This window comes from Pseudomonas oryzihabitans (genome assembly GCF_024652905.1).
GTDB classification, from domain to species: domain Bacteria; phylum Pseudomonadota; class Gammaproteobacteria; order Pseudomonadales; family Pseudomonadaceae; genus Chryseomonas; species Chryseomonas benzopyrenica.
The window spans coordinates 1085381-1140714 of sequence record NZ_CP102428.1; the positions used below are offsets into that span (position 1 = coordinate 1085381).

General features: G+C 66.5%; 53 protein-coding genes and 1 pseudogene (2 of these 54 running past the window's edge). 31 read left to right on the forward strand and 23 right to left on the reverse strand.

Going from position 1 to position 55334, the window contains the following annotated elements; genetic code table 11:
- The 4 genes in view from NRG74_RS05035 to NRG74_RS05050 are tightly spaced (at most 13 nt apart) and all read left to right on the forward strand, a layout consistent with a single transcriptional unit that may run on beyond the window.
- A protein-coding gene (locus NRG74_RS05035) for a mannitol dehydrogenase family protein (RefSeq protein WP_257705876.1) crosses the window boundary here: on the forward strand, positions 1–550 show its 3' portion. 884 nt of this gene lie to the left of the window's left edge; only the last 550 of its 1434 coding nucleotides appear in the window; its start codon lies off the left edge, out of view; it ends in the stop codon at positions 548–550.
- 1 nt (position 551) lies between these two features.
- On the forward strand, positions 552–1736 hold the full coding sequence (gene uxuA / locus NRG74_RS05040) for a mannonate dehydratase (protein ID WP_257705877.1): 1185 nt from the start codon (positions 552–554) through the stop codon (positions 1734–1736).
- Positions 1736–2746: a zinc-binding alcohol dehydrogenase family protein gene (locus NRG74_RS05045; protein WP_257705878.1), complete on the forward strand. Its 1011-nt coding sequence runs from the start codon at positions 1736–1738 to the stop codon at positions 2744–2746. Before uxuA ends, NRG74_RS05045 begins: the two co-directional genes overlap by 1 nt.
- Before the next feature lie 13 nt (positions 2747–2759).
- On the forward strand, positions 2760–4316 hold the full coding sequence (locus NRG74_RS05050; RefSeq protein WP_257705879.1) for a UxaA family hydrolase: 1557 nt from the start codon (positions 2760–2762) through the stop codon (positions 4314–4316).
- A gap of 167 nt (positions 4317–4483) precedes the next feature.
- Here the strand turns inward: NRG74_RS05050 and NRG74_RS05055 are convergent, their stop codons facing one another.
- Positions 4484–5029 carry a ProQ/FinO family protein gene (locus tag NRG74_RS05055; RefSeq protein ID WP_257705880.1) on the reverse strand — a complete coding sequence of 182 codons (546 nt, stop codon included), beginning with the start codon at positions 5027–5029 and terminating at the stop codon, positions 4484–4486.
- 325 nt (positions 5030–5354) lie between these two features.
- The gene (locus tag NRG74_RS05060) at positions 5355–5720 is read right to left on the reverse strand and encodes an aldehyde dehydrogenase family protein (protein ID WP_257706557.1); all 366 of its coding nucleotides are present in this window, start codon (positions 5718–5720) and stop codon (positions 5355–5357) included.
- A gap of 419 nt (positions 5721–6139) precedes the next feature.
- Between NRG74_RS05060 and NRG74_RS05065 the strand changes: the two genes are divergently transcribed.
- The gene (locus NRG74_RS05065) at positions 6140–6709 is read left to right on the forward strand and encodes a transferase (RefSeq protein ID WP_257705881.1); all 570 of its coding nucleotides are present in this window, start codon (positions 6140–6142) and stop codon (positions 6707–6709) included.
- 62 nt (positions 6710–6771) lie between these two features.
- On the opposite strand, the gene NRG74_RS05070 is transcribed toward NRG74_RS05065, so the two are convergent.
- On the reverse strand, positions 6772–7320 hold the full coding sequence (locus NRG74_RS05070) for a cysteine hydrolase family protein (RefSeq protein ID WP_257705882.1): 549 nt from the start codon (positions 7318–7320) through the stop codon (positions 6772–6774).
- Between the two features lie 107 nt (positions 7321–7427).
- Between NRG74_RS05070 and NRG74_RS05075 the strand changes: the two genes are divergently transcribed.
- Positions 7428–8414 (forward strand): GlxA family transcriptional regulator, encoded by a 987-nt coding sequence (locus NRG74_RS05075; RefSeq protein WP_257705883.1) that lies wholly within the window; start codon positions 7428–7430, stop codon positions 8412–8414.
- A gap of 175 nt (positions 8415–8589) precedes the next feature.
- On the opposite strand, the gene NRG74_RS05080 is transcribed toward NRG74_RS05075, so the two are convergent.
- A complete protein-coding gene (locus tag NRG74_RS05080; protein ID WP_257705884.1) occupies positions 8590–9123 on the reverse strand; it encodes a hypothetical protein in 534 nt (177 codons plus the stop codon).
- A gap of 727 nt (positions 9124–9850) precedes the next feature.
- On the opposite strand from NRG74_RS05080, the gene NRG74_RS05085 reads away from it, so the two are divergent.
- From NRG74_RS05085 to NRG74_RS05120, 8 genes are all read left to right on the forward strand, one after another.
- Entirely contained in the window at positions 9851–10747 is an 897-nt protein-coding gene (locus NRG74_RS05085; RefSeq protein WP_257705885.1) for a LysR substrate-binding domain-containing protein, read from the forward strand.
- 531 nt (positions 10748–11278) lie between these two features.
- On the forward strand, positions 11279–12505 hold the full coding sequence (locus tag NRG74_RS05090; RefSeq protein WP_257705886.1) for an SfnB family sulfur acquisition oxidoreductase: 1227 nt from the start codon (positions 11279–11281) through the stop codon (positions 12503–12505).
- A 4-nt stretch (positions 12506–12509) separates the two neighbouring features.
- Positions 12510–12866, forward strand: coding sequence for a hypothetical protein (locus NRG74_RS05095; protein ID WP_160922646.1), 357 nt, complete (start codon positions 12510–12512; stop codon positions 12864–12866).
- Positions 12867–12881: 15 nt separating this feature from the next.
- Entirely contained in the window at positions 12882–13847 is a 966-nt protein-coding gene (locus NRG74_RS05100; protein ID WP_160922645.1) for a sugar ABC transporter substrate-binding protein, read from the forward strand.
- Positions 13844–15382 carry a sugar ABC transporter ATP-binding protein gene (locus NRG74_RS05105; protein WP_257705887.1) on the forward strand — a complete coding sequence of 513 codons (1539 nt, stop codon included), beginning with the start codon at positions 13844–13846 and terminating at the stop codon, positions 15380–15382. The genes NRG74_RS05100 and NRG74_RS05105 overlap by 4 nt, the downstream gene beginning before the upstream one ends.
- Positions 15366–16355 (forward strand): ABC transporter permease, encoded by a 990-nt coding sequence (locus NRG74_RS05110; RefSeq protein ID WP_257705888.1) that lies wholly within the window; start codon positions 15366–15368, stop codon positions 16353–16355. The genes NRG74_RS05105 and NRG74_RS05110 overlap by 17 nt, the downstream gene beginning before the upstream one ends.
- The gene (locus tag NRG74_RS05115; RefSeq protein ID WP_257705889.1) at positions 16352–17305 is read left to right on the forward strand and encodes an ABC transporter permease; all 954 of its coding nucleotides are present in this window, start codon (positions 16352–16354) and stop codon (positions 17303–17305) included. Before NRG74_RS05110 ends, NRG74_RS05115 begins: the two co-directional genes overlap by 4 nt.
- Before the next feature lie 8 nt (positions 17306–17313).
- Complete coding sequence (locus NRG74_RS05120) at positions 17314–18717, forward strand: LLM class flavin-dependent oxidoreductase (protein WP_257705890.1); 1404 nt, start codon at positions 17314–17316, stop codon at positions 18715–18717.
- Positions 18718–18726: 9 nt separating this feature from the next.
- On the opposite strand, the gene NRG74_RS05125 is transcribed toward NRG74_RS05120, so the two are convergent.
- The 4 genes from NRG74_RS05125 to NRG74_RS05140 all read right to left on the reverse strand — a co-directional run bounded on the left by NRG74_RS05125 (position 18727) and on the right by NRG74_RS05140 (position 20801).
- Entirely contained in the window at positions 18727–19332 is a 606-nt protein-coding gene (locus NRG74_RS05125) for a histidine phosphatase family protein (protein WP_307774000.1), read from the reverse strand.
- Between the two features lie 202 nt (positions 19333–19534).
- Positions 19535–20245, reverse strand: a complete 711-nt coding sequence (locus tag NRG74_RS05130; RefSeq protein ID WP_257705891.1) for an SOS response-associated peptidase family protein — start codon at positions 20243–20245, stop codon at positions 19535–19537.
- 157 nt (positions 20246–20402) lie between these two features.
- A complete protein-coding gene (locus NRG74_RS05135; RefSeq protein WP_257705892.1) occupies positions 20403–20627 on the reverse strand; it encodes a hypothetical protein in 225 nt (74 codons plus the stop codon).
- A 6-nt stretch (positions 20628–20633) separates the two neighbouring features.
- Positions 20634–20801 carry a hypothetical protein gene (locus NRG74_RS05140; RefSeq protein ID WP_017641260.1) on the reverse strand — a complete coding sequence of 56 codons (168 nt, stop codon included), beginning with the start codon at positions 20799–20801 and terminating at the stop codon, positions 20634–20636.
- 103 nt (positions 20802–20904) lie between these two features.
- Between NRG74_RS05140 and NRG74_RS05145 the strand changes: the two genes are divergently transcribed.
- Both NRG74_RS05145 and NRG74_RS05150 read left to right on the forward strand, forming a co-directional pair.
- Complete coding sequence (locus NRG74_RS05145; protein ID WP_257705893.1) at positions 20905–21138, forward strand: LysR substrate-binding domain-containing protein; 234 nt, start codon at positions 20905–20907, stop codon at positions 21136–21138.
- A gap of 110 nt (positions 21139–21248) precedes the next feature.
- A complete protein-coding gene (locus NRG74_RS05150; protein ID WP_257705894.1) occupies positions 21249–23450 on the forward strand; it encodes an OsmC domain/YcaO domain-containing protein in 2202 nt (733 codons plus the stop codon).
- Positions 23451–23491: 41 nt separating this feature from the next.
- On the opposite strand, the gene NRG74_RS05155 is transcribed toward NRG74_RS05150, so the two are convergent.
- The 12 genes from NRG74_RS05155 to NRG74_RS05210 form a co-directional block, all read right to left on the reverse strand.
- The gene (locus NRG74_RS05155; RefSeq protein ID WP_257705895.1) at positions 23492–25108 is read right to left on the reverse strand and encodes a gamma-glutamyltransferase family protein; all 1617 of its coding nucleotides are present in this window, start codon (positions 25106–25108) and stop codon (positions 23492–23494) included.
- 16 nt (positions 25109–25124) lie between these two features.
- Complete coding sequence (locus NRG74_RS05160; protein WP_257705896.1) at positions 25125–26213, reverse strand: polyamine ABC transporter substrate-binding protein; 1089 nt, start codon at positions 26211–26213, stop codon at positions 25125–25127.
- A gap of 13 nt (positions 26214–26226) precedes the next feature.
- Entirely contained in the window at positions 26227–27003 is a 777-nt protein-coding gene (locus NRG74_RS05165; RefSeq protein ID WP_257705897.1) for an amino acid ABC transporter ATP-binding protein, read from the reverse strand.
- Positions 27004–27005: 2 nt separating this feature from the next.
- A complete protein-coding gene (locus tag NRG74_RS05170; protein WP_257705898.1) occupies positions 27006–27773 on the reverse strand; it encodes an amino acid ABC transporter permease in 768 nt (255 codons plus the stop codon).
- Between the two features lie 12 nt (positions 27774–27785).
- Entirely contained in the window at positions 27786–28592 is an 807-nt protein-coding gene (locus NRG74_RS05175) for an ABC transporter substrate-binding protein (RefSeq protein ID WP_257705899.1), read from the reverse strand.
- 40 nt (positions 28593–28632) lie between these two features.
- The gene (locus NRG74_RS05180; RefSeq protein ID WP_257705900.1) at positions 28633–29319 is read right to left on the reverse strand and encodes a GntR family transcriptional regulator; all 687 of its coding nucleotides are present in this window, start codon (positions 29317–29319) and stop codon (positions 28633–28635) included.
- Between the two features lie 179 nt (positions 29320–29498).
- A complete protein-coding gene (locus NRG74_RS05185; RefSeq protein WP_257705901.1) occupies positions 29499–30326 on the reverse strand; it encodes a phosphodiesterase in 828 nt (275 codons plus the stop codon).
- A gap of 9 nt (positions 30327–30335) precedes the next feature.
- Complete coding sequence (locus tag NRG74_RS05190) at positions 30336–31367, reverse strand: ABC transporter ATP-binding protein (RefSeq protein ID WP_257705902.1); 1032 nt, start codon at positions 31365–31367, stop codon at positions 30336–30338.
- The gene (locus NRG74_RS05195; RefSeq protein ID WP_257705903.1) at positions 31364–32158 is read right to left on the reverse strand and encodes an ABC transporter permease; all 795 of its coding nucleotides are present in this window, start codon (positions 32156–32158) and stop codon (positions 31364–31366) included. Before NRG74_RS05195 ends, NRG74_RS05190 begins: the two co-directional genes overlap by 4 nt.
- On the reverse strand, positions 32155–33012 hold the full coding sequence (locus NRG74_RS05200) for an ABC transporter permease (RefSeq protein WP_257705904.1): 858 nt from the start codon (positions 33010–33012) through the stop codon (positions 32155–32157). Before NRG74_RS05200 ends, NRG74_RS05195 begins: the two co-directional genes overlap by 4 nt.
- Position 33013: 1 nt before the next feature.
- Positions 33014–34027, reverse strand: coding sequence for an ABC transporter substrate-binding protein (locus NRG74_RS05205; RefSeq protein ID WP_257705905.1), 1014 nt, complete (start codon positions 34025–34027; stop codon positions 33014–33016).
- Positions 34024–35025, reverse strand: a complete 1002-nt coding sequence (locus tag NRG74_RS05210; RefSeq protein ID WP_257705906.1) for a LacI family DNA-binding transcriptional regulator — start codon at positions 35023–35025, stop codon at positions 34024–34026. Before NRG74_RS05210 ends, NRG74_RS05205 begins: the two co-directional genes overlap by 4 nt.
- 277 nt (positions 35026–35302) lie before the next feature.
- On the opposite strand from NRG74_RS05210, the gene NRG74_RS05215 reads away from it, so the two are divergent.
- The 7 genes and pseudogenes from NRG74_RS05215 (at position 35303) to NRG74_RS05245 (ending at position 43338) form a co-directional block, all read left to right on the forward strand.
- On the forward strand, positions 35303–37057 hold the full coding sequence (locus NRG74_RS05215) for an ABC transporter permease (protein ID WP_257705907.1): 1755 nt from the start codon (positions 35303–35305) through the stop codon (positions 37055–37057).
- Between the two features lie 13 nt (positions 37058–37070).
- Positions 37071–38378 (forward strand): ABC transporter ATP-binding protein, encoded by a 1308-nt coding sequence (locus NRG74_RS05220; RefSeq protein ID WP_257705908.1) that lies wholly within the window; start codon positions 37071–37073, stop codon positions 38376–38378.
- A 26-nt stretch (positions 38379–38404) separates the two neighbouring features.
- Positions 38405–39463, forward strand: coding sequence for a sensor histidine kinase (locus NRG74_RS05225; protein WP_257705909.1), 1059 nt, complete (start codon positions 38405–38407; stop codon positions 39461–39463).
- On the forward strand, positions 39460–40101 hold the full coding sequence (locus NRG74_RS05230) for a response regulator transcription factor (RefSeq protein WP_160922624.1): 642 nt from the start codon (positions 39460–39462) through the stop codon (positions 40099–40101). Before NRG74_RS05225 ends, NRG74_RS05230 begins: the two co-directional genes overlap by 4 nt.
- A 140-nt stretch (positions 40102–40241) precedes the next feature.
- Positions 40242–41870, forward strand: coding sequence for a methyl-accepting chemotaxis protein (locus NRG74_RS05235; RefSeq protein WP_257705910.1), 1629 nt, complete (start codon positions 40242–40244; stop codon positions 41868–41870).
- A 308-nt stretch (positions 41871–42178) separates the two neighbouring features.
- Positions 42179–42268: pseudogene (locus NRG74_RS05240) on the forward strand (DUF3391 domain-containing protein); the annotation flags it as partial.
- Positions 42269–42441: 173 nt separating this feature from the next.
- Positions 42442–43338, forward strand: coding sequence for an HD-GYP domain-containing protein (locus NRG74_RS05245; protein ID WP_257705911.1), 897 nt, complete (start codon positions 42442–42444; stop codon positions 43336–43338).
- Between the two features lie 34 nt (positions 43339–43372).
- On the opposite strand, the gene NRG74_RS05250 is transcribed toward NRG74_RS05245, so the two are convergent.
- From NRG74_RS05250 to NRG74_RS05260, 3 genes are all read right to left on the reverse strand, one after another.
- A complete protein-coding gene (locus NRG74_RS05250; RefSeq protein WP_257705912.1) occupies positions 43373–43996 on the reverse strand; it encodes a VOC family protein in 624 nt (207 codons plus the stop codon).
- A 370-nt stretch (positions 43997–44366) separates the two neighbouring features.
- On the reverse strand, positions 44367–44816 hold the full coding sequence (locus NRG74_RS05255; protein ID WP_257705913.1) for a hypothetical protein: 450 nt from the start codon (positions 44814–44816) through the stop codon (positions 44367–44369).
- A gap of 75 nt (positions 44817–44891) precedes the next feature.
- Positions 44892–45725: an IclR family transcriptional regulator gene (locus NRG74_RS05260; RefSeq protein WP_257705914.1), complete on the reverse strand. Its 834-nt coding sequence runs from the start codon at positions 45723–45725 to the stop codon at positions 44892–44894.
- An 82-nt stretch (positions 45726–45807) separates the two neighbouring features.
- Here NRG74_RS05260 and NRG74_RS05265 point away from each other — a divergent pair, with 82 nt between their 5' ends.
- The 8 genes from NRG74_RS05265 to NRG74_RS05300 all read left to right on the forward strand — a co-directional run.
- Positions 45808–46620, forward strand: coding sequence for an enoyl-CoA hydratase/isomerase family protein (locus NRG74_RS05265; RefSeq protein ID WP_184287621.1), 813 nt, complete (start codon positions 45808–45810; stop codon positions 46618–46620).
- Positions 46617–48704 carry an acetate--CoA ligase family protein gene (locus NRG74_RS05270; protein WP_257705916.1) on the forward strand — a complete coding sequence of 696 codons (2088 nt, stop codon included), beginning with the start codon at positions 46617–46619 and terminating at the stop codon, positions 48702–48704. Before NRG74_RS05265 ends, NRG74_RS05270 begins: the two co-directional genes overlap by 4 nt.
- Positions 48705–48921: 217 nt before the next feature.
- On the forward strand, positions 48922–49749 hold the full coding sequence (locus NRG74_RS05275; protein WP_173147690.1) for an ABC transporter ATP-binding protein: 828 nt from the start codon (positions 48922–48924) through the stop codon (positions 49747–49749).
- 26 nt (positions 49750–49775) lie between these two features.
- A complete protein-coding gene (locus NRG74_RS05280; protein WP_017641233.1) occupies positions 49776–50543 on the forward strand; it encodes an ABC transporter permease in 768 nt (255 codons plus the stop codon).
- A gap of 42 nt (positions 50544–50585) precedes the next feature.
- On the forward strand, positions 50586–51584 hold the full coding sequence (locus NRG74_RS05285) for an ABC transporter substrate-binding protein (RefSeq protein WP_257705917.1): 999 nt from the start codon (positions 50586–50588) through the stop codon (positions 51582–51584).
- 64 nt (positions 51585–51648) lie between these two features.
- On the forward strand, positions 51649–52899 hold the full coding sequence (locus NRG74_RS05290) for an OprD family porin (RefSeq protein ID WP_257705918.1): 1251 nt from the start codon (positions 51649–51651) through the stop codon (positions 52897–52899).
- Positions 52900–52917: 18 nt separating this feature from the next.
- The gene (locus NRG74_RS05295) at positions 52918–54999 is read left to right on the forward strand and encodes a 3-hydroxyacyl-CoA dehydrogenase NAD-binding domain-containing protein (protein ID WP_257705919.1); all 2082 of its coding nucleotides are present in this window, start codon (positions 52918–52920) and stop codon (positions 54997–54999) included.
- A 149-nt stretch (positions 55000–55148) separates the two neighbouring features.
- Positions 55149–55334: the start of a M20/M25/M40 family metallo-hydrolase gene (locus NRG74_RS05300; protein ID WP_184287635.1), read on the forward strand. It continues 1140 nt past the right edge of the window; 186 of the gene's 1326 nt are visible here — the first part of the coding sequence; the start codon lies at positions 55149–55151; its stop codon lies off the right edge, out of view.

A 55334-nucleotide genomic window follows, 5' to 3' on the forward strand; every position in this document is an offset into this window, starting at 1 on the left:
GCTGGCCTATGTGGGCAGCCTGGCCGGCCACGGCACCGTGGCCGAGGCCATGGCCGACCGTCAGCTGGCCGCTCTGGTGCACCGCTACATGAGTCGCGAGGCGGCGCCGACCCTGGACATGCCCGATGGTGTCGATCTCGACGCCTATGCCGAAGCCCTGGTCGCACGCTTTCGCAACGATGCCCTGCAGCACCGGCTGCGCCAGATCGCCATGGATGGCTCGCAAAAGCTGCCCCAGCGCTGGCTGCTGGGAGCCCAGCGGCTGCTGGAGCAGGGCAATGATTTCTCCTGTACCGCCCTCGGCGTGGCGGCCTGGATTCACTTTGGTGACGCCGAGGGCGAGGCCCTGGACGATCCCCTGCGCGCCACCCTGGCCGCCTTGCCTAAGGGCGTGGCGCGGGTCGATGCCGTCCTGGCGCTGGCCGAGGTCTTTCCGCCAGCGTTGGCCGAGCAGGCCGCCTTCCGCGAAGCGGTGCAGCAGGCCCATCGGCGCATCGCCGAGGCGGGCATAGGCGCGACCATCGCCGACTTGACCGATCAAGGAGTCTGACATGGAACATACCTGGCGCTGGTTCGGCCCGCGCGATCCCATCTCCCTCGCCGATATCCGCCAGACCGGTGCCACCGGCATCGTCACGGCGCTGCACGAGATTCCCAATGGCGAGGTCTGGCCGGTAGCGGCCATCGCCGAGCGCAAGGCGCTGATCGAGGCGGCGGGTCTGAGCTGGTCGGTGGTGGAAAGCATCCCGGTGCACGAAGACATCAAGCGTGGCCTGCCGGGGCGCGAGCGCTACCTGGACAACTACCGGCAGAGCCTGCGCAACCTCGCCCAGTGCGGCATCGACGTGGTCTGCTACAACTTCATGCCGGTGCTGGACTGGACCCGTACCCAGCTGGCGCACCGGCTGCCCGACGGCGGCTGGGCGCTGCGATTCGATCAGGACGCCTTCGCCGCCTTCGACCTCTGCATCCTGCAGCGGGACGAGGCCGAAGCGGACTACTCCGCCGCGGAGATCGAACGCGCGCGCCGCTATCACGACGGTCTCGACGCGGCCGGTCGCGAAGAGCTGGTACGCACCCTGATCGCAGGGCTACCCGGTGCCGAGGAAGGCTATTCGGTCGCCGACCTCCGACAGTTGCTGGCCACCTATGCCGGGATCGACGCCGCTCGCCTGCGTGAGCACCTGGCGGTCTTCCTGCAGGCCGTGGTGCCGGTGGCGGAGGAGGTGGGGATCCGACTGGGGGTGCATCCGGACGATCCACCCCGGCCGCTGCTGGGATTGCCCCGCGTGGTCTCCACCGCCGCCGACGCTCAGTGGCTGCTGGACGCGGTCCCCAGCCCGGCCAACGGCCTGACCTTCTGCACCGGCTCCTATGGCGTGCGCGCCGACAACGACTTGGTAGCCATGGCCCGCCAATTCGCCTCGCGCATTCACTTCGTCCACCTGCGGGCGACCCGCCGTGAGGCAGATCCACGCAGCTTCCATGAGGCCCATCATCTGGACGGCGACGTGGACATGGTGGGGGTGATCCGGGAATTGGTGCGCGAGGAGCATCGCCGCGAACGCGAAGGCGGGGCGCGCCTGCCGATGCGACCGGATCACGGTCACCAACTGCTGGATGATCAGGGCCGACGGACCAATCCAGGTTACTCACTGATCGGCCGGCTCAAGGGGTTGGCGGAATTGCGCGGCGTGGAACAGGCCGTGCGGCGCCTGGAAGAGGAGAGACACTGATGTTGACCATCGTCTGTCAGGAGCCCGGTCTGCTGCGCGCCGAGCAGCGGGAGAAGCCCTCGCGTCGCCCGGGCGAAACCCTGGTGCGCATCGAGCGGGTCGGGGTGTGCGGCACCGACCTGCACATCTTTTCCGGCAATCAACCCTACCTGGATTATCCGCGGGTCATGGGCCACGAGATCTCCGCCACGGTGACCGAGACCGAAGCCGACTCGGGCCTCGCCGAGGGCGACCTGGTCTATGTGATGCCCTATTTGTCCTGTGGCGACTGCGTGGCCTGCCGCCAGGGCAAGACCAACTGCTGCACCCGCATCCAGGTCCTGGGCGTGCATTGCGATGGCGCCATGACCGGTTACCTGAGTCTGCCCCACAGCGCGCTGTTCCGTGCGGATGGCCTGGATGCCGACCAGGCTGCCATGGTGGAGTTTCTCGCCATTGGCGCCCATGCGGTGCGGCGCGGTGAGGTAGCCGCCCAGCAGCAGGTGCTGGTGGTGGGCGCCGGTCCCATCGGCATGGCGGTGGCATTGTTCGCCCACCTGCGCGGGGCGCGGGTGACGGTGCTGGACGGTCGTACCGATCGCCTGGCCTTCTGCGCCGAGCATCTTGGGGTGCAGGCAACGGTCGCGCTTGGCGAGGACGACGAGGCGCGCCTGCGCGACCTCACCGGCGGCGATTTCTTCGACGTGGTGTTCGACGCCACCGGTAATCCCCGTGCCATGGAGCGCGGCTTCGCCTTCATTGCCCATGGCGGCAAGTACGTGCTGGTGTCCATCGTCCAGGGCAACCTGAGCTTTGCCGATCCGGAATTTCACAAGCGCGAGGCGACCCTGCTCGGTAGCCGCAACGCTACCGCCGAGGATTTCCGCCACGTGCACGATTGTCTCCGACGCGGGCTGGTACCCACCCAGGCATTGAATACCCACCGACTGCGCCTGGAGGAGGTGCCCGCGGCTTTCCCACCCTTGCTCGATCCTGCCGAGGGTGTGGTCAAGGCCCTCATCGAATGCTGAAGCGGAGACGGACATGGAACTGATCACCCGCAGCGGCGCCGCGGCGGCCACCCGCGCCACCCTGCGCCTGCATCCCCGAGACGATGTGCTCATCGCCCGCCAGCCACTGGTGCCGGGCCTGGAACTGCCGGAGGAAGGGGTGCAGGTTCGCGAACCTGTGCCTGCCGGTCACAAGGTTGCCGTGCGCCCTATAGCGGTGGGCGAGCCGGTACGACGCTATGGTCAGATCATCGGCTTCGCCCGCGAGGCCATCGCCGCCGGCAGCCACGTACACGTGCACAACCTGGCCATGGGCGACTTCACCCGGGAGCATGCCTTCGGTATCGAGGCCCGTGGCGCACCGGCGCCCATCGAGCGCAGTTTCCTGGGGATCGTCCGGCCGGACGGGCGGGTGGCGACCCGCAACTACATCGGCATCCTCACCTCGGTGAACTGCTCGGCGACGGTGGCGCGAGCCGTGGCCGACCACTTCCGGCGCGACGTCCATCCCGAGGCGCTGCAGCCCTATCCCCATGTCGACGGCGTGGTGGCCCTGACCCATGGCGTCGGTTGTGGCATCGATACCCAGGGAGAGGGCATGGCGGTGCTGCGCCGTACCCTGGGCGGCTACGCGGCCCATGCCAATTTCGCCGCCGTGCTGTTCATCGGCCTGGGCTGCGAGGCCAACCAGATCTCCACGCTGCTGGCTGACCAGGGTCTCGCCGAGCATGCGGGGCTGCGCAGCCTCAACATCCAGGACAGCGGCGGTACCACCGCCACCGTTGCCCGCGGCATTGAAGCCGTGAAAGCCCTGTTGCCTGCGGCCAACGAGGTGGAACGCGAACCGGTCAGCGCCCGGCATCTGATCCTTGGTCTGCAATGCGGCGGATCGGACGGCTATTCAGGCATCAGTGCCAATCCGGCGCTGGGCCGCGCGGTGGATCTGCTGGTGGCCGCCGGCGGCACCGCGATCCTTTCGGAAACCCCGGAGATCTACGGCGCCGAACACCTGCTCACTCGCCGCGCCGCCAGCCCCGCGGTAGGCGAGCGACTGGTGGAGCGCATCCGCTGGTGGGAAGACTACTGCGCTCGTGCTGGTGCCAGCCTGGACAACAATCCGTCGGCGGGCAACAAGGCCGGTGGCCTGACCACCATCTTGGAAAAATCCCTCGGCGCGGTGATCAAGGCCGGCTCCACCGATCTCATGGCGGTCTACGGCTATGCCGAACCGGTGCGCAGTCCCGGTCTGGTGTTCATGGACACCCCCGGCTACGACCCGGTCTCGGCCACCGGCCAGGTGGCGGGCGGCGCCAACCTCATCGCCTTCACCACCGGGCGCGGTTCCGCCTATGGCTGTGCACCGACGCCATCGCTCAAGATCGCCACCAACACCCGCCTGTGGGAGAGTCAGCGCGACGATATGGACGTGGATTGCGGCGGCCTGGTGGACGGCAGCACCACCCTGGAAGAGCGCGGCGCCTTCATCTTCGAACGCCTGCTCGCTCTGGCCTCGGGCGAGCGCAGTCGCAGCGAGTTGCATGGCTATGGGCAGAACGAGTTCGTGCCTTGGCAACTGGGTGCCACGACCTGAGCGCAGCCTATGGGGGCGGTGGTCACATCGACGTGACCCAGGTGCGGCTCGGGGCTGCACGGGTCAATCAAGCGAACGGAAACGGCCGCCCCGGTCCTGCTGACCGGGGCGCCTGTCAGGTCGCGCGCCGTTGGGAGCCGTGTCCCGGATCAGGCGCGGAGCTGCCGTCAGGCCGAGGCGTCATCCACCGGAGCGGCGACGGCTGCGGCCGCTTCACCCTCGGCGGGCGCGGCGGTTTCCGCCTTGGTCTTGGCCTGCTCACGGCGGGCCTGGGCGCGCTGGCGGCGTGCCTGCTGCTTGGCATAGACCGCCTGAGAGGCGGTCACGGTGCCGGCTGGCTGGCCATCCAGATCCAGGCGTGGGGCGTTTTCGGTCATGGCCGCCCAGTAGCGGGTGCCGCGACACCAGGTGGCGATCGACTGCTTGAGCTGGTCACCGGTGATGCCCAGGCGCTCCAGGTGCTGCTCGGCGTCCTTGAGGATGCCTTCCTTGAGCGGCACCTTGGGTGCGGGATTGACCGGGAAGGCCAGCGGGAAGTGCTTTTGCAGCCGGCGGATGCCTTCGACCACCGGATCCTGCTCGCGTGGCTTCTGCTCGCGGGGCTTGGCTTTCGGTGAAGGTCTCCGCGCCGGCCGCTCATTGCTCTCGGTCTTTACCTGCGCTTTTTCGGCCCGCAGGCGGTCGCGTAGTTCAGCTAGTTGCTCAAAGCCCATCGTTCAGCTCACCGCTCCAAATAGAATTCACGTGCAAGGGTAACCCATGCCGGGCTTGGACCGCGCCGATTGCAGATTGGCACGGCCAAGGCTGGCGGTCCGTCATTCTAAGGGGTGGTTCGCCACTCGTGCATCCTTGGAAGCGTCATTCCCGGCGGATGGTGTGCCCTCCTGGGCGTTTTCCGGGTCCTGTACGAAAGTCGCCGAGCGAAGGGGAGGCGAGGTGAAAAAAGCTGAAGAAGCGCAGTTTACGTGCGGTAAATGAGCATTTCGAAGCGTTTTTCAACGAAGCATCGCCAATGCGCAGGCACTTCTCGTACTGGACCTAGCCGCCTCCGGTCAGGCGCGACACCCACTGCGCCAGCCGCAGCTTGAACGGCGAATAGGGCGGCAGCAGCAGACGAACGGCCAGCAGCGGACCGGCGGCGAGCACGCTACGCTCGTGGGAAAAGGTGCGAAAACCCGCCTGGCCATGGGCGCTGCCGCTGCCGGAGTGATTGACACCGCCAAAGGGCAGGTGCAGTTGGGTGTACTGCTGCATGCACAGATTCAGGCCGATACTGCCGGAACTGGTGCGGGCGACGACCCGCCGCTGCACCGCGCGATCGCGACTCCAGAGATAGAGTGCCAGGGGCTTGGCGCCGGCATCGATGCGCTGCAGCACCTCCTCCAGATCGTCATAGGCGATCACCGGCAAGAGCGGACCGAAGAGTTCCTGGCTGTCCAGGGGCTGTCGATGGCCGAGCAGTCCAGCAGGGTCGGTGCCAGGTAACGCCCGGCCGCATCGTGCGCGCCGCCGTGGATCAACCGCGCGCCGGCGGCCTGGGCCTGGTCGAGCAGCCCGCAGAGGGCAGGGAGGGGGCGACTCGGAGACGACGGCAGTATTCAGCCTGGACGCGGCCAGCGCCAGCCGCACCGAGTTCGAGCAGGGCCAGCAAGGCGCTGGTCTGATCGCGGTGCCCTGCAACCAGAGCCTGCCGCACCCTGGCGGCCATGCTCAGCGAGCATCTGGGGCGCCTGCGCGACGGCTGAATCTTTCGCCGGCCGGTGCGGGCATCCGGCCATGGCCTGGTTCAGAATCCAGGGCTTCCCGCCACTGCCGAGGCCGTCATGCCTGACCTGGATATCAGTCGCTTTATCGCCGCCTGGCCCAGCCTGGGCCTGGAGCCCGCTCTGCCCTGGACGATCACCAGCGCCTGTGAGCACCACGTCCGGGTGCTGCTGGCGCGGCTCGGTCCCGGCTATCGCCGCGAGGGCGACAACGCCATCCACGAGACGGCGGTGGTGGAGCCCGGTGCCGTGCTCAAGGGACCAGTCATCGTCGGTCCCGGCACCCTGGTGGCCGCGGGCGCTTATCTGCGCGGGGGCGTCCGTCTCGGCAGCCACTGCGTGGTAGGCCCGGCCTGTGAGCTGAAGAGCAGCCTGTTGCTGGACGGCAGCAAGCTCGCCCACTTCAACTTCGTCGGGGATTCGCTGATCGGCAGTGGGGTGAATCTGGAGGCGGGTGCCATCGTCGCCAACTACCGCAACGAAAGTGACGGCGCGCTCATCCGCATCCGCCACGGTGACCAGGTGATCGACACCGGGGTGGTCAAGTTCGGCGCCCTGATCGGCGACGGCTGCCGGCTGGGCGCCAATGCGGTCATCGCGCCGGGCGCCCTGCTACCGTCAGGCACCTGAGTCGTGCGGCTGGGGCTGATCGACCAGGGGGTGCCGGACGCCGCCGCGGGCGCGGCGCCCTCTCAGTCGGCGAGATAGGCGTCGGTGGCTTCCAGGGTCGCATAGGCGAAGGCCAGCGCCGCCATCAGGGCGGCATGCACCTGGGCCGCCGGCACCCTGACGCCCCCGAACTCCAGATCCAGGGTGGCGCAGGCGTCGTGGATCACGGTCACGGCGTACCCCATGTCGGCTGCGGCGCGCACGCCGGCGTCGATACACATATGGCTCATGGCACCCACCACCACCAAGGACTCGATACCGCGCTGGTCCAGCAGTTGTTTCAGGTTGGTTTCGCGAAAGGCGTTGGGATAGTGCTTCACCACCACCGGCTCGCCGGCCTGGGGCACGACGGTGGCCTGGATCTCGATGCCGTCGCTGCCGGGCACGAAGATCGGCGCCTCGGCGCTGAGCGATTGATGCTGCACATGGACCACCGGAACGCCCTGGTCACGGGCGTGGGCGATGATCCGGGCGGCATTGGCGACTGCGGTCTCGATACCGGTAAGGGGCAATTTGCCGGTGGGGAGGTATTCGTTCTGCAGATCGATGACGACAACGGCGTGCTTGCTCATGTCCAGCTCCTCGGAAGATGCTTCGGCTTTCAGGTCCGGCCATGATTGGCCAGCCCCGCCTTCCGGCGAAGGGGCGCGGCCGACAACTTCAGGGGTGCCAGCGACACATGCACGATCAACCGCCGATCGAACTCGGTCTGCTGCTCTATCCGGGTGTGCAACTGGCGACGGTGCACGGCCTCACCGATCTGTTCGAGATCGCCGGGCGCTTCACGGGCACCGCGGAGGATGCCGAGCGGCCCCGCTTGCGGGTCAGCCACTGGCGGCTGGAGGAGGGCGACGCGGCGCCCAGGCGGGTCTACGACTCCTTACCCGCAACGAGCGGCTCACCCAACGTGCTGATCCTGCCGCCCAGTCTGGCGGAGCCGATCACACCGGCTGCGGCCGCGCCCTATCGTGACTGGCTGCGCCAGCAGCATGGCGCGGGCGTGCGTCTGGCCTCGATCTGCGCCGGCGCCTTTCTGCTGGCGGAAACCGGTCTGCTCGACGGCCGCACCGCCACCACCCACTGGCTCCATGTCGAGCGCTTCGCCGCCCGTTTCCCCAGGGTAGATCTAGAAGCTGATCAACTGCTCATCGATGGCGAGGACCTCGTCACCGCCGGCGGTCTCATGGCCTGGACCGACCTCGGCCTGCGCCTGGTCGATCGCTACCTGGGCGCCAAGCACATGCTCAACACCGCGCGCATCCTGGTCATCGACCCGCCGGGGCGACAGCAGCGTTACTACAGCGCCTTTTCGCCGCGCCTGAGCCATGGCGACAGCGCCGTCCTCGCCGTGCAGGAGTGGCTGCAGGAAACCGGCGCCCAGGACCTCGCCCTGGACACCCTGGCCCAGCGCGCCGGACTCGAACCGCGCACCTTGCTGCGCCGCTTTCGCCAGGCCACCGGCATGACCACCACCGCTTACGGCCAGCAAGTGCGCGTCGGGCGCGCCCGGGAATTGCTGCAGACCAGCCGGCTGCCCCTCGAACGGGTCGCCTGGGAGGTGGGCTACAGCGATCCGGGGGCTTTCAGAAAGGTGTTCACCCGCGTCGTTGGGCTGAGCCCGGGAGATTATCGGCGGCGGTTCGGGGGTGTTGCGGGCGGGCGGTGAGGTAATCGATCTATAGCTAACGACCGTTGGATCTTGCTTGAAGCTCTGGCGTGAGAAAATTTCTGAGCTCGCCTTGAGTCATGCCATGGATCTGAGGCACACCTAGCGGCTAGCCGCTAGCCGCTAGCCGCTAGCCGCTCCGAGCCTGAGACCTGCTGCTGCGCAACCTGATTGATTAACTAGATGCCAGATACGGAAGGATATCTTCGAGAGCGCTCAACCTAGGCGCTTGGGATGCGAGGCTTCTGCCTTCGCACCACGGGTAGTCGAGGGTGCGCAGCCAATCCATCAAGGGTTCCAATTCGTAGACAGGCCCTGTTTGCATGCGATCTATACGAATATGCAGATAGGTTACATGCCCACTTTCAGAATCAAATGACCACTCGTACAGCCCGCAGCCGATGCGTACTTCCTTTGAGTCTTTGGCGGACATCCCGACCAGCCACCGGGAGGTATGAGATGTCGCCCTTTTCAGGGGAGCATCTCCGATGCAAAAGGTGTATATGTTTTCATATGTTTGATTGAAGCGCCGCACTAATGTCTCAGAAATATCGGGCAAGCCGTATAGGACGCCAGGAAAAGAAATATTTTTTGTATTGATGGTCAAGGCTGCTGTGGCGTTAACGTCAAATGCGTGTCGTAGTAGGTCAGGTCGATTTTCGTCCTTCGCTCGAATGTAGTTTTCGATGCTACAGCGTCTGGAATTCATAGGCTTGTCCTTGGAGGTCCATGCTGAATTATTCAGTGGCTTGGTTGGTAGGTGCGCTGGAGGTGTTTCCTTGTGTTGACGTCTGAGTAGCTACGGCATCTAGTTTTTGTGCGGTTTCACTGTTTTGATAGCCGGTTAGGACTACACCGAACAGGCAAAGAATTAATCCGGCTGCATTGATGGTAGAAATATTTTCTTTTAGAAATATAATTCCAATAAAAGCCAGGATAACGTTGACAGCCGTCCCGGTTAGGATATTTCCGGTGCTTAGGCTCCAGCCGCTTCTATACATGAGAAGAAAGCCCAGTCCATCAGCAGGATACAGAGGGCAATTCCTGCTTGTAGTCCATTCAGTTGTCTTATGCTAGTGCGTAATATGTCACTCCCTATGAAGAATGGCAGAAAGAATGCAGTCAGAATCACGATAGCTATATAGATTCCCAAGATGGAGACCAGAGGATTGACCCCTTCGGGGATTCTCTTCATCAAGGTGTGATAGCCTATGGTCCCGGATATGGCAAGGACCGCGGAGAAGTAGAAAAGTGGATACTCTTTTCCAGTCATTGGTTTTCCTTGCGAAGCGTGGCTTAGGTAAACTAAAAGTCCAGTAATAGTGGGGCTCGCGAAAGGAAGTACATGCCCCTATTTATCTTGCTTTGCTGTGATATTAGTGGCAATTTATTTGAAATTAACCTGACTAAGTTTTTCTTATCGACAGGGGTGGAGCGTGTTCGCTAAACTTCCATTGACGGCGCTGAGGGCATTCGAGTCTGCCGCTAGGCTTGGAGGATTCAAATCAGCAGCTGAAGAGCTATTCGTTACTCCTGCGGCTATTTCACTCCAGATAAAAAATCTCGAAAAGTATTTAGGTGTCACGCTGTTCGCAAGAACGTCAAGTAGCGTCGTGTTGACGATAGAGGGAGAAAAGCTGTTCTCAGGTACGGGGCGAGCATTAGCTGATTTAGCGTGTTCCGTCGAGCAATTTACGGGTCGGTGCGCCACCAAGGTTGTCAACGTTTCTACAACCTCTGCCTTCGCGGCGTTATGGCTAATTCCGCGGGTTTCGGGGTTTTACGAAAGACATCCGGATATTCAGCTCAATATAAGAGCCAGCAACGAGTTGGTCGACCTTGCCAGGGATGCTTCGATCGACGCGGCTATTCGATGCGTGCCCGACAATGGGGCCCAGGAGTTGTATTCTAGGGAGCTCATGGGTGAAAGGTTTGGAGTCTATTCCTATGCCGGCTGGCAATGCCGAGATCACGAGGTTCCACCGGTGCTGATTAGGGTGCGCTGGCCGACGCCATCCTCTATTCCGCTGGATTGGGTGGTGTGGTGTAAGGCGGCTGGTCATGAGGATTGGGCTGATCGAAGTCTCTATCGTGAATATGATGATGAGCATTTCGCCCTACAGGCAGCGACGGCCGGACTTGGCATTGTGTTGGCTAGCACGGTATTAGCTGAGCAAAGCCTCAAGCTAGGTCTTTTAACGCCATACAAACCGCATGTCACCCTGCCTGGCCCAACGTATTCAGTCGTCTGCGTGGCAGGTCGAGAGCGTGTGGAGTCTGTGGGTAAATTTTTCGACTGGATTGAAGGGGAGGCCGAGGCGGCCAGACGTTAAATTACTTCGCTTATCACTTGGATAAAGCGGAAGCCTCGTTCCTTACGCTGCGATTCTTGGTGCTGGAAGGATGAAGCAGGTGTAAAAAATTCGTTAGTGATAAAGAGTGCTTCACCAATATCTGATACTTTCTAACTAAGTAATTCAAGCTGCCTGTACCGATCATCAGCCGATTTGCCTGAAAGTATCCATGATAGTGCTCCCGCGCCTTGGCTGTTTGTAGATCTAGAAGCCTTGCCTGCTAGTAGGGATAAGTAAGGTAGAGCGCGCGCCTGTTGAGTCAGATGCTTCACTGAGCGTCACGGACGTCTCGTCTTGCCAGTTGAACCGAGTCCTGGCCCCGGAGAATGGTCACGGCTTGCCCGTGCTGTTTTTCAGGACTGCCCCTTGGACAACAGTTGTCTGCTTAAGTGTCTGGTCAGCAACTTCCAGATGCCCGGGTTTTAATATAAATCACTGATAAGTTTTGATTTTTCGCCGATGGCATAGCTCGTGCTCCAGCTTGGGGGTCACCTCCAAGGGAGTCCCTGCATGGCCGTCGCCACCTCGCACAATACCGTTCCCCGTGCCGTCCCCGAACGTCCTGCCACGCGCTTGCGCGACGCCGCCGAGGCACTCGATGCCGCGGCTGCCCTGGCGGAGGATTTCGCTCGCGATGCGCTCAGTCGTGACCAGGAGCGACGCCTGCCCTGGGCCGAGATCGAGCGCTTCTCGGCCAGTGGTCTCTGGGCCATCACCGTACCGCGGTCGTTCGGCGGCGCGGGGGTGGGATTCGGCACCGTCGCCGAAGTCATCGCCCGTATCTCCGCAGCCGATCCCTCCCTGGGCCAGCTACCGCAGAATCATCTGGGCGTGGTCAACAACCTGCTGCTGACCGGCAGCCCGGACCAGCAGCGCCACTACCTCGGCCTGGTGCTCCAGGGCTATCGCTTCGGCAATGCCTTCTCCGAGGCGCGCAGCAAGACCGTCACCCAGTTCGAGACGCGTATCCGCTTCACTGGGGATACCGCCTGGATCGATGGGGAGAAGGCCTATTGCACCGGTGCCCTCTTTGCGCACGTGGTTCCCACGGTGGCACTGGACGAGGCGGGCCTGGCCCATCTCGCGCTGGTGCCGCGCGATGCCGGCGGCCTGACGGTGATCGACGACTGGGACGGCTTCGGCCAGCGCACCACCGCCAGCGGTCGGGTGCAGCTCAAGGGCGTCAGTGTCCGGCGCAGCGCGGTACTGCCCGCCTGGAAGGCGTTCGAGCGGCCGACGGCGGATGGTCCGGTCTCCCAGATCATCCAGGCGGCGGTGGACGTCGGCATCGCCCGCGGCGCCTTCGCTGCCGCCCTGGCCGCCACCCGGCTGGCGCGGCCCTGGACCGACAGCGGGCTCGCGCATGGCTGGCAAGACCCACTGAGCCAGGTGCTGATCGGTGACCTGAGCTGGCGTCTGGCCGCCGCCGAGGCCTTGCTGGAAGAAGCCGGCGTGGCCGTCGACCGGGCGCTGGCGGAGCCGTCCGCGGCCAGCGTCGCCGAGGCTTCGGTAGTGGTGGGACAGGCCAAGGTCGCCTCCACCGAGATCGCCCTGGCCGCCGCCAATCGCCTCTGCGAACTGGGCGGCACCCGCAGCGTCTCGGCGCGTTTCGGCCATGACCGCCACTGGCGCAATGCCCGCACCCACACGCTGCACGATCCGGTGCGCTGGAAGTACCACCTGATCGGCAACTATCTGCTCAACGGCGTCGAGCCGCCGCGTCACGCCTGGAACTGATGCCATGACCGATCTCGCCCTTGTCACCCACGAAGAACTGACCTTCGCCGAACACCTCCTCCAGCAACTGCGACAGGAACTGCCGAAGGACTCGCGCGCCCAGGACCCGCTGGTGATCGCCGCGGTCGGCGATCTTCAGGTGCGCCTGGCCGCGGCGCGCGCCTTGCAACGTGCCAGCGCCGCCGAGGACGGACCGGTACGGCAGATCCAGGCCCGCCTGGCCGCCGACAGTGCCCGCCAGCTCGCCGCCGACCTGCAGCGGGAATGGCTGGCAGAAACCGTCGCGCACCGCTCAGCCGGCCCGGCCTCCCGTGACCTCAAGCGCCTCCTGGGTGAGCACCACCTGACCATCAGCGACTGAAAAGAAAGGATTCCCATGGCCCTTCGTACCCTGTTCCGTGCCCTCCTGCTGTTGCCGCTGTTGGCTACCACCGCCCTCGCGTTTGCGGATGAGGTCCCCTCGCTGGCCGGCAAGCGCATCGCCATCAGCATGACCGGCACCAGCCACTACTTCGATCTCAAGGCCTTCCAGGCCCAGGTGGAAGAGGTCAAGCGGCTGGGCGGCACGCCCATCACCCTGGACGCCGGCCGTAACGACAAGAACCTGGTGACCCAGCTGCAGACCCTGGTGACCCAGAAACCGGATGCGGTGATCCAGACCCTCGGTACCCTGAGCGTGATAGACCCCTGGCTGAAACGCATCCAGGCGGCCGGCATCCCGCTGTTCACCATCGATGCGCCGTCCCGGTACAGCCTCAACAACACCACCTCCGACAACGCCGCGGCCGGGCGTGAACTGGCCGAGCAACTGGCCAAGGACACCGGTGGCCAGGGCGACATCCTGGTCTTCAACGGCTTCCAGGGCGTGCCCGTGTGCGCCATCCGCTACGCCGAGCTGCGCAAGGTGCTCGACGCCCATCCGGGGCTGAAGATCATCCAGCCCGAGCTGCGCGATGTGATCCCCAATACCGTGCAGGACGCCCGCGGCCAGATCGCCGCGTTGCTCAACAAGTACCCCAAGGGCCAGATCGCCGCCATCTGGTCGGCCTGGGACATTCCCCAGCTTGGCGCCAGTCAGGCGCTGATCGAGGCCGGGCGTACCGAGATCAAGACCTATGGCGTCGACGGCACGCCCGAGGTGCTGGAATTACTCAAGCGTGACGACAGCCCGGTGGGCGCGGTGGTCGCCCAGCAACCGGCGCTGATGGGCCGCACGGCGGTGCAGAACGTCGCCCGCTACCTCGCCGGCGCCCGTGATCTGCCCAAGGAGACCCACGTATCGACCCTGCTCACCACCAAGGCGAACCTGGGCCAAGTAGCGGCGCTACGGGGTGATCAATGAGCACGGCGGTGCTCGAACTACGGGGCATCGCCAAGCGCTACGGGGCGACCCAGGCGCTGGCGGGTGTCGACCTGACCCTGAGGGCTGGCGAGATCCATGGTCTGGTCGGCGAGAACGGCGCCGGCAAGTCCACCCTGATCAAGGTGCTCGGTGGCCTGGTGACCCCCGAGGCCGGTGAGCTGCGCCTGGATGGTCAGTCGCTGCCTGGCGCCGGACCGCGTGAGTTGGCCCGGCGTGGGGTGTCCATCATCCACCAGGAGCGGCTGTTGCCGCCCAACTTCACCCTGGCCGAGGCCCTGTTCTTCGGCCAGGAGCGGCGCCGCGGCCTGTTGCTGGATCGCCGTGGGCAGGAGCGGGCAGCGGAGCAGCTGCTGGCCGAGCGCTTCGGCCTGCACTGCCGCGCGCGAACCCGGGTGGCGGACCTGAGCAGCGCTGAACAGCAACTGCTGCAAATCAGCCGGGCGCTGCTGGCTACACCCAAGGTGCTGGTGCTCGACGAACCCACCGTAGCCCTGGCCCATGGCGAGGTGGAGCGCCTGCTCAGGCTGCTGCGCGAGTTGCGTGACCAGGGCCTGGCCTTGCTCTATGTGTCCCACTACCTGCAGGAGGTCGAGCGCCTCTGTGACAGGGCCACGGTGCTGCGGGGCGGCCAGGTGGTGGCGGAAGTCGAACCCCGCGTTACGCCGGCGGCCGCCATGGCGCGGCTGATGATCAATCGCGAACTCGGCGAGGCCTATCCCAAGGCGCAGACACAGCCCGGCGACGTCCTGTTGGAAACCCGGCGTCTCGGCCGGCCGGGTGCGTTCGCCAAGGTCGACCTGCAGGTAAGTCGGGGTGAGGTGGTCGGCGTGGCCGGCCTGGTGGGCTCGGGCGCCAAGGAGTTGCTGAAGACCCTGTTCGGCCTGCTGCCGGTGGCCGAGGGCGAGTTGCTGCTGGAGGGACGTCCGCAGCGGTTCGCCCATCCGCGGGCCGCGGTGCGGGCGGGGCTGGCGCTGTTGCCGGAGAATCGCCGCCAGCAGGGCGTGGCCCTGGATCTCACCGTGACCGAGAATCTCACTCTGGCCGCCCTGGAGCGTTTCAGTTGGTTCGGTCTCCGTCGGCCAGGCGCCGAGCGCCAGGCCGCACGACGGCTACGCAAGGCGCTGGACATCCGTACGCCGGACCTGGAGACGCCGGTGCGTCATCTCAGTGGCGGCAACCAGCAGAAGGTCGCCCTGGGCAAATGGCTGGCCCGCGATGCGCGGCTCTATCTGCTGGACGAACCCAGCGTGGGCATCGACCTCGCCGCGCGGGCCGAACTCTATCGCCAGATCGCTCGGTTGGTGGAGCAGGGCGCGGGGGTGTTGATCCTGTCGGTGGACCTGCCCGAATTGCTCAACCTCTGTGACCGCATCCATGTGATGCATCGCGGACGGCTGCTGCCGGCGCGCCCGGCCAGGGAGCTGAGCGCCGAGGAATTGCTGGCCACCGCCACCGGCGCGGTGAGACCGGCCGCGGACACGACGGGGAGGGCGGATCTTGGCCTTGCCTCCTGAACCTCTTGCGGCGCCCGCCCTGGGCGGGTGGCTGGATCTCTGGCGCCACGGGGCGCTGCTGGCCTTCGCGCTGATCGCCATTCTGCTCGCCTGGCGGGCGCCGGGGTTCCTGGGCGGCGGCAATCTCGCCAATATCCTCGCCCAGGCCGCCATCCCGGGCATCCTGGCGCTGGGCCTCACCCTGGTGATCGTCGGTGGGGGTGGCAACGTCCTGGCCGGGGGCCTGGATCTGTCGCTGGCGGCCAATCTCGGACTCTGCGCGGCGGTCCAGGCGACCCTGGTCAACGCGGGGTACGGTGCGTCGCTGGCCATCGGCCTGACCCTGGCCTGCGGCCTGGTGGTGGGGGCGGTCAACGGCCTGGCGGTGACCTTGCTGGGCCTGCCGCCGTTGCTCACGACCCTGGCCAGCCTCAATGTGGTGGCCGGCCTGGAACTGGTCTTGAGCGAAAATACCGTGCTACCGGCCAGCGCGCCCTGGCTGGATCTGCTCGGGATGGGCAGCCTGCTGGGCATCCCGGCAGCAGGTTGGGTACTGCTGGCGACCGCCCTGGTGCTGGCCCTGCTGCTTCAGCGTACGCGCTATGGCCTGCGGTTGGCCGCGGTGGGCGATCATCCCGAAGCGGCGCGCGCCGCCGGCCTGCCGGTACGTACGCTGGTGTTCTCCAGCTATCTGCTGGCCGGCGGCTGTGCGGGCCTGGCCGCGCTGCTGTCAGTCGCCTGGTTCAGCGGCAGTACGCCCGGGTCGGGCGAATTGCTCCTGCCGGTGGTGGCCATCGCCTTTCTCGGCACGGTGTTTTCCTGGCGCTCCCAGCCGAGCGTCGGTGGCACCCTGCTGGCGGCGCTGCTGGTGGGCATGCTCGGCAATGGCTTCCAGTTGCTCGGGGTGAGCAGCTTTCTGGTCAATGGCGTCCAGGGCACCTTGATCCTGCTGGTGGTGGCGGCAGCGAGTCTGCGCCAGGAGGGCAACCGATGAGCGCGACCCTTTCTCTCGGCCGCTCGGGCCTGCGCCTGGCCTTGCCGTTGCTGTTCCTGACCCTGGTGGTGATCTTCGCCCTGGCCGCGCCTGGCTTTCTCAGCCAGGGCAACCTGCTCAGCCTGCTGCTGAACAATGGCCTGGTGCCGGCGCTGGTGGCCCTGGGGCTGACCTACGCCATCGCCGCGGGCGGCATTGATCTTTCCGTGGGTATCGCCCTGGACCTGGCGGCCTTCGGTTGCATCGCCTTGCTCAACGCCGGCTGGCCGCTGGCCGTGGCGCTCGCCGGTGGCCTGGGGCTCGGGCTGCTGGTCGGCCTGGCGAATGCCCTGCTGGTGGCCGGCGTGGGGCTGTCACCTTTCCTCGCCAGCCTGGGGCTGCTGTTCATCGGCACCAGCTTGCAACAACTGCTGTCCGAAGGCGGCCTGCCGCTGTATCTGAGACCCGAGGTCAGGCCCGCCGCGAGCAGCTGGCTCGGCGTCTCGGCGGCGGTCTGGACCGTGTTGCTGCTGGCCATGCTCTACGGTCTGGTGCTGGCCCGTGGGCGCCTGGGCCGCGCCTTGCTGGCCCTGGGCAATCAGCCATTGGTGGCACGTTACTCGGGGCTGGCGCTGCGGCGCCTGGCGCTCTGCACCTGCCTGGCCACCGCCCTGGCCGCAGCCGTGGCAGGCATCCTGCTGGCGCTGCGCATCGATGCCTATGTGCCGCTTTCGGGCAATGCCTATCTCATCAATGGCATCGGCGCTGTCTTCATCGGCGCCAGCCTCAATCGCCACGGCCGGCCCAATGTGCCCGGCACCCTGCTGGGCGTGCTGCTGCTGGCGGTGGCCGCCAACGGCCTGCTGCTGGTGGGCTGGAATTTCTACTGGCAACAGGTGGCCACCGGCCTGCTGATCCTCTTGGTGCTGACCCTCAATCAACTGGCCCGGCGCCGCGACGCCGTCCATTAGGAGCCCCCATGCCCCGTGAAATCCGCCTCAACGCCTTCGACATGAATTGCGTGGCCCACCAATCCCCCGGACTCTGGCGCCACCCGCGCGACCGCTCCTGGGAGTACAAGGATCTCGAATACTGGACGGAGCTGGCGCAACTGCTCGAACGCGGGCTGTTCGACGGCCTGTTCATCGCCGACGTCCTCGGCCTCTACGACGTCTATGGCGGCGGCCCTGAGGCTACCCTGCGCGAGGCGACCCAGGTGCCGGTCAACGACCCCCTGGCGCTGATCACCCCCATGGCGGCGGTGACCCGCCACCTGGGTTTTGGCCTGACCGCCTCCCTGAGCTTCGAGCATCCCTATCCGTTCGCGCGTCGGCTATCCACTCTGGATCACCTGACCAAGGGGCGCATTGGCTGGAACATCGTCACCTCCTACCTGGAGAGCGGCGCGCGCAATCTCGGCCAGTCCGCCCAGGCCGACCACGATGCTCGCTACGACTACGCCGAGGAATACCTGCAGGTGGTCTACAAGCTGCTGGAAGGCAGTTGGGAAGAGGGCGCGGTGCTGCGCGACCACGCGTCCGGTCGCTTCACCGATCCGGCCAAGGTGCATCCCATCGGCCACCATGGCCGGCACTTCCAGGTGCCGGGCTATCACCTCTGCGAGCCTTCGCCCCAACGCACGCCCGTGCTCTATCAGGCCGGCGCCAGCAGCCGTGGGCGGCAGTTCGCCGCCGAGCACGCCGAATGCGTCTTCGTCGCCGCCCCGTCGAAGACGGTGCTCAAGCAGACCGTGGCCGACATCCGCCGCCGCGCCGCCGAGGCCGGTCGCGATCCGCGCCAGGTGCTGATCTTCAATCTGCAGACGGTCATCGTCGGCGAGAGCGATGCCCAGGCCCGGGCCAAGTGGCAGGACTACAGGGGCTACGTGAGCTACGAAGGCGCCCTGACGCTGATCTCCGGCTGGACCGGCATCGACTTCGCCGCCTACCGCCCGGACCAGGTCCTCAAGCACCTGCACACCAATGCCATCCAATCGGCGGTGGAAGCCTTCTCCACCGCCGATCCCGGCAAGCAATGGACGGTGCAGGAACTGGCCGACTGGGTCGGCATCGGCGGCTTCGGGCCGCTACTGGTAGGCAGCCCGGCGACCGTGGCGGACGAGTTACAAAGCTGGGTCGAGGAGACCGACGTCGATGGCTTCAACCTGGCCTATGCGGTGACCCACGAGACCTTTGCCGACGTGGTGGACTTGCTGGTTCCGGAGCTGCAGCGACGGGGTGTCTACAAGCAGGCTTACCAAGCCGGCACGCTGCGCGAAAAACTCGGCGGCGCTGGGCCGCGGCTGCTAGAGAACCACCCGGCCGCCGGCTATCGCGACCTGGCGCGGCAACGGGAGGAAAGCGCGATACGGGTGCTGGCCTAGTCCGCCCCGTTATTCCGCCTTTTCATAGACGGCAAAGCCCCAGTAGCCACTGCCGCTCTTGCTGACTTCTACCCAGCCTTGACGTAGCAACTGCCTGGCGATCAGTCGATTCATGAAGCCGTGGCCCAGCAGCAATACGCTGTCCCGGCCACTGACCAAGGCGGCGAGCTTGTCTGCTGCCTGTCTCGACCGCTGTTTCGCCTGGGCATAGGACTCGGAGTCTTTCGTCACTCCGCACAGCCAGAGCAGACGAAAGACGAAGGCCCAGGTGAAGGGTGACAGGCGTAGGAGCGGAACGCGCACCACGGGCAATGCCGCCTCGCGAAAGGTCGTGTCCTCGCTGGCTGGCGCCTTGCCCAATGCGGCGAGAGAAGTCAGGGCGCGCGGGGCAGAGCTGGTGGTGGCCAGGCCGATATCCCTGGTCGCGGCTATCGCCTCCTGAGTGGCGGCATCCGTGCCTATCTCGGACCGATCATAGTCCGCGATCCAGTCGACCATGTCTCGCGCGGCGACGGCACGGTAGTTCTCCAGCGCCGGCTTGCCGTGGCGCATCAGTATGATTTTCATGGGACCTGGGTAGTTGCCGGAAGAAAAACGGTTGGAAATGAACGCCACCTGCAACTACGTCATGGCAAGGGCTATCCCGTGATTATAACGGCGACTTCCCAGCGTATCGTGCGCTGGGCACTCCAGCGTTGGCGGGCTGCGGCGGCCTTGCTCCGGGCGCTTTGCTGGTCAAGGTCGCCAAGGGCAGGAGGCCGTAGGGCCAGACCCACTGCGCCGCCGGCTGGATAACGAGGCCGACATGGGTCAGCGCCTACACCAGCGGTTCGGCGATCCGCTCCAGCAGTTCAGGCCCATCGTTCTTCACGCTGCCCACGGCCTTGCCGACCGGATACCAGTCGAAGGCCTCCACCGGCGTTCCTTCGATCTCACCAATCTCGGCGGCGCGTTCCATGGGCAGCTCGGGGTCCAGCCATTCGCGCGCTACGGCGGGTGGCAGGACCAGCGGGCGCCGGTCGTGGATGTCGACCATGCCGGCGTCCGAGGCGGCGGTGACGATGACGAAGCCGTCATCTTCCTGGGGTGCCTGGTCTGCCGACCGGAAGTGGCCGATGGCGGCGAAGAACAGCGGTTCGCCGGATTTAAGCCTGATGAAGTAGGGCTGCTTGAGCTTGGGATCTGTAGGGTCCTTTTTCCACTCGTACCAGCCATCCGCAACCACCAGAGCACGGCCGTTCTTCCAGAGACCGCGAAACATCCGGCTGGTGGCCGCCGTTTCGACGCGTGCGTTGATCACCGGCGGGCGCTTGGCCTGGCGCGCCCAGGCGGGCTGGTAGCCCCAGAGCACCGGGTCCAGGTGCAAGCCATCCTGCTGCTGGTGGAGCAGTTGGACCCGAGTGCCGGGCGCGACGTTGTAGCGACCCAGGGCGCGGGGTTCCAGGCCGGTGCGGACCTCTGCCGGCGCGGCGCCCAGGGCGTCCAGGTAGTCGAGGGCATAGCGGTACTGGGCAAAGCGGCCACACATGGCGGACTCCTGGAAAGGCGTGCGGGCAGCCGAGGTATCCGGTCGGGCCCGGGCGGTTGAGGCGCGCCCAATGAGCGCGCTGCTTCCAGGATGGGACACTGCCGCTCGTGCAAAGTACCGGCTCCGGGCGTTGTCCAGACGGCCAGAGCGGAGGCGCTCAGCCGACCAGCGCCCGGGCGAAGTCGCGATAGCCGTGCAGTGGGCGCTCCCGCATCTGCACCAGCCGCTCGCGGTCGCCGGATTGCGGCAGCATGCCGTCGCTGACGTAGCGCTCGGCCATGAGCCTCATCTCGTAGGCCATCCAGGCCGGCATCGCGGTCGCCATGCTCCGTTCGAAGCCCTGGGGATCGGCGCCGGCATAGTGGATGGGGCGGCCCAGCAATTCGCGTCAGATCGCCGCGGCGCCTGCGCCGGTGAGGGTGTCCGGGCCGACCAGGTTGAGCGTCTCGCGGGGCGGCCTGCCTGGCGCCTGGTCGCGGTGGATGAGCTCGAGGGCGGCGACCTCGGCGATGTCCCGGGTGTCGACCATGGCCACGCCCTTGCCGCCGAGGGGCATGGGGTAGATCCCGTGCTACAGGATGACGTCCTTGAGCCTGGCTTCGTTGTCGATGAAGTAGGTGGGCCGCAGGACGGTGGCGCCGAAGCCCATGGCCACGAGCATGCGTTCAGCGCCAAATTTCACCGCGAAGTGCGGCACGTTGACCGCGCTGCTGCCGCTTTCGCTGGTGCAACGTCAGCTGGAAGAGGGCGCGCTCCGCCGCTGGGGCACCCTGGCCGGCGAGACCGAACTCTGGGTGCTGCACACCTCGCGGCGCTTGCAGAGCCCCAAGGTCAGGGCCTTCGTCGATTTCCTCTGCGCGCGCTGTCCGAACGGCATCTTGCGGCTGGACTAGCGGGGGACGAGACCGGGGTCCGTTGGCCACGAGACGACAGCCTGCGTATCACCCGTAGCCCTTTGTCCGGATAATGGCGGCCAATCTGTCTCCAAACCGGAATGCTGTGCATGGAAATCAAGGTCAATTTTCTCGACAACCTGAGGCTCGAGGCCAAGTTCGACGACTTCTCGGTGATCGCCGATCAGCCCATCCGCTACAAGGGGGACGGCTCGGCCCCGGGTCCCTTCGACTATTTCCTGGCGTCCTCGGCGCTCTGCGCGGCCTATTTCGTCAAGCTCTACTGCCAGACCCGCGACATCCCCACCGACAACATCCGCCTGGCGCAGAGCAACATCGTCGACCCGGAGAATCGCTACAAGCAGACCTTCAAGATTCAGGTCGAGCTGCCCGCGGATCTCTCCGACAAGGATCGCCAGGGCATCCTCAGATCCATCGACCGCTGCACGGTAAAGAAGGCGGTGCAGGCCGGTCCCGACTTCATCATCGAGGCGGTGGAGAGTCTGGACGCCGATGCCCAGGCCCTGCTGTTGCCCAGCGATACCGGCAGCGAGACCTACATCCCCGGCAAGGACCGGCCGCTGGAAGAGACCATCGCCAAGCTCTCCGGTATCCTCGCTAACCTGGGCATGAAGGTGGAGATCGCCTCCTGGCGCAACATCGTGCCCAACGTCTGGTCGCTGCACCTGCGCGATGTGCAGTCGGCGCTGTGCTTCACCAACGGCAAGGGCGCGACCAAGGAAGCGGCCCTGGCCTCGGCGCTGGGCGAATTCATCGAGCGCCTCAACTGCAATTTCTTCTACAACGACCAGTACTGGGGCGAGGCCATCGGCAACGCGGCCTTCGTCCACCACCCCGACGAGCGCTGGTTCCAGCCCGGGCCCAAGGACGCGCTGCCCCGGGAGATCCTCGACCGCCATTGCCGCAAGCTCTACGACCCGGAAGGCGAATTGCGCGCCTCGCACCTGCACGACACCAACTCCGGCAACGTGGCGCGCGGCATCTGCGCGCTGCCCTTCGTGCGCCAGTCCGATGGCGAGGTGGTGTACTTCCCCTCGAACCTGATCGAGAACCTCTACCTCAGCAACGGCATGAGCGCTGGCAACACCCTGGCCGAAGCCCAGGTGCAGTGCCTGTCGGAGATCTTCGAGCGGGCGGTGAAGCGCGAGATCCTCGAAGGCGAGCTGGCCCTGCCGGATGTTCCTGACGAGGTGCTGGCCCGGTTTCCCGCCATCGTCGACGGCATCCGCGGCCTGGAAGCCCAGGGCTTTCCGGTGCTGGTCAAGGACGCCTCCCTGGGTGGCGAATTCCCGGTGATGTGCGTGACCCTGATGAATCCGCGCACCGGTGGGGTGTTCGCCTCCTTCGGCGCCCATCCGCGCCTGGAGATCGCCCTGGAGCGCAGCCTCACCGAGCTGTTGCAGGGCCGCAGCTTCGAGGGCCTCAACGACCTGCCGCAGCCGACCTTCGAGAGCCAGGCGCTGATGGAGCCGAACAACTTCGTCGAGCACTTCATCGACTCCAGTGGCCTGGTCTCCTGGCGCTTCTTCAGCGCCAGGGCCGACCATGATTTCGTCGACTGGGATTTCTCCAGCGAGGGCGAAGACGCCACCGCCCAGGAGGCCGCCACCCTGTTCGGCATCCTCGCCGAACGGGATCTGGAAGCCTACATGGCGGTGTACGAGGAGTTGGGCGCGCCGGCCTGCCGCATCCTGGTGCCCGGCTATTCGGAGATCTATCCGGTCGAGGACCTGATCTGGGACAACACCAACAAGGCGCTGGCGGTGCGCGAGGACATCCTTACCCTGCATCAGCTGGACGATGCGGCCCTGGAATCCCTGCTCGAACGCCTGGACGATACCCAGGTGGACGACTACACCCGCATCGCCACCCTGATCGGCGTGGAATTCGACGAGAACACCGTCTGGGGCCAGTTGACCCTGCTGGAACTCAAGCTGCTCATCCACCTGGCGCTGCAGCAGTTCGAAGAGGCCAAGGAAGAGGTCGAGACCTTCCTGCAGTTCAACGACAACACCCTGGAGCGCGGCCTGTTCTACCAGGCGCTCAATGCGGTGCTGGAAGTCGAGCTGGACGACGAACTGGAACTGGCCGACTTCGAAGTCAATTTCCGCCGGATGTTCGGCGACGAGCGCCTGGACGCTGCCCTGGGTTCGGTCTCGGGCGAGGTGCGCTTCCCTGGCCTGACGCCCACCAGCCTCAAGCTGGAAGGCCTCGACAAGCACCTGCGGCTGATCGACAGCTATCGCAAGCTGCACGCGGCGCGGGCCAGGGCGGCTGGGATCGCGCTCTAACGAAGAGCCCCGCCCGGGCCCGGGCAGGGCCGTCCCGGCGGTCAGCAGACCGCGATATGGGAATCCGCGCGCGGCTCGGTGCCGCCGCAGAGCACACCGGTCTCGGGGTCGCGGACGATGATCTGGCCGCGGCCGAAATCGGTGGAGTCGTGGGCGATCTCGATCTGGTGACCGCGCCGGGCCAGGCCACTGGCCAGGGCGCGGGAAGCCGCCTGTTCGATGCCGACCTTCATATCACCCAGCCACTGCCAGCGCGGTGCGTCCAGCGCTGCCTGGGGATTCAGGCCGAAGTCCACCAGGTTCATCACCATCTGCACATGCCCCTGGGGCTGCATGTAGCCACCCATGACGCCAAAGGGACCGATGGGCACGTCACCCTTGCTCAGGAAGCCCGGGATGATGGTGTGGAAGGTCTGCTTGCCAGGCGCCAAGGCGTTGGAGTGGCCGGCATCCAGGCTGAATTCCGAACCGCGATTCTGCAGGCCGATGCCGCTGTCGGGCAGCACCACGCCGGAGCCGAAGCCGTGGTAGGCGCTCTGGATGAAGGACACCATGTTGCCCTCGCCATCGGCGGCGGCGATGTAGACGGTGCCGCTGGCCTGGGGATCGCCATGTAGCGGCGGCTGGGCCTGGTCGGTGATCTCGGCGCGGCGGCGGTCGGCGTAGGCATCGTCCAGCAGGACGCTGGCAGCGACTCTCATGTGCTCGGGATCGGTGATGTAGTGCAGGCCGTCGGCATAGGCCTTCTTCATGGCCTCCAGCTGGCGGTGCCAGGTGAGCTGGCTGTCGCGCTGGTCGAAGTCGTAGCCCTTGAGGATGTTCAGGGTCATGAGGGCGATCAGGCCCTGGCCACTCGGCGGAATCTCCCACACCTGATAGCCGCGGTAGTCGACCTTGATCGGGTCCACCCAGCGCGGCTGGTAGCCGGCCAGGTCCGCCGTGGTCAGGTGACCGCCGCTGGCCGCGGCATGCGCGGCCAGGCGCTGGGCGATGGCGCCGCGGTAGAAACTCTCGCACTGGGTCTGCGCCAGTTCTTCCAGGGTGCGCGCCTGGGCCGGATTGCGAAACAGCTGGCCGGCGACCGGTGCCTGGCCGTCGATAAGGAAGGTGTCGAACCAGGCTTCCAGTTCCGGCGCCTTGGCTCGACTGGCCTGGTACTCGGCCTGGGCGATACGCCACTGGTGGGCGACCACCGGCGACACCGGAAAGCCGTCGCGGGCCAGGGCGATGGCGGGTTCGAACAGGGTGGCGAAGGGCAGCTTGCCGAAGCGCCGCGACAGCTCGGCCCAGGCCGCGGGGCAGCCCGGTACCGTGACCGGCAGCCAGCCGTGCACCGGCATGCGTTCATGGCCGGCGGCCTTGACCGTGGCGATGTTGAGGCTGGCCGGGGCATGGCCGCTGGCGTCCAGGCCGTGCAGCTGGTCCTTGACCCAGACCAGGGCGAAGGCGTCGCCGCCGATGGCATTGCCGGTAGGTTCCACCACGGTCAGGGCCGCGGCGGTGGCGATGGCCGCGTCGATGGCGTTGCCACCCTGGCGGAGCATGGTGATGCCGGCTTCGGCGGCCAGCGGCTGGGAGGTGGCGACCATGCCATTGCGCGCGAAGACGCTCTGGCGTTGCGAGGCGTAGGGGTAGTCGTGGGCAGAGAAATTCAGCATGGCAGGCTCTTCGGGGTCATTGTCCGGTCTTGATGCGGGTCCACTCGCGGGTCATCAGCCGCTGGATCTGCGGCGGCAGATCGGCGGAGACGTAGAGGCGCTCGGCGATGGCCGCGCTCGGGTAGATGCCTGGGTTGTCTCGCACCTTGGCATCGAGCAGGGCGGTGGCGTCGCGGTTGGGATTGGCATAGCCGACGTAGTCGCTGACCTGGGCGATCACCTCGGGGCGCAGCAGGTAGTCGATCAGCGCCAGGGCGCCCTGGGGATTCTTGGCGTCCTTGGGGATGGCGAGCATGTCGAACCAGAGATTGGCGCCTTCCCTGGGGATTACGTAGCGCACGTCGCTGGTCTTGCCGGCTTCCCTGGCGCGGCTCTGGGCCTGCAGGACATCGCCCGAATAGCCCATGGCCACGCAGACGTCGCCGTTGGCCAGGTCGGTGATGTACTTGCTGGAGCTGAAATAGGTCACCGACGGCTTGAGCTGCTGCAGCAGCGCGGAGGCCTTGCGGTAGTCCTCGGGGTTCTGGCTGTTGGGGTCCAGGCCCAGGTAGTGCAGGGTCTGGGCGAAGACCTTTTGCGGCGCATCGAGCAGGGCCACGCCGCAGCCCTTGAGCTTGGCCAGGTTTTCCGGCTTGAACAGCAGGTCCCAGGAATCCACCGGGGCGCCATCGCCCAGGGCGGCGCGGACCTTGGCGGCGTTGTAGCCGATGCCCACGGTGCCCCAGAGGTAGGGCACGGCGTAGCGATTGCCGGGATCGGCCGCTTCCAGGCGTTGCATGAGCCTTGGATCCAGATGCTGCCAGTTGGACAGCCGGCTGCGATCCAGCGGCTGGTAGGCGCCCGCCTTGATCTGCTTGGTGAGGAACTGGTTGGACGGCACCACCAGGTCATAGCCGGAGTGGCCGGACAGCAGCTTGGCTTCGAGCATCTCGTTGGTGTCGAAGACGTCGTAGCGCACCTGGACGCCGCTGGCCTCGGTGAACTGCTTGAGGGTGTTCGGACCTATGTAGTCCGACCAGTTGTAGAAGCGCACCTCGGACTCGGCGGCCTGAGCCAGGGGCGTTAGGCAGAGGGCGAGGGCGGCCAGCAGGGGACGAACGGCCATGGAGGTCTCCGGTCTAGAGCACGCGGCTGAGGAATTCGCGGGTGCGTGGATGGGTGGGATTGCCGAACACCTGGGCCGGCGGGCCTTCTTCGATCAGCTCGCCCTGGTGCAACACCACCACGCGGTCGGCCACCTCGCGGGCGAAACCCATCTCGTGGGTCACCACCACCATGGTCATGCCGTCTTCGGCCAGCTCCTTCATCACCTGCAGCACCTCGCCCACGGTTTCCGGGTCGAGGGCGCTGGTGGGTTCGTCGAACAGCATGGCCTGGGGTTTCATGGCCAGGGCGCGGGCGATGGCGACACGCTGCTGCTGGCCGCCGGAGAGTTGCGACGGATAGTGATCGGCCTTGTCGGACAGCCGCACCCGGGCGAGCAGGCCGCGCGCCTGTTCCACGGCGGCGGCGCGCGCCACGCCCAGCACCTGGATGGGTGCCTCGATGATGTTTTCCAGCACCGTCATGTGCGGGAAGAGGTTGAACCTCTGGAACACCATGCCGATGTCGCGGCGGCGGCGGGCGATATTGCGCTCGGAGTCCCTGACTCTCGAGCCATCGGGGCGCTCGCGAAAGCCCATCAGCTCGCCGTTGACGCGGATGGTGCCGCCCTGGATGTCCTCCAGGTGGTTGAGGCAGCGGATGAAGGTGGTCTTGCCCGAGCCAGAGGCGCCGATCAGCACCACCACCTCGCCTCGGCGCACCTCCAGGGTCACGCCCTTGAGGATGTCCAGCTCGCCGAAGGCCTTGTGTACCTCCAGCGCCTGGATCACAACGTCTTGCGTGGTCGTCATGGCTAGCGTCCCCGTAGCTTGAAGCCCTGCAGGCTGAACAGCCGGCCAGTGGCGGTGGGTCGGTGACCGTCGGCCTTGCCGAAGCGCCGCTCCAGCCAGGCCTGGAAGAAGCCCCAGAGGGTGGTCAGGACCAGGAAGTAGATGGCCACCACCAGGTACAGCTCGAAGACGCGGAAGGTCGCCGAGGTGATCATCTGGGTGCTGAGCAGCAGCTCCTGCACCCCGATGACGCTGACCAGGGTGGTGTTCTTGAGCATCACGTTGAACTCGTTGCCGAGCGGCGGAATGATCACCCGCAACGCCTGGGGCAACACGATGCGGCGCATCAGCTTGGCCGGCGTCATGCCCAGGGAGCGCGCCGCCTCGTACTGGCCGCGATCCACCGCACCGATGCCGGCGCGGATGATCTCGGCCATGTAGGCGCCTTCGTTGAGGCCCAGGGCGATGATGGCCGCCTGGATGTTGCCCGGGATCACCAGGAAGCCCAGGTCCAGGTCCTCGAAGCGAAAGATGCCGCCGGCCGCCAGGGCCGTGTAGAGGAAGACGATCTGCACCAGCAGCGGCGTGCCGCGCATCAGCCAGACATAGCAGCGCACCGGGTACTGCAGCGCCCGGTAGCGCGACAGCCGCGCCAGCGCCGCCAGGAGGCCGAGCGCGCAGCCCAGTAGCATGGCGCCGACGGCGATGACGCAGGTCAGCCAGAGGCCGTAGAGGTAGACGTCGCTCGGGTGCAACAGGTACTGCCAGAACACATCCCAGCTGAAGTTCATCGTGGCCTTCCCTTAATCGAGCTTGTCGCCTTCCAGGTGCCACTTGGCCATGAGGGTGGCGTAGCTGCCATCGGCCTTCATGTCGGCGAGGATCTGGGTGAGGGCGGCGCTGAGCTGGCCGTCGTCCTTGCGCACGCCGATCCCGGTGAGGATGCGGGCGAAGGCCGGCACGCCGGTCTCGAACTGGCCGGGCGCCACACCCTGGTAATAGGCGGCGGTTTCCACCGTGGTGCCGTAGGCATCGGTCTGGCCCAGGCGCAAGGCCTGGAAGGCGTCGGTGTCGCTGTTGTAAGCCACCAGCTTCATGGGCGCCTTGCCGGCCTTCTTCAGCTCCTCGTTGTGGGCGTCGAGCAGGGTGCGGATGGTGGAGCCATTGAGCACCGCCACCTTCTTGCCGGCGAGGTCGTCCAGGGTGTGGATGCCGGCCTTGTTGCCGCTGGGCACCACCACTGCCTGGCTGGAATACATGTAGTTGACGATGTCGATCACCTGGCGGCGCTCGGGCTTGTCGAACAGCTGGTCGATCAGCAGATCGCACTGGCCGGCCAGCAATGCCGGGATCAGGCCGGAAAAGGGCACCACGCGCCAGTCGACCTTCTTGTCGCCGAGGCGCTTGGCGATCTCGGCGCCAAGGTCGACGGTGAGGCCCTTGGGCTTCTGGGTTTCGTCGAAGAAGCCGATCGGTGGGGTATCGAGAGCGCCGCAATAGGTGATCTTGGACGCCTTGGCCAGGCGCTCGGGAATCTGCGGGGCGGCCTGGGTAAAGCCGGCGACGAGGGTCAGGGCGAGCAGACTGCAGGAAAGCCGGTGGCGGGTCATGGTCTTCTCCGGAAGGACGGGGGTGGGCAGGGCGGATGGCTCAGCGCGTGGGCGTACTTCGGGTCTGGTCGCCCGATCGTTCGATGAAGGTCAGCAGGTCGGGCACCGTGCCCTCGATGTGCTCGCGCAACACCCGCTCGGCTTCGGCGGCATTGCCGGCGCGCAGGGCGGCGAGGATGGGTGCGTGCTCGTCGCGGGCCGACTGGGGACGATCGACGTGCAGCCAGAGCTGCATGTGCGGCTCGATCAGGGCATAGAGGCCATTGATCTGGCGCAGCAGCCGCGGCCGACCGGCCAGGCTGCACAGGTATTCGTGGAAGGCGCGGTGCTGGGCGACCCAGGCGCCGGGCTCCTGCTCGTCGTCCAGGTCTTCCAGCAGGCGTTCCAGGCGCGTCATCTCGCGGGGGCCGACATGGGGCGTGGCCAGGCGGATGGCCAGGCCTTCGAGGGCGCTGCGCATCTCGAACACCTCGCGCATGTCCTCCAGGTCCAGACCGCTGACCACCGCGCCGCGATGCGGCCGGAGGATCACCAGGCCTTCGGCGGCGAGGCGCTGGAAGGCGCTGCGCACCGGCATGCGACTCATGCCCAGGGTGGTGGCGATGTCCTCGGCGATCAGCCGCTCGCCATTGCGATAGTGCCCGGCGCAGATGGCCTGCAGCAGATGGCGATAGGCCTCTTCTTCGGCGCTCAGGGCAGTGGAGCGGGACAGGGCGGAAAGCGGCATGGGCTGGCTTCCTGGATTTTTGTATCCAATCTGCCAAGGCAAGGCTCATGCCAGGGAGCCCAGTGCTCGCCAGCGCTGGGCCGCAGGTCAGCGTGGTCAGGCGCCGGCGTTACCTTTTGCACCACGCTGGGTCGCCGCAGCGGCCGCTCTGCTACCTCAGGACCCGAAACGGGGCGGTGTCAGTCCAGCAACTGGCCATCGGCGGCGAAGAAGGGGTAGGGCCCAGGGTAGTTGCCCAGCGGCAGATGGTGGGTCACCAGGGCCTCGTCCGCCCAGCGATGCAGCAGCAGGCCCGGCGGCTCCAGGCGGAAGCGCGACGGCGCCGCTTCGCGCAGGTCCAGGTCGACCTGATGCGACACACCGGGACAGACGCAGGCCAGGGTGCCGCCGAAGCGGCGCTGGATCAGCCGGTGCAGATGGCCGCAAAGCAGCCGCTCCACCTGGGGATGACGGCGGATCACGGCTTCCAGTTCGGCGCCGCCGTCCAGGCCGATGCGATCCATATGGCCGATGCCGACCGGGAACGGCGGATGGTGCAGGAGCACCAGGGTCGGCTGGTCGGGTGCCTGGCTGAGCTGGGCGTCGAGCCAGGCCAGTTGCCTGGCGTCGAGACGCCCGCCGTGCTCGCCGGGGATATGGGTATCCAGCCCGATCAGTCGCAGCGGGCCGCAGTCCTGCTGCCAGTCCAGGGTGCCCTGGGCCGGCAGATAGGGGTGATCGGCGAAGGCGGCGCGCAGGGCGGTGCGGTCGTCGTGATTGCCAGGGATGACGAAGAAGGGCATGGCCAGTTCGGCCAGCATCTCGCGCAGGGTGGCGTATTCCTCGGGGGTGCCGAAGTCCACCAGGTCGCCGGTGATGACCAGGGCGTCCGGGCGCGGTTGCAGGGCGTTGAGGCGGTCCACCGCCAGGCGCAGGGCGCCGAGGGTGTCGACCACCCCGTAGGACAGCCGGCCGCCGGCCTTGATGTGCAGGTCGCTGAGCTGGGCCAGCAGGAAGGGCGCGTGCATCGGGGTCTCCTAGGAAGCCAGGGTGAAGAGGGCGTCGGGGCGCACGTTCAGGTGCAGCAGGTCGCCCGGTTGCGCCTGCAGGGGCTGGGCGGTGTCCACCAGCAGCGGCTGGCCGGTGCCCACTTCCACCAGCAGCCGCGAATGGGCGCCCTGGAAGAACTGACCGACCAGGATGCCGACGAGGTGCGCAGGCGTTGTGCTGGGCTCCAGGTGTTCCGGGCGGCAGAACAGGGTGCTGGCCGAACCGGTCCAGGGCAGGCGACCGCCCGCGACGGCCACCTCGTTGCCCGTCTGGCTGCGCACCTCGAAGCGATTGAGCTGGCCGACGAAACCGGCCACGAAGCGATTGGCCGGGCGTTGGTAGATCTGCGCCGGCGTGCCAATCTGGGCGATGCGCCCGTCGCCCATCACCACGATGCGGTCGCCCAGCGCCAGGGCCTCCTGCTGGTCGTGGGTGACATAGACCGCCGTGGTACCCAGCTCGCGCAACAGGGCGCCGATGTCGGCCCGCAGCTGCTCGCGCAACTGGGCGTCCAGGGCTGCCAGGGGTTCGTCGAACAGGAGCACCCGCGGCCGTGGCGCCAGGGCGCGGGCCAGGGCCACTCGCTGGCGCTGGCCACCGGACAGCTGCTGGATGCGCCGGTCGGCCAGGGCCTCCAGCTGCATCATGGCCAGCAATTCGGCGACCCGGGCATCGCGATCGGCGCGCGTCAGGCCACGGATCTTCAGGCCGTAGGCGATGTTGCCGGCCACGTCCAGGTTGGGGAACAGGGCGTAGTTCTGGAACACCATGCCGACGTCGCGGCGCTCGATGGGCAGGGCGGTGACGTCACGGTCGTCGAACAGCACCTGGCCACCGGCATCGGGTTGCTCCAGGCCGGCGATCAGGCGCAGGGTGGTGGTCTTGCCGCAGCCGGATGGACCGAGGAACACCAGGGTCTCGCCCGGGTGGATGTCGAGGTCCAGGGGCTGCAGCACCTGGCGGCCTCCGGCAAAGGTCTTGGCGCAGTGGCGCAGGCGAACGGCGGTACCTTGGGTCATCGCAGGGCTCCACGGGAGAGGCGGGCGCTGAGGGCCTGGAGGGCGACCAGCAGCGGCACGATCAGCAAGAGGAAGATCAGGGTGTAGGCGGAGCCCACCTCCAGCCGCGCCGAGGCGTAGCTGTCGGCCAGGCCCACCGGCAGGGTCTTGGTCAGGGGCGTGTGCAGCATCCAGGTGAGGTTGAATTCGCCCAGCGAGAGGGTGATCACCATCAGGCAGCCGGCGAGGATGCCGGCGCGGGCATTGGGCACCACCACGCCGAAGAAGCGCCGCCAGGGACCGGCGCCCAGGCTGGCCGCGGCTTCTTCCAGCTGCGGCAGCTGGCTGCGCCTGAGCACCGCCATCACCGGGCGGATCAGGAAGGGCAGGGTGAACAGCAGGTGGCCCACCAGGATGATCGCAGGGCTGCGGCGAAAGCCGCCGAGATGGCCGTAGGTCAGTAGCAGCGCCAGGGCCGAGGCGAAGCCGGGCATGGCCACCGGCAGCACCAGCAATTCCTCGAAGGCGCGGGCGAATCTGTTGTCCAGCCGTACCAGGGCATAGGCCGCGGGGACACCGAGCACGACCGCGAGGGCCGCCGTGCCCAGCGCCAGTTGCAGCGACAGCCAGACGGTGGGGGCATAGGCCTGCCAGACCTGAATCACCCAGTCGAGGGTCAGGCCGCTGGCGAGGCCCTGGAAGTAGTTGCGGGTGAGGCCGGCCAGCACCGAGAGCAGCACGGGCACCAATAGGAAGGCGGCCACCAGCAGGGTGAACAGCAGTTGCAGCCAGAAGCGCAGGGGTCGATTCATCGCAAGTCTCCCTGGACGCCGCCGAGGCGCCGGGCCAGCAGCAGGACCAGCCAGGTGACGAGGCCAAGCACCACCGAGAGCGCCGCGGCGACGCCGAAGTTGGCGAAGTTGGTGAAGGTGTCGTAGATGGCGATGGGCGTCACCGCCAGGCGCGTGCCGAGGGTGAAGGCGGTGCCGAAGGCGCCCATGGCGGTGGCGAAGCACAGCGCGCCGCTGGACAGCAGCGCCGGGGTCAATCCGGGGATCAGCACATCACGCACCACGGCGAAGAGCCCGGCGCCCAGGGAGCGGGCGGCTTCTTCCAGACTGGTGTCGAGGGTTTCGCAGGCTGCCATCACCGTGAGGATCACCCGCGGTATGGAGAAATAGAGATAGCCGAGAAACAGCCCGAACAGCGAATAGGCGAACACCCAGGGCTCACCGAAGAGACTGCGGCCGAGGCCGGCGAACAGGCCCTGGCGGCCACCCAGCAGGATGATCAAAAAGCCCACTACGACGCCCGGAAAGGCCAGCGGAAAGGTCAGCAGGGCCACCAGCAGGCTGCGTCCGACGAAGGCATGGCGCGCCAGGAAGCAACCGGCGATGCCGGCCACCAGCAGGGTGGCCAGGGTGGTGACGGCGGCCAGGGCCACCGTCTGGGCGAGTCCGGACAGATAGCCGGCGCTGGTCAGCACCTGCCAGTAGCCGGAGCTGCCAGCGGCGTCCGGGCGGGCGCCGAGCACCAGCAGGTGGGTCAATGGCAACAACCAGAAGGCCAGCAGGAAGGCGCTCGCCGGTGCCAGGGCAACGAGCACCGGCCAGGGCAGCCGGCGCGGCACCCGGCGGCGCCCGAGGGAAACGGCGAGGCCCTGCATCTCAGCGCACCTCGGCCTGGTAACGTTTGGCGAAGGCTTCCTGGACCGCCGCCATGTGGCCGTAGTCGACGGTGCCGGCGCGGGCATAGTCGGCGGCGGGCAGGAAGCGCGCCTTGACCTCGTCCGGCAGCGGCACGTCCCGCACCGGGCGCAGATAGGCCTGGGCCCAGAGCGCCTGGCCCTTGTCCGACAGCACGTAGTCCAGCACCTTCTCGCCGTTGGCGCGGTGCGGCGCGCCCTTCACCAGGCTCATGGTGTAGGGCACGGTCAGGCTGCCTTCCTGGGGAATGACGAAGGCCACCGGCGCCTGGTCCTTGTAGCGGGCGCGATAGGCGTTGAAGTCGTAGTCCACCAGAATCGGGATCTCGCCGGAGAGCAGGCGGGCATAGGCGGTCTGCTTGGGCACGATGGGATCGTTGGCGGCCAGTTTCTTGAAGAAGCCCATGGCCGGACCGAAGTCGTCGAGGTTGCCGCCCAGGGCCTGGTTGAGCGCTACCGCGGTGGCGTAGCCGACGAAGGCGCTGGAGGGGTCCAGGTAGCCCACCAGGCCGCGGTACTCGGGCTTGAGCAGGTCGGCCCAGCGCTGCGGCACCGGCTTGCCGCCCAGGGCCTGGGTGTTGACCATGAAGCCAAGGGTGCCGGAATGGATGGCGGTCCATTCACCCTTGGGGTCCTTGAGGCCGGTCGGGACCTGGTCCCAGTGCTTGGGCTGGTAGGGCTGCAGCACCCCGGCCTTGTCGGCCTGGATGCCAAAGGTCACCCCGTAGTAGACGACGTCGGCCACCGGGGCTTCGCGTTCGGCCACCAGCTGGGCCAGCGACTGGCCGGAATTCTTGTTGTCCTGGGGGACTTCGATGCCGGTGTCGGCGGCGATGGCCTTGAGCTGGGCGCCCCAGTCGGCCCATTCCAGCGGGCAGTTGTAGCAGATGGCGGTTTCGGCGGCCTGGGCGCTGGCCAGGCCACAGGCCAGGGCGACGCCGGCCAGGAAACGACGCAAGGGGAAGAGTGATTTCATCGGTAGGGCTCCTTCAAGGGGCCGGCACTGGTGCCGGGACGGACGAGGCAGGGCAGACACTGTTGGTGGGTGGCACTGCCGGCGATCAGCGCCAGCAATTCGGTGACGAGCACGGCGCCCAGGCTCTGCAAGGGCTGCATGACGCTGCACAGGCTGGGTTCGAGGCGGGCGCCCATGGCGATGCCATCGAAACCCACTACCGAGAGTTGATCGGGCACGGGCACCCCGTGGCGCTGCAGTTCGGCGATGACGCTGATGGCCAGCAGGTCGTTGGTGCAGAGCAAGGCGGTCGGGGCGTGACGCTCCAGCAGCGGCGCCAGCTCCGCCCAGTCGGCGTCGGTGTGGCTGGCCAGCTCCAGGCGCGGCAGCGTCGGCAGGCCGGCGGCGGCAATCGCCTGGCAATAGCCGGCGAAGCGGCGCTCGCTGCGATCCGACTGCAGCGCCGGTCCCGAGACCAGGGCGATGCGGCGGTGCCCCAGGCCGAGCAGGTGCTCGGTGGCCATGGCCATGCCCTGGCGGTTGTCCACCGCCACCGCCGCATAGGGGCGCTGGGGTTCGTGATAGGCGAGGATGAAGGGCGTCCGCTCCTGGCTCAGCTCGGCCAGCACCTCGCTACGGTCGGCATCGGCCACCGTCAGTACCAGGCCGGCGACGCGCTGGCGCAGTAGCTCCTCCACCACCGCCGCTTCGCGCTCGGGCTGGTAGTCGGTGGTAGCAATCACCAGGGAATAGCCCTGGCTGCGCGCGGTGCGTTCCATGGCCTGCAACTGCTCGGCGAACACCGGGTTGAGCAGGCTGGGCACCACCACGCCGATCAGCCGGGTGCTCTGCTGACGCAGCTGGCGACCCAGCAGATTGGGGCGGAAATTGAGACTGCGCGCGGCGTCCAGCACCCGCTGCCGGGTGCTCTCACGCACCTGCTCGGGGTTGGCGAAGGCGCGCGCCGCGGTGGCCCGGGAGACCCCCGCCTGTTGCGCTACCTGTTTCAGATCGGTCATGCCGGCCTCGTTTGAGATCGATCTCATTGGGGGCAGACAATGCCGGCGGCAGATGTCGGGACGATGACAGCGCGATGAAGCTTCTGCTCTGGAGACGGGCTCCGGCGCGCAGGGCAGCAGGCGAGGGCGGGGCCGGGGCGGGATATACCTTGGTATAGCCAAACGTCCTTCGTTTCAATGGCTTGGACGGGGTGGCGAGCCTAGATTAGCCCGGTGTCCGGACCCTGCGCGGCAGGGTCGGCCGCTCTCCCAAGGCCCCCATTCAAAGAGGTACGCCATGAAGACCCTTCCTGGCCTCTACACCCCTGCCGTGGCGCCGCGCCCGCTGCGGCAACGTCCCACCTCCCTGTGGGCCGATGCCCTCTGCCTGGCACTCGGGCTGATCGCCCTGGCGCTGGTCTGGCACGGCGTCGCCGAGATGCGCGCGCCCCTGGCCGTGCTCGACGCCGATCCCATGACCCTGGACCTGGCGCGGCTGCCCGAGTACGCCCTGCGCACCACCCTGCGCATGTTCATCGCCCTGGGCGCCTCGCTGCTGTTCACCTTCGTCTTCGCCACCCTGGCGGCCAAGAGTCGCAAGGCGGAGCTGCTGATCCTGCCGGCCATCGACATCCTGCAGTCGGTACCCATCCTCGGCTTCCTGACCTTTACCGTCAGCTTCTTCCTGGGCCTGTTCCCGGGGCGGCAACTGGGCGCCGAGTGCGCGGCCATCTTCGCCATCTTCACCAGCCAGGCCTGGAACATGGCGTTCGGCTTCTACCAGTCGCTGCGCACGGTGCCCGAGGACCTGCAGCAGGTGAGTCGCCAGTTCGGGCTGTCACCCTGGCGGCGGTTCTTTCGCCTGGAGCTGCCGTTCGCCATCCCCGGTCTGGTATGGAACACCATGATGTCCATGTCCGGCGGCTGGTTCTTCGTGGTGGCCTCGGAAGCCATCACCGTGGGCGACAACACCATCAACCTGCCCGGCATAGGCTCCTGGCTGGCACTGGCCATCGCCCGGCAGGACATCGCCGCCATCGGCTGGGCGGTGCTGGCCATGGGGCTGGTGATCCTGGTCTACGACCAGCTGTTCTTCCGCCCGGTGGTGGCCTGGGCCGATCGCTTCCGCGTCGAGCAGACCGCCAGCCAGCAGGTACCGCGCTCCTGGGTCTACGACCTGGTCCGCCGCGCGCGCCTGGGCCGCATGCTGGGTGACTTCGGCAGCTTCTGCATCCAGCTCGCCACCCCGCGGATCCGCCGCCCCTGGCCGCACTGGCACCTGGCGCCGCAAAGCCGCGCCTGGCTGCAACGCGGGCTGGACGTGCTCTGGTACGGCGCGCTGCTGCTGGTGCTGCCCTATGGCATCTATGCGCTGTATCGCTTCATCGCTGCAGACGTCTACTGGGTGGAAGCGGTCTCGGTGCTCGGCCTGGGTCTGCTGACCATGGCCCGGGTACTGCTGCTGATCGCCGTCGCCAGCCTGATCTGGGTGCCCATCGGCGTCTGGATCGGCCTGCGCCCGGGCTGGTCGCAACGCTTGCAGGCAGTGGCCCAGTTCCTCGCCGCCTTCCCAGCCAACGTGCTGTTCCCGGTGGCGGTGGTGGGCATCGTCAGCTTCCACCTCGATCCGGACATCTGGCTGTCGCCGCTGATGGTGCTGGGCACTCAGTGGTACATCCTGTTCAACGTCATCGCCGGCGCCAGCGTGCTGCCCAACGACCTGCGCGAAGCGGCCCGGCTGTTCGGCCTCAGGCGCTGGCAGTGGTGGCGGCAGCTGGCCCTGCCGGCGATCTTTCCCTACTACGTCACCGGCGCCCTGACCGCCGCGGGCGGTTCCTGGAACGCCAGCATCGTCGCCGAGGTGGTGAGCTGGGGCAACGAGCGCCTGCAGGCCCATGGCCTGGGCGCCTACATCGCGCAGATGACCACCGCCGGCGACTTCCCCCGGGTCGCCCTGGGCATCGTGGTGATGTCGATCTTCGTCCTCGGTTTCAACCGGCTGCTCTGGCGGCCCCTGTATGCCTACGCCGAACGGCGCCTGCGGCTCGATTGAGAGGAGACCTGCCATGAACCTGCCTACCTTGAACCCGCGTCCCCTCATCGACGTGCAGAACGTCCGCCAGCTGTACGGCAACGCCGGTGGCCCGGCCCGGGTCGTGCTGGACGAAGTGTCCCTGACCTTGCACGAAAACGAGATCGTCGGCCTGCTGGGTCGCTCCGGCTCGGGCAAGTCGACCCTGCTCAGATCCATCGCCGGGCTGCTCACCCCCAGCGGCGGCAGCGTCAATTTTCCGCCCAAGGACGACGGCCAGCGCGCCCGGGTCAGCATGGTGTTCCAGAGCTTCGCGCTGTTTCCCTGGCTGACCGTGCTGCAGAACGTCGAGATCGGCCTGGAAGCCCTGCACGTGCCGCTGGACGAGCGGCGTCGCCGCGCCCTGGCCGCCATCGACCTGATCGGCCTGGACGGCTTCGAGAGTGCCTATCCCAAGGAGCTCTCCGGCGGCATGCGCCAGCGCGTCGGCCTGGCCCGTGCCCTGGTGGTGCACCCGGACGTGCTGCTGATGGACGAACCCTTCTCGGCGCTGGACGTGCTCACCGCCGAGACCCTGCGCACCGACCTGCTCGACCTCTGGGTCGAAGGGCGCATGCCGATCCGCTCGATCCTCATGGTCACCCACAACATCGCCGAGGCGGTGCTGCTCTGCGATCGGGTGCTGATCTTCTCCAGCAATCCCGGGCGCGTCGCCAGCGAGATCCGTGTCGACTTGCCGCAGCCGCGCAATCGCCATGATCCGGCCTTCCGCGAACTGGTGGAGGAAATCTATGTGCGCATGACCGGCGAGACCACCCCGGCACCCCACGAAGGGGGCGTTCCCGGCAATGGCCTGGGCATGCGGCTGCCGACCGTGTCCACCAATGCCCTGGCCGGACTGCTGGAGGCGGTCCAGGCCGCGCCCTACGACGGTCGCGCCGACCTGCCGGAACTGGCGGGCGGGCTGGGCTATGCACTGGACGAGCTCTTTCCCCTGGCCGAGGTGCTGCAACTGCTGCGCCTCGCGGTCCTCGAAGGTGGTGATCTGCGTCTGCTGCCGGCCGGGCGCGCCTATGTCGAGGCAGGGGTGGACGTGCGCAAGCAGCTGTTCGCCCGCCAGTTGCTCAACTTCGTGCCCCTGGTGGCCCATATCCGCCGGGTGCTGGACGATCGCCAGGGCCACACGGCGCCGGCGCGGCGTTTCCGCGACGAGCTGGAGGACTTCATGGACGAAGCCGACGCCGCCCGCACCCTCGGCAGCGCCATCCAGTGGGGGCGCTACGGTGAGCTCTTCGCCTATGATCAGGCGGCCGATATGTTCAGCCTGGAAAACCCGGGCTAGGCACGCCTTCGAACGAGAGACTGGCCATGGATCGACGACCCTTCGCCACCACCACCCACTGGCTGCGGCTAGGGGGCCTCTGCACCCTGGCGCTGGGCATTGCCTTGCTGGATACCCTGACCGATCGGGAGATCGCCATTGGTGTCTTCCAGGTGGTCGTGGTGCTCCTGGCCGCGGGTTTCCTGTCCACCCGCGGGGTCACGGTCACGGCGCTGGGTTGCGCGGGGCTGGTGCTCTGCAGCTACCTGGCCACCCGTACCGGCGACCGCGAGGCCGGGCTGGTCAACTGCATCATCAGCCTCCTGGCCATCGTCGCGGTCGCGGCGCTGTCGCTGCGCCTGGAGGCGGCCAAGCGCGCCGCCGATGCGGCCCGCGCCCGGCTGGTCCAGGCCGGACGCCTGAGCCAGCTGGGTGAATTGGCCGCTTCCATCGCTCATGAGGTGAACCAGCCGCTCACCGCCATCGCCGCCAGTGGCAATGCCTGCCAGCGCTGGTTGAGCAATCAGCCGCCCCAGGTGGAGCGCGCCGTGCAGGCCGCGCAACGGGTCATCGACGACGCCCATCGCGCCAGCGCGGTGATCGCCCGGGTGCGCAGCCTGGTGCGCCAGGCACAGGTGGCCAAAGATTGGCTCAACCTCGCCGCTACCGTGGAAAAGGTGCTGGATTTCGTCCGCGCCGAACTGGCCGAGCGCCAGGTGGCCGTGGAGGTGCGCCTGCAGGAGGGCTTGCCGCCGCTGCTGGCCGACGAGAGCCAGTTGCAGCAGGTCATCCTCAATCTGCTGCTCAATGCCCTGGATGCCCTCGAAGGAGTCGCTCCCGAGCAGCGCCGGCTGGTCATCCAGGTGGGGCAGGACACCGCTGGCGCCATCCGCCTGGGCGTGGAGGACAGCGGTCGCGGCTTGACGCCCGGCGCGCGTGAGCAGATGTTCGAGGCCTTCTACACCACCAAGGCGCAGGGCATGGGCCTGGGACTGGCGCTCAGTCGCTCCATCGTCGAAGCCCATGGCGGGCGGATCTGGGCCACCTCGCTGCCGGAAGGGGGCACCGGGGTCTACTGCAGCCTGCCCAAGGATCCACAACCATGACCTCAGCGAGCATGACCGACCAAACCCAGCCCACCCTGGTCCACTTGGTGGACGACGACGCCTCGGTCCGCGCCGCCTTGGAAGACCTGCTGGCGTCCGTGGGGCTCAGCACCCGCAGCTATGTTTCGGCCGCCGACTTTCTCGACCGGGCCAGGCTGGACGAACCGGGCTGCCTGGTGCTGGACGTGCGCATGCCCGGCATGAACGGCCTGGACCTGCAGCAGGAATTGCAGCGGCGTGGCCTGGCCTTGCCGATCATCTTCATCACCGGCCATGGCGACATCCCCATGTCGGTCCGGGCGATGAAGCAGGGCGCCCTGGAATTCCTCACCAAGCCGTTTCGTGACCAGGACCTGCTCGATGCCATCGACCAGGCACTGCGCAGGGCGCAGGAGGCCCATGCCCAGCGCCGGCAGTTGATGGAGTTGCAGACCCGCCTCGACACCCTCAACGAGGGCGAACGGGCGGTGCTGGCGCGGGTGGTGACTGGGCTGCTCAACAAGCAGATCGCCGCCCAGCTGGGGGTCAGCGAGATCACCGTGAAGGTGCGCCGCGCGGCCCTCATGCGCAAGCTGCAGGCCGGCTCCCTGGCGGAGCTGGTCAAGATGGTCGAGCGGCTGGGGGCGTCACGCGGCTAGGCCGTTGCGACGCGCCGTACAGCCGCTGGACAACCTCTACAGCTTTCTTGTCGCGCCAATCGCTGACGCGCTAAAGAAAGAAATTAGTCAGTCGATACGGGCTTTAGAGGATCGCCTTCCGCCGATCCAAGGAGCCTGTCTTGAACCTTCGTCAGCTACGCATCGCCCCCCGCGCCATCCTGTGCTTTGGCACAGTCACCCTGTTCGTGATGCTGCTCGGCGCCTTCGCCCTGGTCCAGCTCAAGGCCCTACGCGCCACCGAGCAGGCGATGGAGGCCGAATGGCTGGCGAGCGTCCAGACCACCGATGACATCCAGGTCGCGCTGCTGCACACCCGCCTCGAAAGCATCCGGTTGCTGGCCAGCGAGGACAGTGCCGCCATGGCCCTCGCCACCCGGCAGATCCATGTGAATCGCGATCTGATGAACGCCCGGACGGCCTATTATCGTGACCACCTGATTTCCACCGCCGAGGAACGCAGCAACTTCGACCAGGCCGCGCTGCAGATGAAAGGCTATCTGGACGGACTGGATCGGGTCGTGACCCTGGCCGCCAGCGATCGCGCCGAGGCCCTCAAACTGGCCAATGGCGAGCAGCGCCAGCGCGCCGAAGGCTATCAGGAGCAATTGACCCGGCTGCGCGAGTTCAACAGCGAAGGCGCCCGTCAGGCAGGTGCAGCAGCTACCGGCATCTATGACCGCAGCGTCAGCATTGTCGTCGGCATCATGCTGCTGGCGCTGCTGGTGACCCTGCTGCTGGCCTGGCGCCTGACTCGCAGTCTGGCCCAGCCGATCGGGGCTTCCCTGGCCGTGGCCGATGCCATCGCCCAAGGCGAGCTGACCGGCAAGATAGATCCCAGCGGCAGGGACGAAGCCGCCGGCCTGATGCGCGCCCTGGCGCAGATGCAGGACAACCTCAAGGACACCCTGCATGGCATCTCCGGTTCGTCCAACCGCCTGAGCGACACCGCGCGCACCATGCACGCCGTCACCGACCAGGCCAGTCGGGCCCTGGCGAGCCAGAACGCCGAGATCGACCAGGCCGCCACCGCGGTCACCGAGATGAGCGCCGCGGTGGAAGAGGTGGCCCGCAATGCGTCCTCCACCTCCCAGGCTGCGCGGGAATCCAGTGCGGCGGCGGAAAACGGCAATGCCAAGGTCGGTCAAGCCCTCGACGCCATGCAGCGCCTCACGCAGCAGGTGCAGTCCACCTCGGTGCAGGTCGAAGGCCTGGCTGGCCAGGCCCAGGACATCAGCCAGGTGCTCAGCGTGATCGGCGCCATCGCCGAGCAGACCAATTTGCTGGCGCTCAACGCGGCCATCGAGGCCGCCCGGGCGGGCGAGCAGGGTCGCGGTTTCGCCGTGGTCGCCGACGAGGTCCGCGCCCTGGCGCATCGCACCCAGACCTCCACCCGTGAGATCGAGCAGATGATCCAGGCGATCCAGAAGGGCTCGGCCGAAGCTGTGGATTCCATGCAGCTCAGCACCACCCAGGCCCAGGCCACCTATGCGGTGGCTCAGGAAGCCGGGGCGGCGCTGAGCGACATCCTCCAGGCCGTGCGCCTGATCGACGAGCGCAACCTGCAGATCGCCACCGCCTCCGAAGAACAGGCCCATGTCTCCCGCGAGGTCGACCGCAACCTCATCAGCATCCGCGATCTCTCGGTGCAGACCAGCGACGGCAACCGCGAAACCGTGGGTGCCAGCGAGCAACTGTCGGAACTGGCCGGCGAACTGCAGACGCTGGTGCGACGCTTCAAGCTGGCCTGAGGGGAGGGCGCGCAGAAGATACTGCGCGCCTGGAATCGCTCCGCCTTTGCTGCCAGGGGAGTTTCCCTGGCGCCGAGCGTTCGAGGAGTGGCCTGTCTGCTGGTTAATGTCAGATAAATTACCTCTGACGACTGAATTCTGCCGGCTCGTCGGTAAGGGCGTCCCCTGTTCTTTGAGGTATGGTGGCTTTTTGCTATAAATGATTATTGCAATATCTAAATAGCCGAATCCATCAAGGCGCTCCTGTAGACACCATGGCTCTGCCCAAATACAGCATCAGACTGCCGGTCTCCCAGTTGCAGCTGGGCATGTACGTCTGTGAACTGGATCGGCCCTGGGCGGGCACGCCTTTCCTGTTCCAGGGTTTTCCCATTCAGAGCGTGCAGGACCTCCGCACCCTGCGCGACACCTGCGAATTTGTCTGGGTGGATCGCCGTCAGAGCCATTCGGTGCCCCCCTGGCAGCCAACCTGCCGGCCGGTGATCAGACCAGGACCTATGCCATCGACTACCGGGAGGCGGTCAAGGCCACCGAACCGGTGTGGCGGGACGCCCGCGCCGTGTCGATGCGCATGCTCGACGCCGTCCGGTTCGGCCAGGAGCTCGACGTCAGCGAGGTGCGGCGTGCAGTGGGGGCGTGCGTCGAGAGCGTGCTCAAGCATCCCGCGGCCAGTCTGTGGCTGGCACGCATCAAGCAGCGTGACCATTACACCGCGGAGCACTGCCTGCGCGTTTCCCTTTATGCCATCGCCCTGGGCAAGGCCCTGGGCATGCTGCCTCTGGAACTGGAAGAGCTCGGGGTATGCGGCATGCTGCACGACGTCGGCAAGATCAAGGTACCCGACGAGATCCTCAACAAGCCCGGTCGCCTGACCGACGAAGAATTTCTCATCATGCAGGCCCATACCACCTATGGCTGGCAATTGCTGATGGGCAACAGCGAGGTGCCGCCCGCTGCCGTCGATGTCGCCCATACCCATCACGAACGGGTGGATGGCAAGGGATATCCGCGGCAACTGCCGGCGCAGCGCATCCCCTTCAAGGCCAAGATCATCGCCGTGGTGGACGCCTATGATGCCATCACCAGCGATCGCCCCTACAGCGAGGGCCGTTCCAGCCTGGAAGCCTTGCGGGTCCTTTTCGAAGCGCGGGGCACGCAATTCGACGAAGTCGTCGTCCTGGCCTTCATCCAGCTGATCGGCGTCTATCCGCCCGGTGAGATCGTCGAGCTGAGCACGGGGGAGGTTGGGATCATCATCGGCTTCGACACCGGCAGCAAATTGAAGCCGCGGGTCCTTGTCGTGCTGGACGCGGACAAGCAGCCGCGGCCAGAGCGGGTGCTGGACCTGGCGCGCAATCCGCTCGATAGCCAGGGGCGCCTCATCAGCGTCCGCGCGGTGAAGCCCTCGGGTGCCTATGGCATCGATATCGATGCCTATCGTGCCCAGGGGCTGGTGGTGCCGGGCTGAGTGGGCGAGCGGGTCAGCCGTCAGCGGTTGGCCATCAAAGGGTCTTCAGACCCGTTGGCGTCTCCAGATAGGCCAGCAAGCCGGGTCTCTCGCCAGGCATCACCGCGACGGGGCCGGAAAAGCCGATCGCCTCCAGCTGTTGCCCGAGCACTGCGGCATCGGGATGCCTGAGCTCCAGGCGCTGCAGGCGGCAGCCCTGATCGATCAGCGCAGCCGCGGGGTGCCGGGCGTCGCCCCAATCGATCAGGCTGGGCAGGACACCGCTCAGCGGTAGCTGCCCATCGGCGTGGATCGAGATCTGCCAGGCCAGCGTGCCGCGGCTCATCGACTCGATGCGGCCGAAGGTCTGCATGAGGCGCGCATCCGCCTCAGCCAATCCCCGAGTCCTGGCCACCCAGTGGGTCAGGCGGGGCTCAGCATCGGACCCCAGCTCATCCAGCCCAAACCAGCGTGGTCTGGTCGGCGGTGGAGCGTCCGGGTCCGGGGCGATGACCTCCAGATAGCAGTCGCCAAGGCGCAGCAAGAGGTTATGGGTACCCATGCGCGGATGCTTACCGCCTGGCTGCATCGCTACCCCGAGTCGTTCTTCGACGTACTGGGCGCCTGCGGCGAGCGTTGGGGCCACGACGACCAGATGATCCAGGCTGGAAGCTCTCATAAGCGCGACTCCTGATATGGAAAGATTCGATGTCGGGTATTAAGTGTAGCGCTCGTAGTCTGCTAAGAACTTCAACGCACAAAGGTTGGGATGGCTTAACCTGCCAGTTCATACGCCCTCGGGATAGCCCATAGCTATCGCAACATCACCTTCCTTTAACTCGCCTTTTAATAGATGTAGCCGTGAGCCTTCTGTTGAAAGCGTAGAGGACCAATATGCACGGCCGCCTGAGTTGGTAGAGAGGTCATCATGGCATTGCAAGATCAGTGGTTTGAAACAGCAGTGCAAGAATTTTTTAGTTTTGCATAACGCAAATGGGAGTTCGTCAGTAAGACATGGCTGGTGTAGCGGAGCCAATCATGTTGCTGAATTAGGGAATAGATATTATCTTATCGAGGAACGCCTTTGTGTTATCACTTTTGAGATCGCTTACGTACCAGTTGCCAGTGGCTCTTCTGAAGCCAACAACTAGGCCGGCTACTTCTCCATCATCCCTTTCTACAATATAAGCTCTCGAGTCAAATATTTGTGCTTTTTCTACGGCTTCGACTTTATACACATCAAAGACTTTCCTTCCGTCAAGCCAGTTTTGCCAATGTTTCTCTCCTTCAATCAATACTGGCTTTTCTTTTTCTTTTAACCATGGAACTATCTTTCCCTGGAAGGTTTGCAGCCAGCAGCTTTTTGAAAAATTTGATTTGATACAGTCGAGGAACCGAGCCTCGACGCTGTCTCTTATGTCAGGTGACTGTTCAGTGGCATAGATTAAGAAGGGTGTAGAACAAAGCAGAGCTAAAATTGTAATTTTCAAATGGCCCAAGTTTTATACCCTAGTAATTGGCTTTAATAGGTGGCTGGCTATGCCGGCCATTATAGTTCTTCAAGGAAATGGCCGTCATCCAGCCACCACCCCACACGCCGCCCTGATCTTCCCGGCCAATTCCAGCAGCACCCCGGCATAGCGCTCCTCGATCTCCGCCTCCGACAGCGGGGTGGCCAGGCTGATGTTGAGGGCATGGGTGCGATAGCCGGGGAGGCCGAGGGGGGTGGCGATGGCGACCACTTCGGGTTGCCAGGCAGCCAGGCAGTAGCCCTTGCTGCGGACGCTGGCGAGGGCGGCGCGGATCTCCTGTTCCAGTGGCGCCCGGCGTGCCTCGCAGCGGCGGGCGCAGAAGGTGGCGATCAGCGTTTCGCGCTGGGCTTCGCCCAGGCCGGCGAGGCAGGCGCGGCCCAGGGAGGTGATGTCCATCGGCAGGCGCTGGCCGACCAGGACGTTGCGCGGGGTCTTGCGTTGACTCAGGCGAATCGACTCCAGGTAGATCATTTCGTCGCGGTCCGCCGCCGCCAGACTGACGTTGACCTGGTGCTCCCGCGCCACCTTGATCATCAGCGGCGAGGCGGCCTGCAGGAGGCTGCTGCCCTGGTGCATGGCATGGGCCAGGCCGAGAAAGGTCGGCGCCAGGCGATAGGCGCTGCGGCCGCCGTCGTAGTCCAGAAAGCCGGTACGCACCAGGGTCTGGGTCAGGCGGCTGACGGTGGACTTGGCCAGGCCGAGGAGGTCGCTGAGGTCGCCATTGGTGAGGTATTCGGTGCCCGGACGAAAGGCGCGCAGGACATCCAGGCCACGCTCCAACGAACGATTGGCCGGCGCCTTGCCCTGGCCAGGCATGTCGGCGGCGTTCGGCTCGGCGACGGCGTGTTCCACCTGATGGAATGGCTGCGTTGTCATGACAGGTCTCCTCGCGCAGATTGAGTTCAAGCCTGGCGCAGATCCGGGCAGCCAATCAACCCAAGAATAAGAGAGGCCTCCCATGACGACAGCTCCCGAATCCTCGACCCCTATCGAACTGACGGTGACCCAGGGCATCGCCACCCTGACGCTCAACCGCCCCGAAGCGCGCAATGCCATCAGCGACGACATGCGCACCCTGCTGATCGAGCACCTGGAGCGCATCGCCGCCGACAGCGCGATCAAGGCGCTGATCCTGACCGGTACCGGCAAGGGCTTCTGCGCCGGCGGCGACATCAAGGGCATGCAGGCGCGCATGAGTGCGCCGGCCGGTTCGGTGGCCTTCAACGGCTGGAAGCGCCAGCAACGGGTTCACCATGCCGTTTCGCTGCTGCACAACCTGCCCAAGCCGACCATCGCCGCGGTCAACGGCGCCGCCACCGGGCTGGGCTGCGACATGGCGCTGAGCTGCGACTTCATCATCGCGTCCGAGCAGGCGTCCTTCGCCATGAGCTACATCGCCCGCGGCCTCATCCCCGACGGTGGTGGCCTCTACTTCCTGCCACGGCGGGTCGGCCTGAGCCGGGCCAAGGAGCTGATCTTCACCGGTCGCACCGTCGCGCCGGGCGAAGCCGAGCGCATCAACATGATCGACCGGGTGGTGCCCCACGATGCGCTGCTGCCAGCGGCCCAGGACTGGGCGCTGCAACTGTCCGCCGGTTCCGCCACGGCGCTGGGGCTGAGCAAGTCGATCCTCAACAATACCTTCGAACTGACCCAGGGCCAGATCTCGGCCATGGGCAGCCAGGCCCAGGGCATCTGCTACACCTCCAGCGAACACCAGGAGTCGGTCGCCGCCTTCCTGGCGCGCAAGAACAATGGTGGCCAACGATGAGCGCCCTCGACCGTCTGCTCAGTCCGGCCAGCGTCGCCGTCATCGGCGCCTCGGGCGACGCCCGCAAGACCTCCGGCCGGCCCATCGCCTTCCTGCGCAAGCATGGCTTCCAGGGACGCCTCTATCCGGTCAATCCGCGCTACGAGGAGATCGACGGCCTGCGCTGCTATCCCTCTATCGCCGAGTTGCCCGAGGTGCCGGACGTGGCGGTCATCCTGCTGGGTGCCGAACGCGCCAATCAGGCGGTGGCCGAACTGGCGGCGCTCGGCTGTGCGGCGGCCATCGTGCTGGCCGGCGGCTATGGCGAAACCGGGGAGAGCGGCATCCGCCGCCAGGCGGAACTCCAGGCCGCGCGCGGCGGCATGCGTATCCTCGGCCCCAATACCATCGGCCTGGTCAACGTCAGCGAGCGCATCACCCTGTCCGCGAGTGGCGCCCTGGACATGGACGCCCTGCTGCCGGGCAAGGTGGCCTTGGTCTCCCAGAGCGGCGGCATCCTCGGTGCCTTGCTCTCTCGCGGCGTGGCGGCCGGCATCGGCTTTTCCAAACTGATCTCCACCAGCAACGAGGTGGATCTGGACGTCGCCGACTTCGTCGACCATCTGGCCGGCGATCCGGCTACCGCGGTGATCGCCCTCTACCTCGAAGGGCTGCGCGACACCGCCAGGTTCACCCGCGCCGTGGGCCGGGCCCGCGCCGCCGGCAAGCCGGTGGTGGTGTTCAAGGTCGGCCGCTCGGAAGCCGGCGCCAGCGCCGCGGCCTCCCATACCGGCGCCCTGGCTGGCTCGGACGATCTCTATTCGGCCTATTTCCGCCAGCTCGGGGTGATCCGCGCCGAGACCTTCGCCGACCTGCTGGACATTCCCTTCGCCCTGGCCAGTGGCCGGGTCATGCAGGGCACCCGGGTGGCTATCCTCACCTCCACCGGTGGCGCCGGTACCCTGATCGCCGACAACCTGGGCGTCAACGGCTTCCAGACCCCGCCGCCCGGCGCGGAGACGGCGGCGCGACTGCGCGCCCTGGACGTCGGCGACCAGGCGGTGCTCGACCGCAATCCCATCGACCTGACCCTGGCGGGTCTGCAACCGGAGGTGATGCGTGGCGCCATCAGCATCCTGCTGGACAGCCCCGACTATGACGCGGTGATCAGCGTGGTGGGTTCCTCCGGGGTGGCCCAGCCGCACCTGATGGCGGATGCCATCCGCGACAGCCTGGCCCATTCGACTAAGCCGGTGCTGGCCTATATCAGCCCCCATGCGCCGGCGGCGGCGCAGCGCATCAACGGTTCGGGCGGCGTGGCCTTCAGCGCTCCCGAAAGTTGTGCCGGAGCGCTCAAGGCGCTGGCCTTGCAAGGCAGCTATGCAAGGCAGCGGTCGGGGCAGCTCGGCGCCGCTCCCTCGGCCGAGTCGGTGGCTCTGGCGGACCTGCAACCCGGTCCGCTGGACGAGGCGCGCAGCAAGCAGCTCTACGAGACCTTTGGCATTCCGGTGACCCGCGAGCGGGTAGTGGCGGATGCGCGTCAGGCCGAGGCGGCGGCCCGCGAACTGGGCGGCGAGGTGGTGCTCAAGGTGCTCTCGGCGCGCATCCCGCACAAGAGCGAGGTGGGTGGCGTGGCCCTGCGCCAGCGACCCGAGGACATCGGTGGGCGGCTGGAACGGATGCGCGACGAGGTGACCGCCCAGGTCGGCTTCAATCCCGAGGCCTTCCTGGTGCAGGAGATGGTCAGCGGCGGCGAGGAGCTGATCCTCGGCTTCACCCGCGATCCGCAACTGGGCCCGGCGCTGCTGCTGGGCATGGGTGGAGTGACCGCCGAACTGTTCCAGGACACCACGCTGCGCCTGCTGCCGGTGACCCTGGAAGATGCCCGGGAAATGCTCGCCGAATTGCGTACCTATCCCTTGCTGGACGGCTATCGCGGCCGACCCAAGGCCGATGTCGAGGCCGCCGCGCACTGCATCGTCGCCTTCTCCGACATGGCCCTGCGCCTGGGCGAGCGGCTGCAGGAGGCCGAGATCAATCCGCTGCTGGTCAGGCCGCAAGGGCAGGGCGTGGTCGCCCTCGATGGTCTCACGGTGCTGAGCTGAGGCGACGCTGTTCCACAGGGTGGAACAGCGCCATTGCCGCTCAGGTTCACCCTTGCATAATCCAAGAACGCTTCATTTCTGACTCATAACAATAAGTAGGTCACTATGAACAGCTTCCAGATCAACCTCCCATGGTGTGCATTCCTACCGTCAGGCGCCGTCGCGTCGTTCATGAGTCCTGAACCCGACGCCACGTCCTCGAACCGGGAGTAACGCTATGTCCGCCGTACTGAAGAACGCCACCCCTCGCGAGCCGATCGGCAGCATCGCCCCGGCGCCCACCGTGATTTCCTTTCGCAACGTCGCCAAGGCCTTTACCGTCAAGGGCGTGGCCAAGCAGGCGTCCCACAGCATCAACGTCGACATCCAGCAGGGCCAGGTGGTGACCATCGTGGGTCCCTCCGGCTGTGGCAAGTCGACCATGCTCAACATGGTGGCCGGGCTGTTCGCCCCCACCGAGGGCCAGGTGCTCTACGGCGGTCAGCCGGTCAAGGGCATCAACGGCCGCACCGGCTACATGACCCAGAGCGATCACCTGCTGCCCTGGCGCGACGTGGCCGGCAACATCGCCGTGCCCCTGGAGATCCGCGGCGTGGGCAAGACCGAGCGCCAGGCGCGCATCCGCGACCTGCTGGCCCTGGTCGGCCTGGAGGGGCACGAGAAGGCCTATCCGAGCCAGCTCTCCGGCGGCATGCGCAAGCGCGCCGCCCTGGCCCGGCTGCTGGCCTACGATCCCGAGACCCTGCTGATGGACGAGCCCTTCGCGGCGCTCGATGCCCAGCTGCGCATGCGCATGCAGACCGAGCTGTTCAAGCTCAGTCGCCAACTCAAGAAGACCGTGCTGTTCGTCACCCACGACCTGGACGAGGCGGTGGCCCTGGGCGATCGCTGCCTGATCTTCTCCGGCCGTCCCGGCACCATCGTGCGCGACGTGACCATCCCCCTGGGCGACGAGCGCAACATCCTGCAGCTGCGCAAGGACCCGCGTTACCACCAGCTCTGCGGTGACCTCTGGGAATTCATCACCCCGAGCCAAGACGCCTGAGCGGCCCACCCCTGGAGAATCCTGCTATGAACATCTTTCTCGGCCGCGTCGCCATCTTTGCCGTCATCCTGCTGTCCTGGCAGTTCGCCTCGGGACCGCTGGTGGATCCCTTCTTCGTCAGCTCGCCCAGCGAGATCGGCGGCCGCTTCGTCGAGCTGGTCGCCAGCGGTCGGCTGTTCGCCCATGGCTGGATCACCGTCGTCGAGACCCTGGCCGGCTTCTTCTGCGGCGCCTGCGCCGGGATCAGCGTCGGCCTGCTGCTGGGCCGCAACGAGACCCTGGCCAAGCTGCTCGATCCCATCCTGATCTCCATCTACAGCCTGCCCAAGGTGGCCCTGGCGCCGCTGTTCATCATGTGGTTCGGCATCGGCATCGAGATGAAGATCATCCTGACCGCCACCATCGTGTTCTTCCTGGTGTTCCTCAACACCTACAGCGGCGTGCGCGCGGTGGAGCGCGAGCAGCTGGAGATCCTGCGGCTGATGGGCGCCAAGGAACATCACCTGATCGGCAAGGTGGTGCTGCCCTCGGCCATCCAGTGGGTGTTCACCGGGCTCAAGCTGTCGGTGCCCTATGCGCTGATCGGCGCCATCGTCGGCGAGATCATGGCGGCCAACCGCGGCCTGGGCTATCTGCTGCAGGACGCCGCCGGCCAGCTGGACACCGCCGGGGTCTTCGCCGCGCTGCTGGCGATCATCTTCCTGGCGCTGCTGCTGCAGGCGGCGGTGCGCAAGCTGGAAACCGCGCTGATGCCCTGGAAGAAGGAACAGGACGCCCGCGAACTCTCGATCTGAATGCTCCCACTACCCATTACAAGAAGAAGAGAGGTCTTTGCCATGTCGTTCAAGCGTCTGTTTTCCGCCCTTGGCCTGAGTGCCGCGCTGCTGACCACCACCCCCGCCGTGCAGGCCGATGAAGCGGTCAAGGTGGCCATAGGTACCGAAGGCTTCGTGCACATGCCGCTGTTCGTGGCGCTGGATGCCGGGCTGTTCAAGAATCACGGGCTGGACGTCAGCCTGGTCAAGTTCAAGGGTGGCGGCGCCGCCGCCTCCGGGCTGGTCAGCCGCTCGGTGGAGTTCTGTTCCTGCGCCATCCAGAACGCCATCAACGCCAAGGTGAAGGGCGCCGACGTGACCCTGCTGGGGCGCATGGTCGGCCAGTACGCCAGCAATGTGGTGATTCGCCAGGAGGTGGCCGATCGCCTGGGGCTGAACGCCAACTCCACCGTCGAAGAGCGCCTGGCCGCCTTCAAGGGGCTGCGCCTGGCGGTCAGCGGCACCGGCGGCAGCGCCGACTTCCTGGTGCGCTTCCTTGGCCAGGAAGCCAAGCTGCAGTCGGAAAAGGATTTCACCCTGCTGTACCTGAACAACGGCGGCGCCATGCTGGCCGCCTTCGCCCAGGGCCGCATCGACGGCTTCGCGCTGTCGTCGCCGGCGTCGGACAGCGCGGTGATCGAGCAGCAGGGCTTCACCCTGCTGGACATGTCCGAGGGCCAGGTAAAGGCCCTGGACGGCTATCCTTCCATCGCCCTGAGTGCCCGCCGCGAGTGGTCGCAAGAGCATCCGGACACGGTCAAGGCCTTTCTAGCCGCGCTCAACGACGCCACCCAGCTGATCAGCCAGCATCCGGACGAGGCCGCCAAGGCCGTGCGCACCCGCTTCGAAGGCGTCAACGACGAGGTCTATGCCGCCGCCTGGAAGAACAACCGCAAGTCCTTCCCCGCGACGCCCTATCTCACCGATGAGGACGTCCAGCGCGCCATTACCTTCCTGGGCCAGATCCAGAACACCCAGATCCCCGGTACCGCCGCCGATTACCTGACGCAGGTGCGCTGAGCCGCACGCTTCCTTCCATTCCCCTGGTACGCCGCGGGTGGCCAGGGTTCGGTAGAGACCTCCTATGCACAGGCATCATGACAAGCCGATCCTGGCGGCAGGGCTGGGTATTGCCCTGCTGTCGCCCCTGACCTATGCCGAGGGCTTCCTCGAAGACAGCAAGGCCACCCTGGAACTACGCAACTTCTATATGAATCGCGACTTCCGCGACGGCAGCGGCCAGTCCAAGCGTGAGGAGTGGGGCCAGGGCTTCATCCTCAAGTACGAATCCGGCTTTACCCAGGGCACCCTTGGCTTCGGCCTGGACGCCCTGGGCCTGGTGGGGCTGAAGCTCGATTCGGGCCGTGGCCGCACCGGTACCGGTCTGTTGCCGGTAGACGACGAGGGCCGCGCGCCCGGCGAATACGCCAAGGCCGGGGCGACCTTCAAGGCGCGCCTCTCCAGGAGCGAATTGCGGATCGGCACCCTGCTACCGCGTTGGCCGACCCTGGTCACCAACAATGGCCGCCTGCTGCCCCAGACCTTCGAGGGCAGCCAGTTCGAATTCAAGGAGATCAAGGGTCTGACCCTGACCGGCGCCAACATCCAGCGCACGGTCTATCGCGACAGCTCCGGAGCCGACGGCCTTTCGCTGAACAACAAGAATCGCCGTTTCAGCGGCTCCCTCGAGGGGGGCGATTTCAATGTCGTCGGCGCCCTCTACCGCTTCGGCACCACCACCGATGTGAGCGCCCAGTACGCCGTGCTGGAAGATGTCTATCGCCAGCGCTTTCTCGGCCTGACCGACCGCCGCAAGGGCGACTGGGGCGCCTTCCTCACCGAGGTGCGGCTGTTCAACAGCGACGACGAGGGTCGCGCCCGCGGCGGACGCATCGACAACCGCGCCTTCAGCGCCCTGGGTACCTACAAGCGCGCCGGCCACTCCCTGGGCCTGGGCTATCAGAAGATGTCGGGCTCGACGGCCTTTCCCTACGTCAATGGCACCGACCCCTATCTGGTCAACTTCGTCCAGGTGGGCGACTTCGCCGAGACCAACGAGCGCTCCTGGCAGGCGCGCTACGACTATGACCTCGGCCAGCTGGGTATCCCCGGCCTGAACTTCATGACGCGCTTCGTACGCGGCAGCCAGGCCGAACTGCGCGGCGGCGCGTCCGGCGGCGAACGGGAACTGGATGTGGAGCTGCAATACGTGCTGCAGGGCGGCTCGCTCAAGGGCCTGAATCTGCGCCTGCGCAGCGCCACCTACCGTTCCGATTTCTCGCGGGACGCCAATGACGTCCGCGTCATCGCCAGCTATCCGCTGTCGCTGCTCTGACCCTTCGGGAGACCCTACATGACCATCGTAACCCTGCAACGGATCGACGCCCTGGGCGTCATCACCCTGGACCATCCACCGGTCAATGCCCTGTCCCGCGAGGTGCGTGCGGGGCTCCTGGCTCGGCTGCAGGAGGCCCTGGCCGATGACGGGATCCAGACGCTGGTGATCACCTGCGCCGGGCGGACCTTCGTCGCCGGCGCCGACCTCCGCGAATTCGACCTGCCGCTGCAGGAGCCCCATCTGCCGGCTGTGCTGGCGGCCTTCGAAGCCTCGCCCAAGCCGGTGATCGCCGCGCTGCATGGCACGGTATTGGGCGGCGGGCTGGAGCTGGCGCTGGCCTGTCATTACCGGGTCGCGGCGACCGGTACCACCTTCGCCTTGCCGGAAGTCAGCCTGGGGCTGATTCCGGGCGCGGGCGGCACCCAACGGCTGCCGCGCCTGGTCGGCGCGCCCCTGGCGTTGGACATGATCGTCGGCGGCACCCGCCTGGAGGCCAGCACGGCGCTCGCCGCCGGACTGATCGATGGCCTGGGGGAGGGCGAGCCGCTGGCCCTGGCCCGGATCTTTCTGCGCGAGCAGCCTCCCTTGTCGCCTCGGCCGACGGCCGCGCAGACGCTCTCCCTGTTCGACCTCGACGCCTTCGAGGCCCAGGCCTGCACGTTGCTGCGCAAGCTGCCGGGCCAGGAGGCGCCGATTCAGGCGCTGGACGCCCTGCGTGGTGCCTGGCAGCTGCCGCTTGCCGCCGCCCTGCAGCGCGAGCGTGAGCTGTTCGTTGCCCGGCGCGAGTCCGCCCAGGCCCGAGCCCTGCGCCAGGTGTTCTTCGCCGAGCGCGCCCTGGCGGGTCGTAATCGCGCCCTGGCCACGGCGGCGCCTCTCGTAGCGTTGCGGCAGGTGGCGGTGATCGGCGCGGGGCTGATGGGCAGCGGTATCGCCCTCTGCCTGGCCAACGCCGGCCTGGCCACCGTCCTGATCGATACCCAGCCCCAGGCCCTGGAACGAGGCCGCGCCACGATCGACGGCTACTTCTCCGGAGCCCTGGCCAAGGGCCGCCTGACGGCGGATCAGGCCAGCGCGCGCGCCGCCCTGATCCGCTGTGAAGCGACCCTGGACGCGGTAGCCGACGCCGATCTGATCATCGAGGCGGTGTTCGAGGATCTGGCGGTCAAGCAGGAGGTCTTTCGTCAGCTCGATCGTCTGGCCAAGCCTGGCGCCATCCTGGCCACCAACACCTCCTATCTCGACATCGATGCCATCGCCGGGGTGACCGGCCGGCCCGAAGCGGTGATCGGCATGCACTTCTTCAGTCCGGCCCAGGTGATGAAGCTGCTGGAGGTGGTTCGCACCCGCGCGGTCGCGCCTGCTGTCCTGGCCACTGCCCTGCAGCTGGGCGAGCGCCTGGGCAAGACCACGGTGGCGGTGGGCAACTGCCATGGCTTCGTCGGCAATCGCCTGCTGGCGGTACGCGAGCGCGAGGCGACCCTGCTGGTGGAAGAGGGCGCAGCACCCGAACAGGTCGACCGGGTGCTGCGCGAATTCGGCTTTCCCATGGGCCCCTTCGCGCTGCGCGACCTGGCCGGGATCGACATCGCCTGGCGCAATCGCCAGGGGCGGGGTGAGTCCCTCAGCCCTGCCGAGCGGGCCTGCGACTTGATCGAGCAGTTGCACGCCCTCGGCCGTCTTGGCCAGAAGTCCGGCGCCGGCTACTACCGCTATGAGCCGGGGCAGCGCCAGGGCCAGGCGGATCCTCTGGTCGCCGAGTTGCTCGCCGCCCACCGTCAGCGCCGGGGCATCACCCTACGCAGCCACAGCGATACGGAGATCCTCGAACGCTGCCTGTTCGTGATGATCAACGAGGCGGCCTGGCTGCTGCAGGAGGGCATCGTCGAACAGCCGGTCGACATCGATCTGGTCTGGCTACACGGCTACGGCTTTCCGCGCTATCGCGGCGGGCTGCTGTACTACGCCGACGAGTGCGGACTGGCGCGGATCCTCAGCACCCTGGAGGGCTGGTCTGCGGCGCTGGCCGAGCGCGGCACCGAGATCTGCCCGCGACTACGGCAACTGGCGACTGAAGGCCGGACATTTCTGGACCTCTGAGTCGAAAGCCGCACCCTGAGCGACGCTACATATCCGATAGCGCCCCGTTCTTTGACCTTTCGTTCGCGCACCCCTAGGGTCAGGCAGGGGTGTATTCGTCAGACGATTGCGCCCGATCGGAATACCAATTCAGGCAATGGGAGTGTCAGATGTCTTTTGCTCGTTCGGCTTTGGCCAATCGCTTTTCCGCACTCGTGCTCACCGCTGCGACCGCCACCCTGGCGCTGCCCCTGGCCGCCGCGCCGGGTGTCGAGGGTTCCCTCTCCGCCGTGCAGGGCGATGCCCGGGTCGCCAAGGCCCTGGACGCGCTGCGCGCCGATGATGGCCGCACCTTC

What these genes read in the sequence shown, in the direction of transcription:
- NRG74_RS05105 (WP_257705887.1), top strand. Translation starts at nt 13,844, where the DNA reads ATGAGCACGGCGGTGCTCGAACTACGGGGCATCGCCAAGCGCTACGGG.
- NRG74_RS05150 (WP_257705894.1), top strand. Translation starts at nt 21,249, where the DNA reads ATGGAAATCAAGGTCAATTTTCTCGACAACCTGAGGCTCGAGGCCAAG.
- NRG74_RS05265 (WP_184287621.1), top strand. Translation starts at nt 45,808, where the DNA reads ATGACGACAGCTCCCGAATCCTCGACCCCTATCGAACTGACGGTGACC.
- NRG74_RS05250 (WP_257705912.1), bottom strand. Translation starts at nt 43,996, where the DNA reads ATGAGAGCTTCCAGCCTGGATCATCTGGTCGTCGTGGCCCCAACGCTC.
- NRG74_RS05115 (WP_257705889.1), top strand. Translation starts at nt 16,352, where the DNA reads ATGAGCGCGACCCTTTCTCTCGGCCGCTCGGGCCTGCGCCTGGCCTTG.
- NRG74_RS05270 (WP_257705916.1), top strand. Translation starts at nt 46,617, where the DNA reads ATGAGCGCCCTCGACCGTCTGCTCAGTCCGGCCAGCGTCGCCGTCATC.
- NRG74_RS05080 (WP_257705884.1), bottom strand. Translation starts at nt 9,123, where the DNA reads ATGAATTCCAGACGCTGTAGCATCGAAAACTACATTCGAGCGAAGGAC.
- NRG74_RS05175 (WP_257705899.1), bottom strand. Translation starts at nt 28,592, where the DNA reads ATGACCCGCCACCGGCTTTCCTGCAGTCTGCTCGCCCTGACCCTCGTC.
- NRG74_RS05055 (WP_257705880.1), bottom strand. Translation starts at nt 5,029, where the DNA reads ATGGGCTTTGAGCAACTAGCTGAACTACGCGACCGCCTGCGGGCCGAA.
- NRG74_RS05145 (WP_257705893.1), top strand. Translation starts at nt 20,905, where the DNA reads ATGCGTTCAGCGCCAAATTTCACCGCGAAGTGCGGCACGTTGACCGCG.
- NRG74_RS05210 (WP_257705906.1), bottom strand. Translation starts at nt 35,025, where the DNA reads ATGACCGATCTGAAACAGGTAGCGCAACAGGCGGGGGTCTCCCGGGCC.
- NRG74_RS05190 (WP_257705902.1), bottom strand. Translation starts at nt 31,367, where the DNA reads ATGACCCAAGGTACCGCCGTTCGCCTGCGCCACTGCGCCAAGACCTTT.
- NRG74_RS05245 (WP_257705911.1), top strand. Translation starts at nt 42,442, where the DNA reads ATGCTCGACGCCGTCCGGTTCGGCCAGGAGCTCGACGTCAGCGAGGTG.
- NRG74_RS05170 (WP_257705898.1), bottom strand. Translation starts at nt 27,773, where the DNA reads ATGAACTTCAGCTGGGATGTGTTCTGGCAGTACCTGTTGCACCCGAGC.
- NRG74_RS05185 (WP_257705901.1), bottom strand. Translation starts at nt 30,326, where the DNA reads ATGCACGCGCCCTTCCTGCTGGCCCAGCTCAGCGACCTGCACATCAAG.
- NRG74_RS05180 (WP_257705900.1), bottom strand. Translation starts at nt 29,319, where the DNA reads ATGCCGCTTTCCGCCCTGTCCCGCTCCACTGCCCTGAGCGCCGAAGAA.
- NRG74_RS05095 (WP_160922646.1), top strand. Translation starts at nt 12,510, where the DNA reads ATGACCGATCTCGCCCTTGTCACCCACGAAGAACTGACCTTCGCCGAA.
- NRG74_RS05075 (WP_257705883.1), top strand. Translation starts at nt 7,428, where the DNA reads ATGCACGATCAACCGCCGATCGAACTCGGTCTGCTGCTCTATCCGGGT.
- NRG74_RS05050 (WP_257705879.1), top strand. Translation starts at nt 2,760, where the DNA reads ATGGAACTGATCACCCGCAGCGGCGCCGCGGCGGCCACCCGCGCCACC.
- NRG74_RS05285 (WP_257705917.1), top strand. Translation starts at nt 50,586, where the DNA reads ATGTCGTTCAAGCGTCTGTTTTCCGCCCTTGGCCTGAGTGCCGCGCTG.
- NRG74_RS05280 (WP_017641233.1), top strand. Translation starts at nt 49,776, where the DNA reads ATGAACATCTTTCTCGGCCGCGTCGCCATCTTTGCCGTCATCCTGCTG.
- NRG74_RS05160 (WP_257705896.1), bottom strand. Translation starts at nt 26,213, where the DNA reads ATGGCCGTTCGTCCCCTGCTGGCCGCCCTCGCCCTCTGCCTAACGCCC.
- NRG74_RS05155 (WP_257705895.1), bottom strand. Translation starts at nt 25,108, where the DNA reads ATGCTGAATTTCTCTGCCCACGACTACCCCTACGCCTCGCAACGCCAG.
- NRG74_RS05195 (WP_257705903.1), bottom strand. Translation starts at nt 32,158, where the DNA reads ATGAATCGACCCCTGCGCTTCTGGCTGCAACTGCTGTTCACCCTGCTG.
- NRG74_RS05090 (WP_257705886.1), top strand. Translation starts at nt 11,279, where the DNA reads ATGGCCGTCGCCACCTCGCACAATACCGTTCCCCGTGCCGTCCCCGAA.
- NRG74_RS05230 (WP_160922624.1), top strand. Translation starts at nt 39,460, where the DNA reads ATGACCTCAGCGAGCATGACCGACCAAACCCAGCCCACCCTGGTCCAC.
- NRG74_RS05260 (WP_257705914.1), bottom strand. Translation starts at nt 45,725, where the DNA reads ATGACAACGCAGCCATTCCATCAGGTGGAACACGCCGTCGCCGAGCCG.
- NRG74_RS05225 (WP_257705909.1), top strand. Translation starts at nt 38,405, where the DNA reads ATGGATCGACGACCCTTCGCCACCACCACCCACTGGCTGCGGCTAGGG.
- NRG74_RS05165 (WP_257705897.1), bottom strand. Translation starts at nt 27,003, where the DNA reads ATGACGACCACGCAAGACGTTGTGATCCAGGCGCTGGAGGTACACAAG.
- NRG74_RS05065 (WP_257705881.1), top strand. Translation starts at nt 6,140, where the DNA reads ATGCCTGACCTGGATATCAGTCGCTTTATCGCCGCCTGGCCCAGCCTG.
- NRG74_RS05200 (WP_257705904.1), bottom strand. Translation starts at nt 33,012, where the DNA reads ATGCAGGGCCTCGCCGTTTCCCTCGGGCGCCGCCGGGTGCCGCGCCGG.
- NRG74_RS05070 (WP_257705882.1), bottom strand. Translation starts at nt 7,320, where the DNA reads ATGAGCAAGCACGCCGTTGTCGTCATCGATCTGCAGAACGAATACCTC.
- NRG74_RS05100 (WP_160922645.1), top strand. Translation starts at nt 12,882, where the DNA reads ATGGCCCTTCGTACCCTGTTCCGTGCCCTCCTGCTGTTGCCGCTGTTG.
- NRG74_RS05130 (WP_257705891.1), bottom strand. Translation starts at nt 20,245, where the DNA reads ATGTGTGGCCGCTTTGCCCAGTACCGCTATGCCCTCGACTACCTGGAC.
- NRG74_RS05220 (WP_257705908.1), top strand. Translation starts at nt 37,071, where the DNA reads ATGAACCTGCCTACCTTGAACCCGCGTCCCCTCATCGACGTGCAGAAC.
- NRG74_RS05120 (WP_257705890.1), top strand. Translation starts at nt 17,314, where the DNA reads ATGCCCCGTGAAATCCGCCTCAACGCCTTCGACATGAATTGCGTGGCC.
- NRG74_RS05205 (WP_257705905.1), bottom strand. Translation starts at nt 34,027, where the DNA reads ATGAAATCACTCTTCCCCTTGCGTCGTTTCCTGGCCGGCGTCGCCCTG.
- NRG74_RS05290 (WP_257705918.1), top strand. Translation starts at nt 51,649, where the DNA reads ATGCACAGGCATCATGACAAGCCGATCCTGGCGGCAGGGCTGGGTATT.
- NRG74_RS05295 (WP_257705919.1), top strand. Translation starts at nt 52,918, where the DNA reads ATGACCATCGTAACCCTGCAACGGATCGACGCCCTGGGCGTCATCACC.
- NRG74_RS05275 (WP_173147690.1), top strand. Translation starts at nt 48,922, where the DNA reads ATGTCCGCCGTACTGAAGAACGCCACCCCTCGCGAGCCGATCGGCAGC.
- uxuA (WP_257705877.1), top strand. Translation starts at nt 552, where the DNA reads ATGGAACATACCTGGCGCTGGTTCGGCCCGCGCGATCCCATCTCCCTC.
- NRG74_RS05140 (WP_017641260.1), bottom strand. Translation starts at nt 20,801, where the DNA reads ATGCCCCTCGGCGGCAAGGGCGTGGCCATGGTCGACACCCGGGACATC.
- NRG74_RS05045 (WP_257705878.1), top strand. Translation starts at nt 1,736, where the DNA reads ATGTTGACCATCGTCTGTCAGGAGCCCGGTCTGCTGCGCGCCGAGCAG.
- NRG74_RS05215 (WP_257705907.1), top strand. Translation starts at nt 35,303, where the DNA reads ATGAAGACCCTTCCTGGCCTCTACACCCCTGCCGTGGCGCCGCGCCCG.